42 protein-coding genes, 7 tRNA genes and 1 pseudogene are annotated in these 43,589 nt (G+C 52.2%); 33 read left to right on the top strand and 17 right to left on the bottom strand.

What is annotated here, in order from left to right; translation table 11 throughout:
• Positions 1 to 144 precede the first annotated feature (144 nt).
• The 25 genes from mnmG to BZG84_RS13020 all read left to right on the top strand — a co-directional run bounded on the left by mnmG (position 145) and on the right by BZG84_RS13020 (position 17,833).
• The gene (gene mnmG / locus BZG84_RS13140; protein WP_077479888.1) at positions 145 to 2,034 is read left to right on the top strand and encodes a tRNA uridine-5-carboxymethylaminomethyl(34) synthesis enzyme MnmG; all 1,890 of its coding nucleotides are present in this window, start codon (positions 145 to 147) and stop codon (positions 2,032 to 2,034) included.
• Positions 2,035 to 2,661 carry a 16S rRNA (guanine(527)-N(7))-methyltransferase RsmG gene (gene rsmG, locus BZG84_RS13135; protein ID WP_077479887.1) on the top strand — a complete coding sequence of 209 codons (627 nt, stop codon included), beginning with the start codon at positions 2,035 to 2,037 and terminating at the stop codon, positions 2,659 to 2,661.
• Between the two features lie 13 nt (positions 2,662 to 2,674).
• A complete protein-coding gene (locus BZG84_RS13130; protein ID WP_069590720.1) occupies positions 2,675 to 3,472 on the top strand; it encodes a ParA family protein in 798 nt (265 codons plus the stop codon).
• Between the two features lie 8 nt (positions 3,473 to 3,480).
• Positions 3,481 to 4,371, top strand: a complete 891-nt coding sequence (locus tag BZG84_RS13125; RefSeq protein ID WP_069590718.1) for a ParB/RepB/Spo0J family partition protein — start codon at positions 3,481 to 3,483, stop codon at positions 4,369 to 4,371.
• 180 nt (positions 4,372 to 4,551) lie between these two features.
• Complete coding sequence (locus BZG84_RS13120; protein ID WP_069590716.1) at positions 4,552 to 4,941, top strand: F0F1 ATP synthase subunit I; 390 nt, start codon at positions 4,552 to 4,554, stop codon at positions 4,939 to 4,941.
• A gap of 8 nt (positions 4,942 to 4,949) precedes the next feature.
• The gene (atpB, locus tag BZG84_RS13115; protein WP_077479886.1) at positions 4,950 to 5,738 is read left to right on the top strand and encodes a F0F1 ATP synthase subunit A; all 789 of its coding nucleotides are present in this window, start codon (positions 4,950 to 4,952) and stop codon (positions 5,736 to 5,738) included.
• A gap of 75 nt (positions 5,739 to 5,813) precedes the next feature.
• Positions 5,814 to 6,065: a F0F1 ATP synthase subunit C gene (gene atpE, locus BZG84_RS13110; RefSeq protein ID WP_025672872.1), complete on the top strand. Its 252-nt coding sequence runs from the start codon at positions 5,814 to 5,816 to the stop codon at positions 6,063 to 6,065.
• 52 nt (positions 6,066 to 6,117) lie between these two features.
• The gene (gene atpF, locus BZG84_RS13105; protein WP_069590712.1) at positions 6,118 to 6,588 is read left to right on the top strand and encodes a F0F1 ATP synthase subunit B; all 471 of its coding nucleotides are present in this window, start codon (positions 6,118 to 6,120) and stop codon (positions 6,586 to 6,588) included.
• A 15-nt stretch (positions 6,589 to 6,603) separates the two neighbouring features.
• Positions 6,604 to 7,137: a F0F1 ATP synthase subunit delta gene (gene atpH, locus BZG84_RS13100; protein WP_069590710.1), complete on the top strand. Its 534-nt coding sequence runs from the start codon at positions 6,604 to 6,606 to the stop codon at positions 7,135 to 7,137.
• 16 nt (positions 7,138 to 7,153) lie between these two features.
• Positions 7,154 to 8,695 (top strand): F0F1 ATP synthase subunit alpha, encoded by a 1,542-nt coding sequence (gene atpA / locus BZG84_RS13095; protein ID WP_069590709.1) that lies wholly within the window; start codon positions 7,154 to 7,156, stop codon positions 8,693 to 8,695.
• Positions 8,696 to 8,741: 46 nt separating this feature from the next.
• On the top strand, positions 8,742 to 9,608 hold the full coding sequence (atpG, locus tag BZG84_RS13090) for a F0F1 ATP synthase subunit gamma (RefSeq protein WP_077663428.1): 867 nt from the start codon (positions 8,742 to 8,744) through the stop codon (positions 9,606 to 9,608).
• Positions 9,609 to 9,644: 36 nt separating this feature from the next.
• Entirely contained in the window at positions 9,645 to 11,048 is a 1,404-nt protein-coding gene (gene atpD, locus BZG84_RS13085) for a F0F1 ATP synthase subunit beta (RefSeq protein WP_069590705.1), read from the top strand.
• A 19-nt stretch (positions 11,049 to 11,067) separates the two neighbouring features.
• Positions 11,068 to 11,490: a F0F1 ATP synthase subunit epsilon gene (locus tag BZG84_RS13080; protein ID WP_077479883.1), complete on the top strand. Its 423-nt coding sequence runs from the start codon at positions 11,068 to 11,070 to the stop codon at positions 11,488 to 11,490.
• A gap of 155 nt (positions 11,491 to 11,645) precedes the next feature.
• On the top strand, positions 11,646 to 13,004 hold the full coding sequence (gene glmU / locus BZG84_RS13075) for a bifunctional UDP-N-acetylglucosamine diphosphorylase/glucosamine-1-phosphate N-acetyltransferase GlmU (protein WP_077678305.1): 1,359 nt from the start codon (positions 11,646 to 11,648) through the stop codon (positions 13,002 to 13,004).
• 119 nt (positions 13,005 to 13,123) lie between these two features.
• Positions 13,124 to 13,198: transfer RNA gene (locus BZG84_RS13070), tRNA-Gln, on the top strand.
• A gap of 2 nt (positions 13,199 to 13,200) precedes the next feature.
• Positions 13,201 to 13,277, top strand: a tRNA-Arg gene (locus BZG84_RS13065).
• Positions 13,278 to 13,319: 42 nt separating this feature from the next.
• A tRNA-Leu gene (locus tag BZG84_RS13060) sits at positions 13,320 to 13,404 on the top strand.
• A gap of 39 nt (positions 13,405 to 13,443) precedes the next feature.
• Positions 13,444 to 13,518, top strand: a tRNA-Gln gene (locus BZG84_RS13055).
• Positions 13,519 to 13,527: 9 nt separating this feature from the next.
• Positions 13,528 to 13,604: transfer RNA gene (locus tag BZG84_RS13050), tRNA-Met, on the top strand.
• Positions 13,605 to 13,647: 43 nt separating this feature from the next.
• Positions 13,648 to 13,734, top strand: a tRNA-Leu gene (locus BZG84_RS13045).
• A 45-nt stretch (positions 13,735 to 13,779) separates the two neighbouring features.
• Positions 13,780 to 13,864, top strand: a tRNA-Leu gene (locus BZG84_RS13040).
• Between the two features lie 145 nt (positions 13,865 to 14,009).
• Positions 14,010 to 14,777, top strand: coding sequence for a DeoR/GlpR family DNA-binding transcription regulator (locus tag BZG84_RS13035; protein WP_069590699.1), 768 nt, complete (start codon positions 14,010 to 14,012; stop codon positions 14,775 to 14,777).
• A gap of 9 nt (positions 14,778 to 14,786) precedes the next feature.
• Positions 14,787 to 16,625: a glutamine--fructose-6-phosphate transaminase (isomerizing) gene (gene glmS / locus BZG84_RS13030; protein ID WP_077479881.1), complete on the top strand. Its 1,839-nt coding sequence runs from the start codon at positions 14,787 to 14,789 to the stop codon at positions 16,623 to 16,625.
• Between the two features lie 280 nt (positions 16,626 to 16,905).
• Complete coding sequence (locus BZG84_RS13025) at positions 16,906 to 17,277, top strand: helix-turn-helix transcriptional regulator (protein ID WP_069588077.1); 372 nt, start codon at positions 16,906 to 16,908, stop codon at positions 17,275 to 17,277.
• A 187-nt stretch (positions 17,278 to 17,464) separates the two neighbouring features.
• Positions 17,465 to 17,833, top strand: a complete 369-nt coding sequence (locus BZG84_RS13020) for a helix-turn-helix domain-containing protein (protein ID WP_077479880.1) — start codon at positions 17,465 to 17,467, stop codon at positions 17,831 to 17,833.
• 50 nt (positions 17,834 to 17,883) lie between these two features.
• On the opposite strand, the gene ilvA is transcribed toward BZG84_RS13020, so the two are convergent.
• From ilvA to ilvG, 5 genes are read right to left on the bottom strand one after another with little or no spacing between them, the layout of a single operon-like run.
• Positions 17,884 to 19,437 (bottom strand): threonine ammonia-lyase, biosynthetic, encoded by a 1,554-nt coding sequence (gene ilvA, locus BZG84_RS13015; protein WP_077678304.1) that lies wholly within the window; start codon positions 19,435 to 19,437, stop codon positions 17,884 to 17,886.
• 2 nt (positions 19,438 to 19,439) lie between these two features.
• Positions 19,440 to 21,281: a dihydroxy-acid dehydratase gene (ilvD, locus tag BZG84_RS13010; RefSeq protein WP_077479878.1), complete on the bottom strand. Its 1,842-nt coding sequence runs from the start codon at positions 21,279 to 21,281 to the stop codon at positions 19,440 to 19,442.
• A 19-nt stretch (positions 21,282 to 21,300) separates the two neighbouring features.
• A complete protein-coding gene (gene ilvE, locus BZG84_RS13005) occupies positions 21,301 to 22,242 on the bottom strand; it encodes a branched-chain-amino-acid transaminase (RefSeq protein WP_069588071.1) in 942 nt (313 codons plus the stop codon).
• A gap of 14 nt (positions 22,243 to 22,256) precedes the next feature.
• A complete protein-coding gene (ilvM, locus tag BZG84_RS13000; protein ID WP_069588069.1) occupies positions 22,257 to 22,514 on the bottom strand; it encodes an acetolactate synthase 2 small subunit in 258 nt (85 codons plus the stop codon).
• Positions 22,514 to 24,160 (bottom strand): acetolactate synthase 2 catalytic subunit, encoded by a 1,647-nt coding sequence (gene ilvG / locus BZG84_RS12995; RefSeq protein WP_077678303.1) that lies wholly within the window; start codon positions 24,158 to 24,160, stop codon positions 22,514 to 22,516. Before ilvG ends, ilvM begins: the two co-directional genes overlap by 1 nt.
• 483 nt (positions 24,161 to 24,643) lie before the next feature.
• On the opposite strand from ilvG, the gene BZG84_RS12990 reads away from it, so the two are divergent.
• Positions 24,644 to 26,167: a YifB family Mg chelatase-like AAA ATPase gene (locus BZG84_RS12990; RefSeq protein WP_077678302.1), complete on the top strand. Its 1,524-nt coding sequence runs from the start codon at positions 24,644 to 24,646 to the stop codon at positions 26,165 to 26,167.
• Here the strand turns inward: BZG84_RS12990 and BZG84_RS12985 are convergent, their stop codons facing one another.
• The 9 genes and pseudogenes from BZG84_RS12985 to def all read right to left on the bottom strand — a co-directional run bounded on the left by BZG84_RS12985 (position 26,168) and on the right by def (position 35,381).
• Entirely contained in the window at positions 26,168 to 26,869 is a 702-nt protein-coding gene (locus tag BZG84_RS12985; RefSeq protein WP_232112144.1) for a thiol:disulfide interchange protein DsbA/DsbL, read from the bottom strand. It abuts the gene before it with no gap.
• Between the two features lie 29 nt (positions 26,870 to 26,898).
• The gene (locus BZG84_RS12980; RefSeq protein ID WP_077479874.1) at positions 26,899 to 27,879 is read right to left on the bottom strand and encodes a serine/threonine protein kinase; all 981 of its coding nucleotides are present in this window, start codon (positions 27,877 to 27,879) and stop codon (positions 26,899 to 26,901) included.
• A 90-nt stretch (positions 27,880 to 27,969) separates the two neighbouring features.
• Positions 27,970 to 29,397 carry a cytochrome c oxidase accessory protein CcoG gene (gene ccoG / locus BZG84_RS12975; RefSeq protein WP_077479873.1) on the bottom strand — a complete coding sequence of 476 codons (1,428 nt, stop codon included), beginning with the start codon at positions 29,395 to 29,397 and terminating at the stop codon, positions 27,970 to 27,972.
• 188 nt (positions 29,398 to 29,585) lie between these two features.
• Positions 29,586 to 29,852, bottom strand: a complete 267-nt coding sequence (locus BZG84_RS12970) for a YihD family protein (RefSeq protein WP_077458097.1) — start codon at positions 29,850 to 29,852, stop codon at positions 29,586 to 29,588.
• Between the two features lie 94 nt (positions 29,853 to 29,946).
• Positions 29,947 to 30,978 carry a GGDEF domain-containing protein gene (locus BZG84_RS12965; RefSeq protein WP_077479872.1) on the bottom strand — a complete coding sequence of 344 codons (1,032 nt, stop codon included), beginning with the start codon at positions 30,976 to 30,978 and terminating at the stop codon, positions 29,947 to 29,949.
• Positions 30,979 to 31,115: 137 nt separating this feature from the next.
• Positions 31,116 to 32,498, bottom strand: a pseudogene (gene trkA, locus BZG84_RS12960) (Trk system potassium transporter TrkA); the annotation flags it as partial.
• 19 nt (positions 32,499 to 32,517) lie between these two features.
• On the bottom strand, positions 32,518 to 33,801 hold the full coding sequence (rsmB, locus tag BZG84_RS12955; protein WP_077479870.1) for a 16S rRNA (cytosine(967)-C(5))-methyltransferase RsmB: 1,284 nt from the start codon (positions 33,799 to 33,801) through the stop codon (positions 32,518 to 32,520).
• Between the two features lie 115 nt (positions 33,802 to 33,916).
• Positions 33,917 to 34,861 (bottom strand): methionyl-tRNA formyltransferase, encoded by a 945-nt coding sequence (fmt, locus tag BZG84_RS12950; RefSeq protein WP_077479869.1) that lies wholly within the window; start codon positions 34,859 to 34,861, stop codon positions 33,917 to 33,919.
• A 7-nt stretch (positions 34,862 to 34,868) separates the two neighbouring features.
• Entirely contained in the window at positions 34,869 to 35,381 is a 513-nt protein-coding gene (def, locus tag BZG84_RS12945; RefSeq protein WP_077458105.1) for a peptide deformylase, read from the bottom strand.
• A gap of 117 nt (positions 35,382 to 35,498) precedes the next feature.
• On the opposite strand from def, the gene BZG84_RS12940 reads away from it, so the two are divergent.
• Genes BZG84_RS12940 through BZG84_RS12925 form a run of 4 tightly spaced genes read left to right on the top strand, consistent with a single transcriptional unit; the run spans position 35,499 to position 38,721 of the window.
• Positions 35,499 to 36,560: a LysM peptidoglycan-binding domain-containing protein gene (locus BZG84_RS12940; RefSeq protein ID WP_077479868.1), complete on the top strand. Its 1,062-nt coding sequence runs from the start codon at positions 35,499 to 35,501 to the stop codon at positions 36,558 to 36,560.
• Positions 36,550 to 37,659 (top strand): DNA-processing protein DprA, encoded by a 1,110-nt coding sequence (gene dprA, locus BZG84_RS12935; RefSeq protein WP_077479867.1) that lies wholly within the window; start codon positions 36,550 to 36,552, stop codon positions 37,657 to 37,659. The genes BZG84_RS12940 and dprA overlap by 11 nt, the downstream gene beginning before the upstream one ends.
• A 2-nt stretch (positions 37,660 to 37,661) precedes the next feature.
• On the top strand, positions 37,662 to 38,135 hold the full coding sequence (locus tag BZG84_RS12930; protein WP_046074885.1) for a DUF494 family protein: 474 nt from the start codon (positions 37,662 to 37,664) through the stop codon (positions 38,133 to 38,135).
• A gap of 28 nt (positions 38,136 to 38,163) precedes the next feature.
• Positions 38,164 to 38,721 carry a DNA topoisomerase family protein gene (locus BZG84_RS12925; protein ID WP_077479866.1) on the top strand — a complete coding sequence of 186 codons (558 nt, stop codon included), beginning with the start codon at positions 38,164 to 38,166 and terminating at the stop codon, positions 38,719 to 38,721.
• Here the strand turns inward: BZG84_RS12925 and BZG84_RS12920 are convergent.
• Both BZG84_RS12920 and purE read right to left on the bottom strand, forming a co-directional pair.
• On the bottom strand, positions 38,718 to 39,866 hold the full coding sequence (locus BZG84_RS12920; RefSeq protein WP_077479865.1) for a 5-(carboxyamino)imidazole ribonucleotide synthase: 1,149 nt from the start codon (positions 39,864 to 39,866) through the stop codon (positions 38,718 to 38,720). The genes BZG84_RS12925 and BZG84_RS12920 overlap by 4 nt on opposite strands.
• Before the next feature lie 4 nt (positions 39,867 to 39,870).
• Positions 39,871 to 40,353, bottom strand: coding sequence for a 5-(carboxyamino)imidazole ribonucleotide mutase (gene purE / locus BZG84_RS12915; protein ID WP_069362358.1), 483 nt, complete (start codon positions 40,351 to 40,353; stop codon positions 39,871 to 39,873).
• Positions 40,354 to 40,531: 178 nt separating this feature from the next.
• Here purE and hemF point away from each other — a divergent pair, with 178 nt between their 5' ends.
• From hemF to BZG84_RS12900, 3 genes are read left to right on the top strand one after another with little or no spacing between them, the layout of a single operon-like run.
• Entirely contained in the window at positions 40,532 to 41,449 is a 918-nt protein-coding gene (hemF, locus tag BZG84_RS12910; protein ID WP_046074889.1) for an oxygen-dependent coproporphyrinogen oxidase, read from the top strand.
• A gap of 3 nt (positions 41,450 to 41,452) precedes the next feature.
• On the top strand, positions 41,453 to 42,277 hold the full coding sequence (aroE, locus tag BZG84_RS12905; protein WP_077479864.1) for a shikimate dehydrogenase: 825 nt from the start codon (positions 41,453 to 41,455) through the stop codon (positions 42,275 to 42,277).
• A complete protein-coding gene (locus BZG84_RS12900) occupies positions 42,274 to 42,534 on the top strand; it encodes a DUF1488 family protein (RefSeq protein WP_158011500.1) in 261 nt (86 codons plus the stop codon). Before aroE ends, BZG84_RS12900 begins: the two co-directional genes overlap by 4 nt.
• Here the strand turns inward: BZG84_RS12900 and BZG84_RS12895 are convergent.
• Complete coding sequence (locus tag BZG84_RS12895; RefSeq protein ID WP_021022715.1) at positions 42,531 to 43,070, bottom strand: gamma carbonic anhydrase family protein; 540 nt, start codon at positions 43,068 to 43,070, stop codon at positions 42,531 to 42,533. The genes BZG84_RS12900 and BZG84_RS12895 overlap by 4 nt on opposite strands.
• Positions 43,071 to 43,589 lie beyond the last annotated feature (519 nt).

Here is a 43,589-nt window from a genome sequence, read left to right as displayed (position 1 = left end):
ATATAAAGATCTTATTTATATATAGCTAACGCCCAGAGACGATCTTGATCAAGGTTTGGTTCACTGTTGGCAGAAAAAGCGCTAGAATGTCGCCCCTTTTGCTTAGTTCATGCTCACACACTTACCCAGGTTGAGGCTTTAATCATGTTTTACCAGGATCACTTTGACGTCATCGTTGTTGGTGGTGGCCATGCTGGTACCGAAGCGGCACTTGCCGCAGCACGGATGAACCAAAAAACGCTGTTATTGACCCATAACATTGATACGTTGGGTCAAATGTCGTGCAACCCAGCGATCGGTGGGATCGGGAAAGGACACCTGGTAAAAGAGATCGATGCGTTAGGCGGTGCGATGGCGCAAGCCATTGATAAAGGTGGGATCCAATTTCGAATCCTCAATGCGTCGAAAGGTCCAGCGGTACGCGCGACACGTGCTCAAGCAGACCGTGCACTGTACAAGGCAGCCATTCGTCATACTCTTGAAAACACGCCAAATTTGTCACTGTTCCAACAAGCCGTGGTGGATTTGATCGTCGACCAAGATCGTGTCACTGGCGTCGAGACCGAAATGGGGCTCAAATTCAGTGCCACTACCGTGGTCTTGACCGTGGGAACTTTCCTTGGCGGTAAAATCCATATTGGACTGGATAACTATGCCGGCGGTCGTGCTGGGGATCCACCGTCAAACAAACTCGCGGATCGCTTACGTGCCTTGCCATTTCGGGTGGATCGCCTAAAAACCGGCACTCCCCCGCGGATCGATGCCCGCTCGGTCGATTTTAGTGTGATGCAAACCCAACATGGTGATACTCCATGTCCGGTGTTTTCATTTTTAGGCGATGTGTCTGAGCACCCACAACAAGTTCCGTGCTACATCACCTATACCAATGAAAAAACCCATGATGTGATTCGCGCTAATCTTGATCGCAGCCCGATGTATGCTGGGGTGATTGAAGGTATTGGCCCACGTTATTGCCCGTCGATCGAAGACAAGGTGATGCGTTTTGCGGACAAAGACAAACACCAAATTTTCGTCGAGCCGGAAGGGTTGACCAGCACTGAGCTGTATCCAAATGGGATATCCACCAGCTTGCCGTTTGATGTGCAAATGGGGATCATCCACTCGATCAAAGGGTTCGAGAATGCGCGCGTGATCCGCCCAGGCTATGCGATTGAGTATGACTTCTTCGATCCGCGCGATCTCAAGCACACCCTGGAAACCAAATTTATCCACGGTTTGTTCTTTGCTGGACAAATCAATGGCACCACCGGCTATGAAGAAGCTGCAGCACAAGGGTTGTTGGCCGGTTGTAATGCCGCGTTACAAGCACAAGGCAAAGAAGGATGGAGCCCACGTCGCGATCAAGCTTATATGGGCGTGTTGATTGACGACTTGTCCACCATGGGCACCCAAGAGCCTTACCGGATGTTTACCTCGCGCGCCGAGTACCGTTTGCTGTTGCGTGAAGATAACGCCGATATGCGCTTAACCGAAAAAGGGCGAGAGCTGGGACTAGTAGACGATGTGCGCTGGGCTCGCTTCAACCAAAAAATGGAAAACATGGAGCAAGAGCGTCAGCGTCTGCGTAGTACTTGGATTCATCCTCACTCAGACGATGTCCATGCGCTTAATGCCATGCTAAAAACACCGCTGACGCGTGAAGCAAACGGAGAAGATTTACTCCGTCGCCCAGAGCTACGCTATGAAAATATCGTCTCGTTGCCGACCTTTGGTCCGGCGCATGACGATGTTCAAGCTAGCGAGCAAGTTGAGATCCAAGTGAAATACGCCGGCTATATTGAACGTCAGCAAGACGAGATCGAAAAGTCTCAGCGCCATGAAAATACAGTGATCCCATTTGATCTTGATTACATGCAGATCAAAGGCCTTTCAAACGAAGTACGTGGCAAGCTACAAGACGCGCGTCCGGAAACGATCGGTAAAGCATCGCGTATCTCAGGTGTCACGCCGGCGGCTATTTCGATTTTGCTGGTGCATTTGAAAAAGCACGGCATGCTCAAAAAAGGAGCCTAAATGCAACAGCAACTTCAACAAGGGCTGGCGAAAGCCGGCCTTGCGCTTTCTCCGTCGCAACAACAGCAGCTGCTTGATTATGTAGGCTTGCTCGACAAGTGGAACAAAGCCTATAACTTAACCTCGGTTCGTCGCCCAGAAGACATGGTGGTGAAACATATCCTTGATAGCTTGGTAGTATCACCACACTTGGAAGGTGAACGCTTTATCGATGTCGGGACAGGACCAGGTTTGCCCGGGATCCCTTTGGCCATCGCCAACCCAGATAAACAGTTCACCTTGCTCGACAGCTTAGGTAAGCGGATTCGTTTTATTCGCCAAGTGCTGCACGAGCTTGGCATCGACAATGTCACGCCGGTACAAAGCCGTGTCGAAGCGTTTATCCCTGAAACCGGGTTTGATGGTGTGCTAAGTCGCGCGTTTGCGTCGATGAATGACATGGTGAGTTGGTGCCATCACCTCCCTCATGCGCGGGGGCTGTTTTACGCTTTGAAAGGACAGGTGGACCAACAGGAGCTAGATGCCCTGCCGACTGATTGTTCTGTGACCGATATCAAAGCTTTGAAGGTGCCGGGATTGGAAGGGGCGCGTCATCTAGTAATCTTGAGAGCAAAGATTAACGAGTAGAGGTCATAGGCACGTGGGTAAAGTTATCGCGGTAGCAAACCAAAAAGGCGGTGTGGGTAAAACCACCACGAGTGTCAACTTAGCGGCATCGCTGGCAGCCACTAATCGCAAGGTGCTACTTATCGACCTTGACCCACAAGGGAACGCGACCATGGCCAGTGGTGTGGATAAATACGATGTCCATGCCACCGCCTACGATCTACTGGTTGAAGAAGCCCCGTTTGAACAAGTTGTGGTCAGCGATACGTCCGGTGGCTATGACCTGATTGCGGCGAACGGTGATGTCACTGCCGCAGAAATCAAGCTGATGGAAGTATTTGCCCGTGAAGTGCGCCTACGCACCATGCTTGAGCCTGTGGTTGCACGCTACGATTACATTTTTATCGACTGTCCCCCGTCTTTGAACCTCCTTACCATCAATGCGATGACCGCAGCAAACTCGGTACTCGTCCCCATGCAATGTGAATATTTTGCGTTGGAAGGGCTCACTGCATTGATGGATACCATCAGTAAACTGGCTAGCGTCGTGAACGCCGACCTTCATGTTGAAGGTGTATTGCGCACCATGTACGACCCAAGAAACCGATTAGCGACCGAAGTATCGGATCAGATCAAAAAACACTTCGGTGATAAGGTGTATCGTACTGTGATTCCCCGCAATGTGCGGCTCGCGGAAGCGCCAAGTCATGGCCGACCCGCCATGTACTATGACAAGTTATCCAGTGGTGCCAAAGCCTACCTAGCCCTTGCGGGTGAAATTCTGCGTCGAGAAGAGCAATCACGCGCTTCTGCCGACGCTGTCAATGCCTGAGGAACACAATGAATTCAGCGAAACGCGGTCTTGGAAAGGGCCTGGATGCCTTATTGGCGACCAGTGCACAAGCTCAGTCTCGTTATACATCCGAACCTGAATCCACCGATGCGAGCAATAGTGAATTGCAGCAATTATCCGTATCGGCGTTGGTGCCGGGTCTGTACCAGCCACGCCAAGATATGGCGGAAGAGGCGCTGGAAGAGTTAACCGAATCCATTCGCGCTCAAGGTATTATTCAGCCCCTCGTGGTTCGCCACGCAGAAAACGGGCAGTACGAAATTATTGCTGGCGAACGTCGCTGGCGAGCAGCAAAGCAAGCCGGTTTAGCCAAAGTGCCCTGCTTGGTCCGTGAGATGAGTGACAAAGTCGCCAGTGCGGTGGCGTTGATTGAAAATATCCAACGCGAAAACTTGAACGCGATGGAAGAAGCTCAAGCGCTCGAACGCTTGGTCAATGACTTCTCACTCACCCACCAGCAACTGGCTGAATCGCTCGGTAAATCTCGCACCACCATCAGCAATTTATTGCGCTTGAATGGGTTAGAGTCTGGGGTAAAACAACTGCTGCTTAACAAACAACTCGAGATGGGCCACGCACGTGCCCTGCTGGCGTTGGAAGGAGACGCGCAAATTGATGCGGCACTGACTGCCGTCAACAAAAAAATGACCGTCCGCCAGATAGAGAAACTGGTGAAAAAAATGCTTTCACCGCAAGTTGAAGCGAAAAGGCCAGAATTATCACCTGAAGTAGAGGCACTGCAGCAGCGCCTCGGCGACAAGCTTGGGGTGAAAGTGGCATTAACACAACAGAAAAATGGTAGTGGTAAATTGGTGATCAATTTCGAAGAATCTGACAAGTTAGCGCAAATTCTTGCAATTTTCGACGAAGAAGTGTGACCCGTGCCATTCGCTTTTTGTTACATAAAAGCGCTTACTGTGATCAGGTTACTCTGTTGTAAAATTTTCCCCGCTTTTTTACATCGATGCGATTGCATTAGCTGGGGTGAAACGTATAATTTTCGCTGTTTTCCCAGCACGGCAACAGTGCTAAGTGGAACGGAATCGAGGAACAAATACATGGTATCGACGCTCGCGCGGCCGGGTCGTGTTATCGCGACAAAATTGGTGCTTTTGCAAGCTGGCGTCGTATTAGCAACGGCAAGCGTGATGGCACTCGCTATCAATGTCGACTGGGGAAAATCCGCGCTGATCGGCGGCGGCATCTTTGTGATTGCCAATGCTGCATTTGCGTCGTGTGCTTTCCTTTTTAGTGGGGCAAGAGCTGCAAAATTTGTAGTCGCGTCCTTCTTCAGCGGTGAAGTGTTAAAAATTTCACTGACCGTCGTCCTGTTTGTCCTTGCTTACCTGTATATCGAGGTGGAACTCGTTCCCCTCAAACTGGCCTATTTGCTGGCATTAGGGATTAACATCCTCGCGCCAGTTTTATTCATTAACAACAACAAATAGGATGAGTTATGGCTGCGTCAGGTGATGCGCTTACACCGTCTAGCTACATCACTCACCACCTGACTAATTTGTCAGTGGGTGAAGGATTTTGGGCGGTTCACATTGATAGCCTGTTTTTCTCTGTCCTCATCGGTATCGTCTTCCTAGGCATCTTCCGATCGGTGGCAAAGAAAGCATCGACAGGTGTCCCAGGTAAGTTTCAGTGCTTCGTCGAGATTTTGGTTGAGTTCGTTGATGATAACGTTCGCGAAACCTTCCACGGACGAAATCCACTGATTGCACCTTTGGCCCTGACTATCTTCGTTTGGATATTCCTGATGAATACGATGGACTTAATCCCCATCGATTTTCTACCGTATCCAGCGGAACATTGGTTAGGCATTCCTTACTTGAAAGTAGTGCCAACTGCAGACGTAAATATCACCCTTGCGATGGCGCTGGGCGTGTTCTTCTTGATGATTTTCTACAGCATCAAGATTAAGGGCCTAGGCGGCTTTGCAAAAGAGCTGGCTCTGCACCCGTTCAATCACCCTATCATGATCCCGTTCAACCTCCTGTTGGAAGTCGTCTCGCTGCTGGCGAAACCGATTTCTCTTGGGATGCGTCTGTTCGGTAACATGTTTGCCGGTGAGGTGGTATTTATTCTTATCGCGGCATTGCTGCCGTGGTGGGCGCAATGGCTGGGTTCTGTGCCGTGGGCAATCTTCCACATTCTAGTCATTACAATTCAAGCCTTTGTCTTTATGATGTTGACCATCGTGTATCTCTCGCAGGCACACGAAGACTCAGATCATTGATGACATTTTTTAGTTAGTAAGCAATTTGTTAGTCATTATTGGCGTTTACGCCGACAACGAAAACTGGAGATAGTGATGGAAACTTTATTGAGCTTTTCTGCAATTGCCGTGGGCATCATTGTAGGTCTTGCTTCCCTAGGTACTGCGATTGGTTTCGCCCTGCTGGGTGGTAAATTCCTTGAAGGTGCAGCACGTCAACCTGAGATGGCTCCTATGCTGCAAGTGAAGATGTTCATCATCGCGGGTCTTCTGGACGCCGTACCAATGATCGGTATCGTAATCGCACTGCTGTTCACTTTCGCGAACCCATTTGTAGGTCAACTGTAATCTGGCTAGTAGCTGAACAGACCCTTTAGCTAATGATTAAGGAGGCGCTGTTGTGAATATCAACGCAACTCTGCTAGGCCAGGCAATCGCATTCACAATCTTTGTGTGGTTCTGCATGAAATATGTATGGCCACCATTGATGCAAGCGATTGAGGAGCGTCAGAAGAAAATTGCTGACGGACTCGCGGCGGCAGATCGTGCTGCCAAAGACCTGGATTTGGCCCAGGCAAATGCTTCTGAGCAAATGAAAGAAGCGAAGCGCGCTGCAACTGACATCATCGAGCAGGCGAACAAACGCAAAGCACAAATCCTCGACGAGGCGCGTGCTGAAGCGGCTGCTGAGCGCGACAATATCCTGAATCAGGGTAAAGCCGAGTTGGAAGCAGAGCGTAACCGTGCTCGCGATGAGCTGCGTAAGCAAGTTGCATCGCTCGCTGTTATTGGTGCCGAGAAAATTATTGAGCGTTCTATTGATGAGAATGCCCATAAAGATCTTCTCGATAAAATCACTGCAGAACTGTAATAAGGAGGGGCAGCAATGTCTGAACTGACAACAATCGCTCGCCCCTACGCGAAAGCAGCCTTTGATTTTGCGGTAGAAAAAGGCGAGCTGTCCCAATGGGCAGAAATGCTCGCCTTTACTGCTGAGATCGCCCGTGATGAGCGCGTCCAACATATGCTGGACGCCTCTTATTCCGCTGACAAGTTAGCGGAATTATTTATCGCAGTTGGTGGCGATCAGCTCAACACGTTCGGCCAGAACCTGATTAAGGTAATGGCAGAGAACCAGCGCCTAAAAGCCCTGCCTGAGGTTTGTGAACAGTTCCTGGCCATGCGCCGCGATCTGGAAAAAGAAGCGGAAGTCCAAGTGATTTCAGCGACGGCTCTTTCCGAAGAGCAACAACAAGCCATCAGTGACAAGCTCGCCGCGCGTCTTGAGCGCAAAGTAAAGCTGAACTGTAGTGTAGACGAAGCCCTGGTTGCCGGGGTTGTTATTCGAGCTGGAGACTTGGTCATCGATAACTCAGTAAGCGGCCGTATGCGCCGTCTGAGCGATGCATTGCAGTCTTGATTTGGGGAATTGGAGCATGCAACTTAATTCCACGGAAATAAGCGATCTGATCAAGCAGCGTATCGAGAAATTCGACGTTGTAAGTGAAGCGCGTAACGAAGGTACCATCGTGTCAGTCAGCGACGGTATCATTCGCATCCACGGCCTTGCTGATGCTATGCAAGGTGAAATGATTGAACTGCCTGGCAACCGCTATGCACTTGCATTGAACCTTGAGCGTGACTCAGTGGGTGCGGTTGTGATGGGTCCTTATGCGGACCTGCAAGAAGGCATGAAAGTGACCGGTACAGGTCGCATTCTTGAAGTCCCGACTGGCCCTGAACTTCTGGGTCGCGTTGTGAATACGCTGGGTGAGCCGATCGACGGTAAAGGTCCGATCGAAACCAAAACCACTTCGCCAGTCGAAGTGATTGCCCCTGGTGTTATCGCACGTCAATCGGTCGATCAACCTGTTCAAACCGGCTATAAAGCGGTTGACTCGATGATCCCAATCGGCCGTGGTCAGCGTGAGCTGATCATCGGTGACCGCCAAACCGGTAAAACCGCGCTGGCGATCGATGCCATCATCAACCAGAAAGATTCTGGTATTTACTCTATCTACGTTGCGATCGGCCAAAAAGCGTCGACCATTGCGAACGTAGTGCGCAAACTGGAAGAGCATGACGCACTGAAAAACACCATTGTTGTGGTGGCTTCAGCGTCTGAAGCGGCAGCATTGCAATACCTCGCGCCTTACGCGGGTTGTGCAATGGGTGAGTACTTCCGTGACCGCGGTGAAGATGCCCTGATTGTTTACGATGACCTGTCTAAGCAGGCTGTTGCATATCGTCAGATCTCGCTGCTGCTACGTCGTCCACCAGGCCGTGAAGCTTTCCCAGGTGACGTTTTCTACTTGCACTCACGTCTTCTAGAACGTGCGGCACGTGTTAATGCGCACTATGTTGAGCAGTTCACTAAGGGTGAAGTGAAAGGAAAGACCGGTTCGTTGACCGCACTCCCTATCATTGAAACCCAAGCGGGTGACGTATCTGCATTCGTACCGACCAACGTTATCTCGATCACTGATGGTCAGATCTTCCTGCAAACTGAGCTGTTTAATGCAGGTATCCGTCCAGCGGTTGACCCAGGTATTTCGGTATCGCGTGTTGGTGGTTCTGCGCAAACCAAGATCATGAAAAAACTGTCTGGTGGTATTCGTACCGCGCTTGCACAGTATCGTGAACTTGCGGCGTTCGCTCAGTTCTCTTCCGATCTGGATGACGCTACTAAGAAGCAATTGGACCACGGTCAGAAAGTGACCGAGCTGATGAAGCAGATGCAATATGCACCTATGTCTGTGTTTGAGCAGGCGCTGGTGATTTTCGCTGCGGAAAAAGGCTTCCTAGCAGACGTTGAGTTGAACAAAATCGGTGATTTTGAGCGCTCTCTGCTGGCCTTTGCTAAGAGTCAGTACGCTGACCTAGCGGCTCAGATCGATGAGTCTGGTGCTTATAACGATGAAGTTGAAGCACAGCTGAAAAAGCTGTTGGAAGATTTCAAAGCGACCCAGACTTGGTAAAACGTAGGTGACCACTCAGGTGGTCACCCACTAACGGAGAGTAACTATGGCCGGCGCAAAAGAGATTCGTAATAAGATCGGAAGTGTGAAAAACACACAGAAGATCACTAAAGCGATGGAAATGGTGGCAGCCTCCAAAATGCGTAAAACGCAAGAAGCCATGGAGTCGTCACGTCCATACGCTGTCACTATGCGCAAAGTGATCGGTCATCTTGCACTGGGTAACTTGGAGTACCGCCATCCTTATTTGGAAGAGCGGGAAGCCAAGCGCGTTGGTTACATCATCATTTCTACAGACCGTGGGCTGTGTGGTGGCTTGAACATCAATATGTTCAAAAGCGCTATCAGTGACATGGAAAGCTGGACCCAAAAAGGGGCTGAGATTGATTTAGCCTTAGTGGGCGCTAAAGCGACAGCTTTCTTCAACAGCTACGGCGGTAATGTAGTGGCGCAAGTGTCTGGTCTGGGTGATACCCCAGCACTGGAAGACCTCATCGGTACCGTTGGGGTGATGCTGAAAAAATATGATGAAGGTGAGCTGGACCGCTTGTACTTGGTTTTCAATAAGTTTGAGAACACCATGGTGCAGACCCCAGTGATCGATCAATTGCTGCCTTTGCCAAAGTCAGACGACGAGGAAATGCAGCGCAGCCATGCTTGGGATTATATCTATGAGCCTGAGCCAAAGCCGTTGCTCGATACCCTATTGGTCCGTTATGCGGAATCACAGGTGTATCAAGGTGTGGTTGAGAACCTCGCCAGTGAGCAAGCGGCACGTATGGTGGCGATGAAAGCTGCGACTGATAATGCAGGGAATCTGATTGATGATCTGCAATTGGTCTACAACAAAGCCCGTCAGGCTGCGATCACCCAAGAGCTGTCAGAAATTGTTTCTGGCGCAAGCGCGGTGTAAAGGCAAGGGTTAACGAACTAGTTTAGAGGAATAACGATGGCTACAGGTAAGATCGTTCAGATCATCGGTGCGGTAGTCGACGTAGAGTTTCCACAAGACGCAGTACCTCAGGTATATGATGCGTTGAATGTGAAACGTGAAGGCGAGCGTCTGGTGCTGGAAGTTCAGCAGCAGCTAGGTGGTGGCGTAGTCCGTGCCATTGCTATGGGCTCATCTGATGGTCTACGTCGTGGAATCGAAGTAGAAAATACAGGTAAATCAATCGAAGTCCCTGTGGGTGAAGAAACCCTCGGCCGTATCGTCAACGTGCTGGGTGATGCGATTGATGAGCGTGGCGATATCGGTGAGAAAGAGCGTTACTCTATCCACCGTGAAGCGCCAAGCTACGAAGAACAGTCAAGCGCGACTGAGCTTTTGGAAACGGGTGTAAAGGTTATCGACCTTATCTGTCCGTTTGCGAAAGGCGGTAAAATCGGTCTGTTTGGTGGTGCGGGTGTCGGTAAGACCGTTAACATGATGGAGCTTATCAACAACATCGCACTGCAACACTCAGGTCTGTCTGTATTCGCTGGTGTAGGTGAGCGTACTCGTGAGGGTAACGACTTCTACTACGAGATGCAGGAAGCGGGTGTTGTAAACATTGAGAAGCCCGAAGAGTCAAAAGTGGCCATGGTATATGGTCAGATGAACGAGCCACCAGGTAACCGCCTGCGTGTTGCACTGACCGGTTTGACCATGGCGGAAAAATTCCGTGATGACGGCCGTGACGTACTGCTGTTCATCGATAACATCTATCGTTATACCCTTGCCGGTACCGAAGTATCTGCCCTGTTGGGTCGTATGCCATCGGCAGTAGGTTACCAGCCAACACTGGCTGAAGAGATGGGTGTGCTGCAAGAGCGTATTACCTCAACCCGTACCGGTTCTATCACCTCGGTACAGGCGGTTTACGTGCCTGCGGATGACTTGACTGACCCGTCACCAGCAACCACGTTTGCTCACTTGGATGCAACCGTTGTTCTGTCACGTAACATCGCGTCTATGGGTATGTACCCAGCGATCGACCCATTGGACTCAACATCGCGTATGTTGGACCCATTGGTGGTTGGTCAGGACCACTATGATGTGGCACGTGGCGTACAGTCTGTGCTTCAGCGCTATAAAGAGCTGAAAGACATCATTGCCATCCTGGGTATGGACGAGTTGTCTGAAGACGACAAACTGACCGTTGCACGTGCACGTAAGATTGAGCGCTTCTTGACGCAGCCTTACCACGTTGCAGAAGTCTTCACCGGCCAACCAGGTGTCTATGTTTCGCTGAAAGATACCATTGCAAGCTTCAAAGGCCTGCTCAGTGGTGAGTACGACGATATCCCAGAACAGGCATTCCTGTACTGCGGTAACATCGACGAAGTGCTCGAAAAAGCGAAAAACCTGTAAGGCTTGAGTAGGAGGCGATATGGCAGCGATAACCTTCCATCTGGATGTGGTCAGCGCAGAGCGACAATTGTTCTCTGGCCGTGCCGAGCACATTCAGGTGACCGGTAGCGAAGGTGAACTGGGTATTCACGCAGGACACACACCGCTGCTGACCGCTATCACGCCTGGTATGGTTCGCATCGTCAAACTAGGCGGTAGCGAAGAGATCATTTATCTTTCTGGCGGTACCCTTGAAGTACAGCCTGGCACAGTGACTGTGTTGGCTGATACGGCAATTCGGGGTGAAGAGCTAGACCAAGCCAAGGCAGAAGAAGCGAAGCGCCGCGCTGAGGAGCGAATCCATAATCAGCACGGTGACATCGACTTTGCTCAGGCGGCCAGTGACCTGGCTAAGGCGATTGCGAAGCTTCGAGTGATCGAGCTGACCAAGCATAAGCGTTAATCAGGCGCTCACGGTGAAATAAAAGCGACGCGTTGGCGTCGCTTTTTTATTGCCTGTACAAGTGTACTTTTTCGGCGCGATTCGCTCGCAAGCCAAAACGCGTTACACTAAGCGCAATATCATAGACAACTCATCTCTCTTATCACGGAAAGACTATGCAATACAGTGCAGTAATTCTTGCGGCCGGAAAAGGCACGCGTATGTATTCTAATACTCCCAAAGTGCTTCATACTCTCGCCGGTAAACCTATGGTGAAACATGTGATTGACACTTGCCAAGGGCTAGGCGCCGCGTCGATTCATCTGGTTTATGGTCATGGTGGCGATACTATGAAGCAGGTGCTTGCTGATAGCGATGTGAACTGGTGTTTGCAAGCAGAGCAATTGGGGACTGGTCATGCGGTACAGCAGGCGGCGCCGCATTTTCGTGATGATGAGCAGGTTTTGGTGCTGTATGGCGACGTGCCTTTGATTTCAGAGCAAACCTTAACCCGTTTGCTTGAAGGACAGCCTGAAGGCGGGATTGGTCTATTAACGGTGCATCAAAACGATCCGACTGGCTACGGCCGTATTGTGCGTGAAAATGGGGAAGTGGTCGCGATTGTTGAGCAAAAAGATGCCACTGATAGCCAGCTTGCCATCACTGAAATCAATACCGGTGTGCTGGTGGCGACTGGACGTGACTTGCGTCATTGGTTATCGCAGCTTGATAACAATAACGCGCAAGGTGAGTTTTATCTCACCGATGTGATTGCACTTGCACATCAACAAGGCCGCACGATTCAAGCTGTGCACCCTGTGAATGCGATTGAAGTTGAAGGGGTCAATAATCGCCTGCAACTTTCACGCCTTGAGCGGGAATATCAAAAAATGCAGGCTGAACAGTTATTGCTTAGTGGCGTGATGCTCATCGACCCTACGCGCTTTGATTTGCGTGGCCAACTGCAATGTGGGCTGGATGTCACCATTGACGCCAACGTGATCATCGAAGGCAATGTCACCCTAGGGGATAACGTAACCATCGGTGCTGGCAGTGTGCTGATTGATTGTGAGATTGATGACAATACATTAGTGCGCCCGTACAGCGTCATTGAAGGGGCCAGCGTTGGTGAAGCGTGCACAGTCGGTCCGTTTACGCGGTTGCGTCCGGGGGCCGAACTGGCTCGCGATGCGCATGTCGGCAACTTTGTGGAAATGAAAAAGTCTCGCTTAGGGGAAGGGTCGAAAGCCAATCACCTGACTTATCTGGGTGATACAGAGGTAGGGCGCGGCGTGAATATTGGTGCTGGGGTGATCACCTGCAATTACGATGGCGCCAATAAACATAAAACCGTGATTAAAGACAATGCCTTTATCGGCTCGGACTCTCAGCTGGTGGCACCTGTGGTGATTGGCGAAGGAGTGACCGTTGGAGCGGGTAGTACCATCAGCAAAGATGTCTCCGATGGTCAACTTATCATCACTCGCGCCAAACCAAGGACAATTGAGGCTTGGCAACGGCCGAAAAAACAGTAAAATCACTGTCTGTTGAGCGCGTATCAACGGCTTTTTCACGCAAGCGGCTAAAACTTGCGCGGTTGGTAAAATCAGGTGTTGACTCCCGATAAAAACCAGCCTAGTATACGCGCCTCAGTTGGGGTATCGCCAAGCGGTAAGGCAACGGGTTTTGATCCCGTCATTCCCAGGTTCGAATCCTGGTACCCCAGCCAACGCGTCCGTAGCTCAGCTGGATAGAGTACCTGGCTACGAACCAGGCGGTCGGAGGTTCGAATCCTCCCGGACGCGCCATCTTTCTTCAACTACCATGAAGTGAGATGAACAACTTGGAATGCGGAAGTGGCGGAATTGGTAGACGCACCAGATTTAGGTTCTGGCGCCGCAAGGTGTGAGAGTTCAAGTCTCTCCTTCCGCACCATTATTTGAAAGCATGTGGCGTAAAGCGGCATGACTAAGTTGGGGTATCGCCAAGCGGTAAGGCAACGGGTTTTGATCCCGTCATTCCCAGGTTCGAATCCTGGTACCCCAGCCACTTTAGGTTGGCTACGTAGCTCAGTTGGTTAGAGCACATCACTCATAATGATGGGGTCACAGGTTCGAATCCCGTCGTAGCCACCATTCTTTCCGATTTGTCGCCAAAAGCGGGAAATCACACCGGTTTGCGGCGGTGGCGGAATTGGTAGACGCGCTAGCTTCAGGTGCTAGTGTCCGAAAGGACGTGAGGGTTCAAGTCCCTCCCCCCGCACCAAGACAATTGGTACTCAGCCCGCCCGCTGAGCTATCATAAAAATATGCGGAAGTGGCGGAATTGGTAGACGCACCAGATTTAGGTTCTGGCGCCGCAAGGTGTGAGAGTTCAAGTCTCTCCTTCCGCACCATCTTAAAAGCCCATCAGCTGTTGCTGGTGGGCTTTTTTGTTATTTCTTGTTTATCTGCTTATTTCTCGTCACTTTTTGTGTTCTTTTCTTGATCTTTGATGTGTTTTCACTACCATAAGTTTCGAAACGAAAGTTGATAGGTTACATGTCGAAACGAAACACGCAACAGCGTCGTCATACCATCGTTACCTTGCTTACCGAGCAGGGCAGCGTCAGCGTTGACGAACTCTCTCAACGCTTTGAAACGTCAGAAGTGACTATCCGTAAGGATCTTGCCGAGCTAGAAAAAAATGGCTTGTTGCTGCGCCGTTATGGCGGAGCGGTGCCTGTGCCGCAAGAAATGGTCTCGGAACAAGCCGTCAAAGTTTCGAAACAAAAGCAAAGCATCGCCGATGCCGCCGCTGCGCGCATTCGGGACCACAACCGTATTGTGGTCGACAGTGGCACGACCACCGCCGCTTTGATCCCTTTATTGGATAAAAAGCGTGGCCTAGTGGTGATGACTAACTCACTCCAGGTGGCCAATGCCATTCGTGAACTCGAACACGAGCCAACGCTGCTGATGACGGGCGGCACTTGGGATACCCATTCTGAATCGTTTCAAGGCCAAGTGGCTGAACAAACCTTACGTGCGTACGACTTTGACCAGCTTTTTGTGGGCGCTGACGGCATTGATGTGGCGCGCGGGACGACCACCTTTAACGAGATGACGGGCCTGACTCGGGTGATGGCGGAAGTCGCGCGAGAGGTGGTGGTGATGATCGAGTCTGAAAAAATTGGCCGTCGGATCCCTAACTTGGAGCTTGCGTGGTCCAGTATCGACACCTTGATCACTGATAATGCGTTGGATGAAGACACTCGGCGCGCGATAGAACAAACCGGCACAGACGTTATCTGTGTAGACAATGTATAAGGACTCACTATGTGTGGAATTGTAGGCGCTGTGGCGCAGCGTGATGTGGCAGAAATTCTGGTTGAAGGCTTACGTCGCTTAGAATATCGCGGATACGACTCAGCAGGGGTCGCCATTACCGATACAACGAGCGGGCAGATGACGCGTTTACGCCGACTGGGTAAAGTAGCGGCGCTTGCGGACGCAGTGGCTGACGCCAACCCTGCGGGAGGCACAGGGATTGCGCACACGCGCTGGGCAACGCACGGTGAGCCAAGCGAAGCCAATGCGCACCCACACATGTCTGGTGATGATATTGCCATTGTGCATAACGGCATTATCGAAAATCACCACAGCTTGCGCGAACAATTGCAAGCGCGTGGTTATCAATTCCACTCCCAAACCGATACCGAAGTGATTGCTCACCTCGTTGATTGGGAGCGTCGTCAATGTGGCGATCTCCTCGCCGCCTTCCAGCGCACGGTCAGTCAGCTTGAAGGCGCGTATGGCACTGTGGTGATGGATAAAAACCAACCTGAGCGTTTGATTGCGGCTCGTTCAGGCAGCCCGTTGGTGATTGGCCTGGGTGTGGGAGAAAACTTTCTCGCCTCTGATCAGCTAGCGCTGCTCAATGTCACTCGTCGCTTTATCTACCTTGAAGAGGGCGATGTGGCGGATATTAGTCGTCGTGAAGTGGTGATTTACAACCAAGAAGGTACGCCGGTTGAGCGAGAGGTGCATGAAGCAAGCGCCCAGTACGACGCGGCGGACAAAGGCCAGTATCGCCATTACATGCAAAAAGAGATTTACGAGCAACCGACTGCGCTTACCAATACCATGGAAGGGCGTTTGGGCAACGATCACGTGATTGTGGATGCGATTGGTAACGGTGCTAGCGATATTCTTGCTAAAGCGCAGCATATTCAAATTATTGCCTGTGGCACCTCCTATAATGCGGGCATGGTGGCGCGTTATTGGTTTGAATCGCTGGCAGGGATAAGCTGTGATGTGGAAATCGCGTCAGAGTTTCGCTATCGCCAGTTTGTCACCCGTCCGAACAGTGTACTGATCACCTTATCGCAGTCTGGTGAGACCGCAGATACGCTAGCAGCGCTGCGTTTGGCCAAAGAGCGTGGCTATATGGCCACCATGACCATCTGCAACGTGGCGGGCTCCTCGTTGGTACGTGAATCCGATCTGGCCTTTATGACGCGCGCGGGCGCAGAAATCGGTGTTGCATCGACCAAGGCGTTCACCACCCAGCTTTCTGCCCTGCTGATGCTGGTCACTGCACTGGGTAAAATGCAGGGCACCATCGGATACGAAAAAGAGCGTGAGATTGTCGATGCCTTGCATCATCTGCCTTCAAGCATCGAGCAAGCGCTGACCTTTGATAAAGCCATTGAACAACTGGCGGAAGACTTTGCTGACAAGCATCACTCACTGTTCTTAGGGCGTGGTGAGTTTTATCCGATTGCCGTAGAAGCTGCGCTAAAGCTAAAAGAAATCTCTTATATTCACGCTGAGGCCTATGCCGCTGGTGAGCTAAAGCACGGCCCACTGGCGCTGATTGATGCCGATATGCCAGTGATTGTGATTGCTCCGAATAATGAGCTGTTGGAAAAGCTTAAATCCAATATCGAAGAAGTCCGCGCTCGTGGTGGTCAACTGTATGTGTTTGCCGATCAAGATGCCGGCTTTACACCAGAAGAGGGGATGAACATTATCGCCATGCCACACGTGGATGACATCATCGCTCCTGTGTTCTACACCATCCCGATGCAGCAATTGTCGTATCATGTGGCCTTGATTAAAGGCACGGACGTCGACCAACCTCGTAACCTTGCGAAAGCCGTTACTGTAGAGTAAGCCTGCCTAACATTCACCACGCTCTGACTAGGAGCGTGGTTGATCTTTTATCAATTACTGCCGTTTTGCTACAAAAATGCGATCTGCAGTGACACATTTTGCAAAATGCAAATCATTTTGCACTCAATCTCAGACATCCCGCCTGAAAATACAAACAGAACGCTATTCTATACCATAAGTTTATGATTTTTATTGCTTTTACTCCTGCCTAATAACTTGGCCTGCATTGTGCATAGTCGATGGACAAGTACCAACATTGATAAGTTGTAGAGAGGAAGCAATGATTGACTCTAAAAACCAAGTCGCTAAGCGCATCAAAGAAGCCCGTGAGTGGAAAGGGATCACTCAAGTAAAAATGGCCAAGCTACTCAATGTCGCACGCCAAACTTACTTGGATATTGAAAATGGTAAAACCGAACCGCGTGTGCGCATGTTGTCGAACATCGCTGAGCTGACTGAGCGCCCATTAGTTTGGTTTGTGTATGGCGATGAAGACGTCGAGATGCACGATGTGCAGTACAAGCAAGATGTGAACCGCTTGTTGGAGCACTTCTCTCGTTTACCGCATGAAGCACGTACGGCGATCTTGAACCAGAGCGTGAACATGGCCTCATTCTTGGTGAACTATTCTAAGGCCGCACAGCGTGCCTAAAGGCCTGCCTGCCTGATTAGATATGCGGGTAAGTGCCTGCTTACTGAGGTAGGCATCAGCAGCGTAGCATCACACTATCGATGACAACGCCCATGATAGGCCCGCCGAGCCATGCATAATGCAAGGTCGGTGATGTGACGGGAACCGATGTTTAAACGGCCCGGGTAACAGAGATGAGGCATGGACCATGGTGATTTCGACAGCGAGCATGGCGCAACGGATCCGTGAAGCACGGGAATTCAGTAAAATAACCCAAGTAGACATGGCGAAGCGTTTGAATGTGGCGCGCCAAACCTACTTGGATGTGGAGTCGGGAAAGACCGATCCTAAGATTCTCGCGCTCATCACGATTGCAGAGATCACTGGTCGCCCATTTAATTGGTTTATTTATGGTGAAACAGACGAGCGAGATATTGCCTTCTCTCACCGCGATGATTTAGCGGCATTGACCAGTCTGTTAAGCCAGTTGCCTCAAGTGGCGCGCCAAACGGTGATGGATAACGCCTTATCGATTGCCGAGTATCTGGTATCACTCTCGCCAGATAAGCGCGCTTAACCTCTGTTATCGGCCCGGCACCCCCTGTCGGGCCTTTTTGTATTATTCGCTTAACGGCGAGAGAGAAAGAAGCGATAGGCTGGATTAGCCGTTTCGTCCTTCCACGCATAACCCAGTTCACGCAAATGGGCGGTAAACGCGAGTAAGTCCTGCTCGCCAAGTTCAAACCCACATAGCACACGGCCATAATCTGAGCCATGGTTGCGGTAGTTGAATAAGCTAATGTTCCAGTGAGTGCCCAAGGTTTGCAAGAAGTGCAGTAATGCCCCGGGGTATTCCGGAAACTCAAAGCTATACAGGCGCTCGTTAAGCGGCACCGAGGGTCGCCCACCAATCATGTAGCGTACGTGTACCTTGGCCATCTCATCGTCAGATAAGTCCTCGACCGGATAACCGGCTTGGCGCAAATCATGCAGAATACTGTCGAGCTCTTCTTGCCCGCCCAGTAAACGTACCCCAACAAAAATATTGGCCAATTGGTCGTCGCCATAGCGATAGTTAAATTCGGTAACCGCGCGGCCACCGAGAATATCGCAAAACTGTAAAAATGCACCGGTTTGCTCGGGGATGGTCACCGCCAGTAGGCCTTCACGTTTCTCCCCCAGTTCAGCACGCTCAGACACGTAGCGTAGTGAGTGGAAGTTGGTGTTGGCGCCCGACAGTACCGCCCCCAATTGCTTGTTTTGTAGTTGGTGCTTGTCGACATAATGCTTGAGACCAGCGAGTGCCAAGGCACCTGACGGTTCAGAGATCGCGCGCGTGTCTTCGAAAATATCTTGTACGGCAGCACAAATCGCATCACTGGAGACGGTAATACTGTCGTCTAGGTATTGCTGACACAGTCGAAATGATTCGTCACCAATCCGTTTAACCGCCACCCCATCGGCAAAAGTTCCCACCCGCTCTAAGGTGACGGGAAAGCCTGCATCCAAGGCGGCACGCAGACACGCCGAGTCTTCCGCCTCCACTCCGATTACCTTGATATTGGGCATAAGCTGCTTGATAAGCACCGCCACACCGGCAGCAATACCACCTCCGCCGACCGGGACAAAAATGTAATCAAGGTGGCTGTTTTGTTGCACCAGCTCCAGCCCGATCGTGCCTTGTCCGGCAATGACCTGCGGATGATCAAAAGGGGGCACAAAGGTATAGCCGTGTTGGTCGGCCAGCGCTTGTGCTTTGCTTTTCGCTTCATCAAAGTTATTGCCGTGTAGGACCACATTCCCCCCAAAGCCTTTAACGGCTTCAACTTTGATGGCGGGAGTGGTGCGGGGCATGACAATGGTGGCTTTGATACCCAGTTTACTGCCGGACAGGGCGACACCTTGGGCGTGGTTACCCGCTGATGCAGCGATCACGCCCGCTTTTTTCTGCGCCTCTGTCAGCTGCGCCATCATGTTATGCGCGCCGCGTAGCTTAAATGAGTGCACGGGCTGCCGGTCTTCACGTTTGAGCTGAACCTGATTACCTAAGCGTTCAGAGAGTCGCTTCATGGCCTGAAGTGGCGAGACAGTCGCCACTTCATAGACAGGCGCACGTAAAATATTCCTTAAGTAATCCGGGCCATCCATGGGGTGTTCGGGTGACGTTTGCGCCTGTTGCATGGTTACTCCTCCAACTTACTGCGATCGCGCACTGCACCCTTATCGGCACTGGTGGCGAGACTGGCATACGCTTTTAGCGCATAGGAGACTTGGCGTTGGCGGTCTTTAGGCTTCCAACCGCGAGCGTTCACCTCAGCACGGCGGGTGGCGAGGGTGGCTTCATCCACCAGCAGGCTGATTTCGCGGCTAGGAATATCGATACGAATCCGATCGCCATCTTCGACTAAGGCGATGGTGCCGCCATTGGCTGCTTCGGGCGAAACATGGCCGATGGACAGCCCAGATGTCCCCCCAGAGAAACGACCATCGGTGAGCAGGGCACAGGATTTACCCAATCCCATCGATTTTAAGTAGGTGGTCGGATACAGCATTTCTTGCATACCTGGGCCACCTTTCGGGCCTTCATAGCGGATCACCACCACATCACCCGCTTTCACTTTGCCACCTAAAATGGCATCTACCGCGCTGTCTTGGCTTTCAAACACCACCGCGGGGCCTTCAAAGGTCAGTATGCTTTCATCCACCCCTGCGGTTTTGACGATGCAGCCGTTCAAGGCGATGTTGCCTTGTAGCACGGCAAGCCCGCCATCTTGACTAAAGGCGTATTCATGGGCACGAATACACCCGGATTGGCGATCATCATCCAGGGTATCCCAACGGCAACGTTGCGAGAACGCTTGGGTGGTGCGGATGCCTGCGGGGCCGGCGCGATAAAAAGACTTCACGTCCTCATCATCGGTTTGCATGATGTCATACTGGGCGAGCTGTTCCTCGAGGCTCATCCCCAGCACGGTTTGTTGTTTGACATTGAGCAGGTTCGCGCGCTGTAGCTCCCCAAGAATGCCCATCACACCCCCAGCACGGTGCACATCTTCCATGTGATATTGCTGGGTTGACGGCGCGACTTTGCAAAGGTGAGGTACTTGGCGAGACATGCGATCGATGTCATCCATATCAAAATCAATTTCGCCTTCTTGCGCGGCGGCCAGCAGGTGTAAGACCGTATTGGTGGACCCACCCATGGCAATATCCAGCGCCATAGCATTTTCAAATGAGGCACGGTTGGCGATATTGCGTGGCAAGATGCTGTCATCGTCCTGCTCGTAGTAGCGTTTGGTCAGACCCACAATGCGTTTGCCGGCGTTGATGAACAATTGCTCACGGTCGGCATGGGTGGCGAGCATGGAACCATTACCCGGCTGGCTCAGCCCCAGCGCTTCGGTCAAACAGTTCATCGAGTTGGCGGTAAACATACCAGAGCACGAGCCACAGGTTGGGCAGGCGGAGCGTTCGATTTGCTCGCTTTGCTCATCGGAGACGTCGGGATTGGCGCCTTGCATCATGGCATCGACCAAATCGAGCTTGAGGATTTGATCGGACAGTTTGGTTTTGCCCGCTTCCATCGGGCCGCCCGACACAAAGATCACCGGGATATTCAGGCGCATAGCGGCCATCAGCATGCCCGGAGTGATCTTGTCGCAGTTGGAAATACACACCATGGCGTCGGCACAGTGCGCGTTGACCATGTACTCCACGGAATCGGCAATGATCTCGCGAGAAGGCAACGAGTAGAGCATGCCGCCGTGACCCATAGCGATACCGTCATCGACCGCGATGGTATTGAACTCTTTGGCGATACCGCCGGCTTGCTCGATTTCTTTCGCCACCAGCTGGCCCATGTCTTTGAGATGGACATGACCGGGAACAAACTGGGTAAAGGAGTTCACCACGGCAATAATGGGTTTGCCAAAGTCGTCATCTTTGACGCCAGTGGCGCGCCATAACGCGCGCGCCCCTGCCATGTTGCGACCGTGGGTGGTAGTAGCGGAACGATAGGTTGGCATAATTACGGCTCCTTTGCCTTTATTCGCTGTGCTGAGGGTTTACGGGGTCAAGCCAGCCCCATTTGTCGTCGGTGGTGCCATCAAACAAGCCGAAAAAGGCTTGTTGTAACGCGGCGGTGATCGGGCCTCGTTGGCCTTCGCCGACCGTGATCTGATCGACGCTGCGTACGGGAACAATCTCGGCCGCGGTGCCAGTCATAAACACCTCATCGGCCAGATAAAGCGCTTCGCGTGCAATCGGCTCTTCGCGCACGGTGTAGCCCTGTTCTTTTGCAAGGGTGATGATCGAATCACGGGTGATCCCAGGCAAAATCGCGCTGGTGGCGGGTGGTGTACTGATCACGCCATTTTTGATCACAAAGAGGTTTTCCCCCGCGCCTTCGGATAAAAAGCCGCGTACGTCCAGAGCAATCCCTTCGGCGTAACCATGGCGGCGAGCTTCGCCTCCTACCAGTAGGGAGGATAAATAGTTTCCGCCGGCTTTAGCTGCGGTGGGGATGGTGTTTGGGGCGGCGCGGTTCCAGCTTGAGATCATCGCATCCACGCCTTGGGCCAGTGCATCTTCACCGAGGTAGCTGCCCCAACTGAACGCGGCAATGATGACATCCATTTCTGTATCTACAGGCGGACAAACGCCTAAACCCACGTTACCCACAAAGCCTAACGGACGGATATACGCCGAGCGCAGTTGATTAACACGCAGGGTTTCGCGGCATCCTTCCATTAGGGCATCGACACTAAAGGGGATCGGGAAGCGGTAGATTTTGGCTGAGTCTTTTAAGCGCTGCATATGCTCACGATGGCGAAAGACCACCGGGCCGTTTGGGGTGTCGTAACAACGGATCCCCTCAAAGACGGAGGTACCATAATGCATCGCGTGAGTCAGTACGTGCACAGTGGCATCCTGCCAAGCGATCATTTCACCGTTAGACCAAATGTAATCAGCGGTATTTGTCGACATGTTATTTTCCTTTTTTATGCGCGTAGGGAATGTGATTGGGTTGAGGGTGTGAGTACCTCAACCACGTCCCATAGCTTAGTCAGTTGTGGTCGCAAGGTCTCGATCGCGCGTTGGCTTTCGACGGTCACGTCAAAGATTACCTCGCCCGCCGCTGTGGGCATGGAGACATTGAGCTGACGCACGGTAAAACCACGGTGACGGATCACGCGCAAGATGCGCTCCAACAATTCTGGACTGTGGGTAGCATGAATCGAAAATTGGTGTTGTGTCATCAGCTTTGCTCCATCATTTGTTGGTTGGCCGCACCGGGTGGCACCAGCGGCCAAACATTTTCCATTTCATCGATAGCAACGTGTAGCAAGTAAGGACCGGGATGGCCCATCATCATGGTCAGCCCAGCATGTATTTCTTCTTTGCAGCGGATACGGTGTCCCGGTATGTCAAAGGCGCGCGCTAAGGTGAGAAAATCAGGGTTGTCAGATAAATTGGTCTCGCTGTAGCGCTGATCAAAAAAGAGCTGTTGCCACTGGCGCACCATGCCTAAGCGTTGATTGTCGAGCAGGATGATTTTCACGCCGATGCCTCGGCGTTTTAAGGTACCAAGCTCTTGGATATTCATCATAAATGAGCCATCACCGGTCACCAGCACCACCTCATCGTGGGGGCGAGCGATCTTCGCACCCATCGCGGCGGGCAAACCAAACCCCATGGTGCCAAGTCCTGCCGAGGTCAATAGGTTTTCGGGCTCGCTAGGCGTCACATGCTGGGCGACCCACATTTGATGTTGACCGACATCGGTGGCGATCACGGTTTGCGCCGGCATGCTGTCTGATAAGGTTTTCAGTAGCGCGGGCGCATAAATGGCATCGCCGGGATGGTCGTAACGCCATGCATGCTGCTGTTGCCAGTGGTGTACTTGCTCTTGCCATGCCGGTGAGGTGTTGGGCGTGGCGAGCTTGGGTAAGACGGTATTCAGCTCAGCGCAAACCGGCGCTTGTGCGCGGCGCAGCTTGTTTAATTCTGCGGCATCAATATCCACATGCACTACCTTTGCGTGAGGAGCAAAGGTATCGAGCTTCCCGGTGACGCGATCATCAAAACGGGCCCCGACGGCAATCAACAAATCACATTGTTGTACCGCAAGGTTGGCGGCTTTGGTGCCGTGCATACCCAACATGCCTAAATAGTGCGGATAGTCTTTGTTAACGGTGCCTAGCCCTTTGAGGGTACTGACAACGGGCATTTGACTGCGAGTAAGATAGTCACGAAGCGCCGCCGTTGCTTTGCCTAACACCACGCCACCACCGACATACAGCATAGGACGCTCGCTTTTTTGGATAAGCGCATTGGCATGTTCGAGCGCGACAGCATCTAGAGGGATGCCAGTGGGCGCAGGCACTGAGGCTTCTCGGGGCGCAGGGATCAGCGCTTGTTGTACGTCTTTAGCAATATCGACTAACACAGGCCCCGGGCGGCCTGATTGTGCCACGACGAACGCCTTTTCGAGCGTGGCGGTAAGGTCTGCGGGGTCTGTGACCAAAAAGCTATGTTTGGTACAGGCCAAAGACAAACCTAAGACATCAATTTCTTGGAAAGCATCCGTGCCGATTAATGGGCTGGCCACTTGGCCTGTGATGGCGACCACTGGGACGGAGTCCATCATGGCATCAGCCAATCCGGTGATCAGATTCGTCGCGCCGGGGCCAGAGGTCGCTAGGCATACGCCGGGACGCCCGCTAGCACGAGCATAACCGATGGCGGCCATGGCAGCGCCTTGTTCATGGCGACATAAAATGTGTTCGACGCCGCCGTCGTATAGCGCATCATAGACTGGCATGATGGCGCCACCCGGATAACCAAATACCGTCTCAACGCCTTGCTTACGTAAGGCTTCCACAACCCATTGTGCACCTGTCATCGTCGCCCCTCCCCGAATGAACAGGGAGGGCAGGTGTGCGAATAGTCAGTGTCTGCGCTCTCCATTTTTGCTGCTTCCGTTTTTGTGTGGCTTGACCACATGAATGAAAAAAGCCCCCGAACCTGGTTGGGTGCGGGGGCTTGGTTGCGATGTTTGCTGCTGTGTTTCGCGTACCTACACCCCTCGCGGTAGAATGACCACGATAAGGCGAATAATGAGGACGGTAGCGAAGTTTGGCATTTGTCTGTCTTTTCTTGTCGTTAGTCGCCCATTTTTGGGCGTTTTGTTAATTATGTTTTTGTTTGCGCCTGCTTGTTACAGGTCAGTCACGAACTCGATCTGGCGCCGAGTCTCATGTTTAATTGTTGTGCATTTGTAGTGGTATCACAGACCTCACTCGCATGACAAGAAAAAATTACTCTGAATCACAAATTCTCTCGTCACCATAAGCGCAAGGTTTCATAGTAATAGCAGGATAGAGTCATGGCGCTAGCGATTGTGCATAGTCGAGCGTGTGTCGGGGTAGAGGCTCCCAATGTGACGGTTGAAGTTCACATTTCCAATGGATTGCCAGGGTTTGCGCTGGTGGGGTTACCGGAAACCACGGTCAAAGAAGCGCGTGATCGGGTCAGAAGTGCCATTGTGACCTCCAATTTTGAATTTCCGTCACGGCGTATTACCGTCAATTTGGCACCGGCGGATTTACCGAAAGAAGGTGGGCGTTTTGATTTGCCCATCGCGCTTGGCATTTTGGTCGCCTCAGGGCAAATTCCAGCGAAACGGCTGCATGAATTTGAGTTTCTTGGTGAGCTGGCGTTATCCGGGCAGTTGCGTCCCGTCAAAGGGGCATTACCGGCGGCGCTTGCCAGTCAAAAAGCGCAGCGAGCGCTCGTGGTCCCTGATGATAACGCTAGCCAAGTGGCGTTGGTGGACAGCGAGCGCCATGTGTCAGCGCCCGATTTAATCGCAGTGTGTCAGCACTTAGCTGGCCAACAGAGTTTGCAGCTTAACGCGACACCACATGGTGATACAACGCCGGCGCCAACCCGCTGCTTACGTGACATCATCGGTCAGCAGCAAGGCAAACGCGCGCTAGAAATCGCCGCCAGTGGTTCACATAATCTGCTTTTTGTTGGCCCGCCCGGAACGGGAAAAACCATGTTAGCGTCGCGCTTGTGCGACTTGCTTCCTCCCATGAACGACGAAGAAGCGTTAGCCTCCGCCGCGGTCACTTCATTAACCCAGCAACCTTTACATGAGGGAAACTGGCGTCAGCGACCGTTTCGAAGTCCTCATCACTCTAGCTCTATGGCGGCACTGGTCGGGGGCGGAACGGTCCCGCGTCCCGGGGAGATCTCATTGGCGCACCAAGGGGTGCTGTTTTTGGATGAAATGCCAGAGTTTGAGCGTCGTGTGCTTGATGCGCTCCGCGAGCCGCTGGAGTCGGGTGAAATTATTATCTCGCGTGCTAACGGTAAAACCCGTTTCCCCGCGCGTTTTCAGTTGATTGGCGCATTAAACCCGAGCCCGACAGGCCATCATGAGGGCGAACTAGCGCGCTCTAACCCACAGCAAGTATTGCGCTATTTGGCGCGTTTATCTGGCCCTTTGCTGGATAGGTTTGATATGTCGATTGAGATCCCGGCACTGCCGCGCGGGATGTTATCGAGCGGCGGCGACCGCGGTGAATCAACCGCAAAGGTGCGGGCGAGAGTCGCGTGTGCCCGTGCGCGTATGTTGGCGAGGCAAGGGAAAGTGAATGCGTTACTCAGCAATCGCGAAATGGAGGAATATTGTCGGCTTGCGCAGGTGGATGCTGCGTTTCTCGAGCAGGCATTGCATCGATTAGGACTATCGGTACGGGCATACCATAGGATCATTAAAGTGGCGAGGACGATTGCCGATCTGGCCGAAGCGGAGGCGATAAGCCGCCCTCATCTTGCCGAGGCCTTAGGGTATCGGGCGATGGATGGCTTACTTCGCCATCTCAACGCCCAAGTCAGTTGATTACTTCTGGCTTAACAGGAAGTTAATCAGCTGGAAGTACTCTTCCGGGGTTTCGACGGTTTTCGGTGTCACGTGATATTTACCGTTCACGATCACCGCAGGCACGCCGCGTAGGCCGGCTTTTTCAAAAGATTGATCAAATCGTTTGGCCATCGAGTTGGCGGCAAAGCTGTTGTAAGCCGAATCGAACTCTTTGCCATCGACGCCGTTGTCGACAAACATTTGGCGAACGTCATCTAGCGACTTGGGCGCATTTTGGGCCACATGAATACGGTCAAAAATCACCGGGATCATGGTGTCTTCAACGTTTAAGACCACGGCGGTTGCATAGGCACGTGTGACCACTTCACCCATGTTGCCGCCCATGAAAGAAACGTGATTTTTTACCACTTTGGCATTGTCTGGCACTTGTTGCTTCAACTGCTGCACCAGTGGCTCAAATTGGAAGCAGTGCGGACAATAAAACGAGAAGAACTCGGTTACCGTTGGGGTGTCGGTCGCTGCGGTATCTAGAATTTGATAATCCTCGCCCGCTTTGAAGCGGCCGGGTTTGGCGGCGGGGACGTCGATCGCTTCTGCTGGCTCAGTTTGGGTTTGAGTTTGCGTCGTGGCCTGTTGGCTTGTCGACTCGACGGTTTCAGGCTCAGAGCAGGCCGCAAGGCCGAGTACGAGCAAGATAGGAAGCAGTTTTTTCAGCATCATTGAATGACTCTCCGTTATCGGTTGAACGCTTACGGGTACAAGGTAAGCGATGGCGCTTGTAAGGCGGCAAGCTGCTCTTTAAAAGCAAGCACCTGACTTTCCCAGTATTTTGCCTCAGCAAACCAGGGGAATGCACGTGGAAATGCCGGGTCTTGCCAGCGTTTTGCTAACCACGCCATATAGTGCACCATTCTCAGACCACGTAAGGGCTCGATCAGTTGCAATTGGTCAGCGGGAAATTCACTAAACTCACGATAGCCTTCGGCAAGGGTATCAAGTTGGGCCAGCTGATCGGCACGGCTGCCGTTTAAAAACAGCCACAGATCTTGAATCGCGGGGCCATTGCGGGTGTCGTCAAAGTCGACAAATAACGGGCCATCGCGCCATAGAATATTGCTCGGGTGGCAGTCGCCATGCAAACGGATAATCGGCCAGTTGGTGTGCCATCTTTCGCTAATGGCATCGATCAGTCGGTCAAGATCGGAGAAAAAGGTCGATTTAATCCCATCGGGGATCAGGCTCGCACGGGTCAATGCTTGGCGAGGTTGGTAGAGGTGGGTGTCGAGATCAAATCGCGCACGTGCCTGAAAAGGTCGAGCGGCACCGACTTGGTGAATACGGCCAAGATAGCGGCCAACCGCTTCGAGCTGGTCCCAGTTGTCGACTTCAAAGTTGCGCCCACCCACGCTGGGAAACAATGCAAAACGGTAGCCGTTGAAATGAAACAAGCTGGTCCCGTCGAGAACGAGTGGGGCGACGACGGGAACCTCCGCGTCGACTAACTCTTGGCAAAACGCGTGTTCTTCAAGAATTTGCTCGTCTGTCCAACGCGCAGGACGATAAAACTTCACCACGTAGCGCTTGCTATCATCGGCAACAAATTGGTAAACCCGATTCTCGTAGCTGTTCAGTGCAAGTAAACCCGATTGTGGGTAAATCCCTACCGACTCAATGGCATCCAGTTGATGCTCAGGGGTGAGGGCGTGAAAATCAAAGCCAGGTTCAGTCATGGTTTGCTACTCATTCAGCACAGAAGTGTCATGGTAACAAATAAAAAGGGCGCTGCATGCGCCCTTGTTACCAATCAGCTGAGTGGCTGATTAAAGGTCTGTAATAAAGCGGCTTTCCGCTTGGACCTCTTTTTGTTTGTCGCCCGATGCACGCTCCATGACAAAAGTGATGTCAGCAATGCGTTGGGTCATCTCGTAGGTGTCTACGCCTAAACTGATGGGCAGTGAGAACACTTCTCCCGCTTGCACTTTAACGGTTTGTGGGCCGTACCATTGCACGTCTTTTAGCCCTTTCACCGAGAGGGTATAGGTTTCATCACTTTGGGTCTTATTGAGGATTTTCAGCGTGTAAGTATTCTCAATCAGCCCTTGATTGTTGACGCGATACAGCTGGTTACGGTCACGAATGACATCCAATTCCATGGGCATCACGGACATGGCTAAGTAGATAAACATAGCCGTGACAATGGTCATAACGACGCCATAACCGACCAGTTTGGGTCGCATAACTGCCGTCTTCTTCCCTTCAAGCTTATGCTCGGTGGTATAGCTTATCAGTCCGCGTTCATAACCCATGCGGTCCATGGTTTGATCACAGGCATCAATACAGGCACCACAGTTGATACATTCATACTGTAGGCCATCGCGAATATCGATGCCGGTTGGGCAGACTTGAACACATAAATTACAGTCAATACAGTCACCCAGCCCCAACTCTTTAGGATCTTTTTTACGTGGACGTGGGCCACGTTTTTCACCCCGTTCGACATCATAGCCGACAATAAAAGTGTCTTTGTCGAACATGGCAGATTGGAAACGTGCATAGGGACACATATGGATACACATAATCGAGCGCATCCATCCCGCATTTCCGTAAGTACAGGCGGCAAAGAAAATCACCCAAAAACCGACCCAGAAACTGGTATCAAAGGTGACTAAGTCCACCGCCAGCTCGCGCATGGGGACAAAATAGCCGACAAAGGTCATGCCCGTAATTAAAGAAATCACCCACCATGCTGCGTGTTTCGCGGTTTTGCGTACGGCTAGCTCAGGCGTCAGTTTTAATGAGTCTTGCTTACGACGCTTGTTGGCGGCGCCTTCGAGCTTTTCTTCAAACCAGATAAACAGGAAGGTCCACACAGTTTGCGGGCAAAGGTATCCGCACCAGACGCGGCCGAGGAAGGTGGTAATAAAAAAGAGTCCGAACGCCCCAAGCATCAACAAGGCTGCCAATAAGGTCAGATCTTGTGGCCAAAGTGTGGTGCCAAAAAAGGTGAACTTCTGGTTGCCGATATCGAGCAAAATCGCTTGGCGTCCTTGATACGGGATCCAAGGAATCGCAAGAAACAGCACCATGAAAAACCAGCCCATGTAGCGGCGCATTTTTTGGTAATAGCCTTTTACCGCGCGTACATAGATGCGATTGCTCGGATTAAAGCGATCGTCGCCCCCTTTATGGGTTTTCGGATTGTATTCTTTTGCGGTCACGTCTTTGACGTCTATCTTTTCTTTGCTCATGACATTGGCGTTCCTTGGGATGTCGAGGCCTTGGTACGTTGCCAGACCCTGTTTATCGTTGTGACGCGTGATTATAGCGTAGCCAGATTCGCGAATACTCTATCAGTGTCATAGTTTGCGAAACAGTCACAAACTAGAACAATTCCAGCTATAACAGCGCTCTATGTGTGCTCCCTGCCTCATTCCGCTTAAGATTGAATACCGCGAGCACGCAAGATAGCGGCTTTGAAGTCCTCTTCGCTGTCTTTTGCCAAGCCGGGAATGGGGGCAGTTTTATCCTCTAGTCGCATTTTGAGTTGATAGATCAAGGTGTCGTCCGAGATGTTATCCAGTCCGTCTTGATGACCAGCCTCTTGGGCAATGACAGTGAGCATCTCGACCAGTGAGCGCTCCGGCGTTTTCTGCCACGACTGATTTAACAGCTCGAGCAGTTCATTGATGCGATGGCAATTCATAGGTGTCCTTTATATGTGGCACGTAAAAAACACCATTTTGCCCGAGCGTATTGGGCTGAAACTTAGCCAAGATCAAATAAGGCGCAGGTGAGGATTAATTTATCGGCATCACGCGATTGCGGCCGAGTTTCTTAGCGCTGTATAAGTGCTTGTCAGCACGATGAATGAGATCTGACGCAGACTCACCCGTTTCATTATCGTACTCCGCAACGCCAATCGATACCGTGATATGGTCGAGCGTGTTGCCACGGCGTCTATCTTTGATAATCATCCGGTCGATAGCGGTGCGTATCGTTTCAGCAATACGCTTGGCGCCATTGAGACGTTTTTGCGGGATGAGCAAAGCAAACTCTTCGCCGCCATAACGAAAGGCTTGGATGCCATCACGACAGTAATCGCTGAGGCGCTTGGCCACTTGTTTTAGCACGGTATCGCCAATCACATGGCCATAGGTGTCGTTGAGCTTTTTAAAGTGGTCAAGGTCAATCATGGCGAGGCAAAAAGGCGGCGTGAGATTGCTGTCGATATAGGCGGTGAGTTCTCGGTCGAAGGCACGGCGGTTTAATAGGCCGGTTAAGCCATCATGCGTGGCTTGCTCTGTCATTTCTGCCAGCGTCTGTTTGAGCTGAGAGATCTCTTGCTGCGCATCACTGAGCTGGTGCTTGAAGTAGCGGGTTGACTGGGTGAGAGAGTGCGAGTCTTTAACCACGTTACGCACGACCGCGATGGTCTCATCGATAGACAAGCCTTCCTCTTCCACCCGCGCAAGCTGTTCGAAGGTACGATCTAACACACTCTGGAAGGCATCGGTGTCTTGCAACGTATCCGACATCGAGTGGCTCATCTCGGTCATCATCGACTCGAGGCTTTGCTTGAGAGCGCTCATGTCTTGGCTGTGTTTATCGGCGACGTGTTTTTGGTAGAGCATGTCGCTTTGCAGCGGACTGCAGGTGCCATGATGCGTGAGCGTGTCGTCTACATCCGCATTGAGTTGAGGATCGGTATCCGCGACATAGGTGTACCACAATGCGTAGTTGGTAGGGGTGGTGGGCACCTTGTATTTCATCATTAACGGCACGGCTTTCTTTAGAAAACCGGTCGATTGTTGAAACTGATCATCCGACATGGCTACGTTGATACTCCCTGTCCGGTCGGGGGCCGAAAAAACACGTTATTATCAGTGTATACCCAAATTTAGGGTGCTGGCAGTGCGCGAGCCAAAAGTGTGTGCCTGTAGGCCAGATTGGCCTACAGGACATTGATTTAGAGAAAGAAAGGACTGGGCTGGAACAGGCGCTCTACGTCTGGAATGTATTTTTTATCGACCAAGAACATCACCACATGATCGTCTTGTTGGATCACGGTTTTATCGTGTGCAATCAAGACTTCTTCGCCACGTACCACTGCCCCGATGGTGGTGCCGGGGGGCAGTTTGATATCGCCAATCTCACGGCCCACGACTTTGGATGTTGCAGAATCACCATGAGCGATGGCCTCGATGGCTTCGGCCGCGCCACGCCGTAGCGATGACACATTGACGATGTCACCACGACGCACATGGGTTAGCAGGGCAGAGATAGTCGCTTGTTGAGGCGAGATGGCAATATCGATCGCGCCGCCTTGTACCAAGTCGACATACGCACCGCGTTGAATCAGCACCATGACTTTCTTTGCCCCAAGGCGTTTGGCCAACATGGCAGACATGATGTTTGCTTCATCTTCGTTGGTCACCGCGATAAAGACATCGATTTGGTCAATGTGCTCTTCGCTCAACAGCTCTTGATCGGAGGCATCGCCACAAAATACCGTGGTATCTTCCAGCAACTCAGAGAGGTGTTCGGCTCGGGCAGGATCGCGCTCGATAAGCTTAACGCTGTATTGGCGTTCAAGTGCCATGGCTAGGCCTGCCCCGATATTCCCGCCCCCGACAATCATGATCCGTTTGTAGGGTTTTTCGAGGCGTTGCAATTCACTCATTACGGAGCGAATGTGGTTACTGGCGGCGACAAAGAACACTTCGTCATCGGCTTCGATAATGGTGGTGCCTTGCGGGCGAATGGGGCGATCGCGACGGAAGATAGCGGCAACACGGGTATCGACGTGCGGCATATGCTCTCGCAGCGCCGACAAAGCCTTTCCGACAAGCGGGCCGCCGTAATACGCTTTGACGGCGACTAAGCCCACTTTGTTATCGGCAAAACCGACCACCTGCAGCGCCCCGGGATATTCAATGAGGCGGCGAATGTAGCGGGTGACGAGCTCTTCGGGCGCAATTAAATGATCGACCGGACAGGCCTCGCGATTAAACAGCTGATCTTTGACTGCCAAGTACTCTGGGCTGCGGATCCGGGCGACACGATTAGGTGTATTAAATCGGGTATACGCAACCTGACAAGCAATCATATTGGTCTCGTCAGAATTGGTGACCGCAACCAACATATCAGCATCTTGTGCGCCAGCTTCTTGCAGCGTTGAGGGATGACTGGCATAGCCTTGCACCACGCGCAGATCGTATTTGTCTTGCAAGTCACGCAGTCGTTCAGGCGCACAATCGACAATGGTGATGTCGTTGTTTTCACCCACCAAGTTTTCTGCCAAGGTGCCGCCGACTTGTCCGGCGCCCAAGATGATGATTTTCATGTTATTAACTCTCCCTGCTTGGCACTTAGGTCAGTGACTTTTCCAAGCATGCGTAGTAAAAGCCGTCCATGTCTTGCTCGCCGGGTAAAATCTGACGTCCCGGCACCTCTGACGAGCCGGTGCGCAAGTTGGCATCAGGTGTACGGGCGAGAAAATCACGGATTTGATGGCGATTTTCATCGGGTAAAACAGAACAGGTTGCATACACAAGGGTACCGCCCGGCTTAAGCTGCTGCCACATTGCATCCAAGATTGCCGCTTGGAGCGTGACGAGGGCGGCAATGTCGCTATCACGGCGTAACCATTTGATGTCGGGGTGGCGACGGATCACACCGGTTGCCGAACAGGGTGCATCAAGCAAAATACGGTCAAATGCGGGACCTGAATGCCAAGCGCTGGGTTCGCGAGCATCGGCTTGTTTCACCGTGGCATTAAGCCCCAGTCGAGCAAGGTTCTCTTTGACGCGGCTCAATCTTTGCGCATCGGCGTCAATCGCGGTGACATGGGCGCTCGGTTGGTGCTCTAAGATGTGGCAGGTTTTTCCGCCCGGTGCCGCACAGCAATCAAGAATCGTCTCGTCTGCTTGCGGAGTCAGGTAGTCGATGGCGAGTTGGGCTGCGGCGTCTTGAACGGATACCCAACCTTGGTCAAACCCCGGTAAGCGCGAGACATCGCACGGCTTGGTCAATTTGATTGCATCACCTGCTTCAACGAGGCACTCCCCATCAATGCCCGCTTCTTTGAGTAGTGCAAGATAGGTATCAGGGCGATGGTACTGACGATTAACCCGCAGCCACATGGGCGCTTTTTGATGGTTGGCTGCGACAATTGCTTGCCATTGCTCGGGATAGGCTTCTTGTAACCGCTTGAGTAGCCAACTGGGGTGGCAAAACTCGCCGGCGGCATTGGCGGTACTGGCTTCATCTAACGCGGTTTGCTCGCGTTGATATTGACGCAAGATGGCATTGATCAACCCACGAAGTTGAGGGCGCTTGAGTGTTTGGGTGGCGTTCACGGTTTCAGCCACTGCTGCATGCGCTGGGATGCGCATATAACCTAATTGATACAAGCCGACCAGAATGAGGTGATGGAAGACACGTTGTTTGCCTTTCAGTGGCTTATCCATCAAGGATTGCACGATTTGCTCAAGGCGTGGCAACCAACGTAAGGTGCCATAACACATCTCTTGTAATAAGGCCGCGTCACGCGGTGCGATGCGTTGCTGGGCTAAAGGCAGTTGTTGTGACAGGGACTGACCCTGATCGACAACTTGATACAGAACGCGGGCAGCCGCGGCTCTTACATTCATGCTGTTACCTACATTGCAGCCAAGTGGCGAGTAGTATGCCACCAAGGGGCGTTAACCAATAAAAAAGGCCAGTGGACTGGCCTTTGAATGACGATGACACGGGAAACCGTGTTCATTATAGCTGTGTACCAATCTCAAACCATTCACGGCGCGCGTTGAGCAGCTCATGGGCTTGCATAGCTTTTTTACCGGGAGGCTGAAGCTGTGTTAGCTGGAGTACACCTTTGCCGGTAGCAACCTGAATACCGTGCTTGTCGGTATTGATCACTGTGCCAGGTGTGGCGTCGACATCAATGTCGAGCACATTGGCCTGCCAGACTTTGATATTTTGCTCTCCCAAGGTGAAGTAGCTGACTGGACGTGGATTAAAGGCGCGAATGCAGCGTCCGATAAACGCAGCATCTTGTGTCCAATCAATTTTGGCTTCTTGCTTGGTCAGCTTCTCGGCATAGTTGGCTTTGGCATCGTTTTGTGGCTCGGCAAGAATAATGCCGTTGGCCATGTCATTGAGACAATCAATCAAGGCTTGGGGCCCCAATTCTGCCAAACGCGTATACAAGCTGGCACTGGTATCGGTTTCTTCGATAGGCAGCGTGGCGATTTTTAGCATATCGCCGGTATCAAGGCCTTCGTCCATCTGCATGATGGTGACACCGGTTTCGGTATCGCCCGCCCACACGGCACGCTCAATTGGCGCGGCGCCGCGCCAACGTGGCAAAATAGAGCCGTGGACATTCACACAGCCCAATCGCGGTGTATCCAATACCGCTTTGGGCAGGATCAGCCCGTAAGCGACCACGACCATCACGTCAGCGTTTAAGGCTGCCAGTTCCGCTTGCGCTTGTTCATCACGCAGCGTGCGGGGTTGATACACGGGTAAGTTATGCTCAAGCGCGAGCTTTTTCACTGGGCTTGCCGTGAGCTTCTTGCCTCGGCCTGCCGGTTTATCTTCGCGGCTATAAACCGCAATCACCTCATGCTCGCTGTTGAGCAGGGCTTGCAAATGGCGCGCGGCAAAATCCGGCGTGCCCGCAAATACAATACGCAGCGGTGTACTCAAAGTGACCTCAGCTTGCTTTTTGGTTAGCGCGTTTGATTTTTTCCATCTTCTGCTTGATGCGTTGACGCTTCAATGGCGAGAGGTAGTCAACAAACAGCTTACCTTCTAAATGGTCAAGCTCATGCTGGACACAAATGGCCAACAGGTCGTCAGCATCAAACTGATATGGATTGCCGTCGCGGTCTAACGCTTTCACAGTCACTTCGGCAGCACGTGGCACTAAGGCACGGGAACCCGGTACGGACAGGCAGCCTTCTTCGATACCGTCTTCGCCACGTTTTTCGATGATCTCTGGGTTAATTAACACCATAGGGTCATCACGGGTTTCAGATATATCGATCACCACGATACGTTGGTGAAAATCCACCTGAGTCGCGGCGAGACCAATACCGTCTTCGTCGTACATGGTCTCGAGCATGTCGTCGACCATTTTTTGGATCTCAGGCGTCACTGCTTCGACCGGCTTGGCGACGGTGCGAAGACGCTCATCTGGGAATGTTAATACGTTCAATAAAGCCATAACGTCTCATAAAAATTGAACTGTGCCGAAAGCGGCACGGGGTAATTGGGTTAATTCTAGACATTTTGACAGCCAATTGACAGCATCAGCATCATCCGTCTGGTGAGGAAGACATTGATGACAAGAAAGCTATTCAATCTCGCCGCCGCTGGGCTATTGGCTATCGCGCTACCAGTACTGGCAGCCAGCTCTGCCGAGAGTCAGCGATATGTGGTTGAACGAGGGGATACCCTGTGGGATATCGCCGCTACCTTTTTCGATAACCCTTGGCAATGGCCTGAAGTGTGGTACGCAAATCCGACCATAAAAGATCCCAATCTTATTTATCCCGGCGATGTGCTCACCCTCACATGGCAAGCGGGGAAACCGACCGTTAGCTATAAGCCTAGGCGTGCGATTGCAGCAAAGGGAGGTTCGCCTAAGACGCCAGCGCTGAGCAGTGTCGATCCTATGCTGCTGCCGTACTTACAGCAGGACATGCTGGTTGAAAAAGCGCGTTTGGTGGCGCTGCCTCGCGTCCTTGGCTCGGCGGATGGGCGTCAATATCTGTCAGTGCACGATACCCTGTATGTGGATGCGTCGCTGAGTGCTAAGGATTGGCAAGTGTTTCGGGTTGAGAAAACCTTTTTACGCCCTGCGACGTCAGAGGCTAGCGCCGAACCTACCGCGATGGTGAGCTTAAAACATGTGGCTGATGGACGCATCCGTGCGAGAAGTGAAGGGCGCAGTGTGATGACATTGACTCGGGTAGTGCAAGAAGTGCGCCCCAATGATGTCTTGTTACCTTTACCCGAGAACACGCATCCGCGCTTTTGGCCCCAAGCGGCTCAAACTGATGCCACATTATTGGGGCATCTGTATGGCAGTGAGTATGTCGCGAATGGTCAGCTTGTGGTACTTGATAAAGGCGCCAATGATGGCGTGACAGCCGGGCAAATGTTTACTGTCACTGAAGCTGGTGCCAACGTATTAAATGGCCCTGGTGAGTATCGCTATCAAAACGCCAGTGACAGTACTGCGCAGCCGATGACCGCCTTGCCTGATGTGACGGTGGGACAAACCATGGTGGTTCGGGCTTATCCGTGGGTCAGTTTGGCGGTGATCACCCAAGCGCGTCAGCCAATTAAAGCCGGCATGCATGCGGTGCCACCGTCCCCTCAACTGGCCTATGCGCGATAAATCCCTGCGAGGGTGGTTGATACTGACCCAAGTGCCGCGGTTGCGCGTTTCGCAGCGACGCGCGCTGTTGGCCAAAGTGCCCATCGATGCGTTGAGTGAGCAAACTGCTCATGATCTTGCCGCGGTTGGTTTAACCGCTGAGCAATGTCAGGCTATCACGCATCCCAATCATGCCATGATTGAGCGTAGCCTTGAGTGGGCGAGGCAAGAGCATTGTCACCTGATTGGCTTTGACCACCCAGCTTACCCTGCATTACTCCGAGAAATCGCACGGCCGCCTTTGCTCTTGTATGTGCAAGGCGATCTGGCTTGCTTGGCGATGCCTCAATTGGCGATGGTGGGCAGTCGTCACGCGACCCCGCAAGGCTTAGAAACGGCGTATCAATTTGCTAAACAACTGGTTGAGCATGGTGTTGCGATTACCAGTGGGCTTGCGCTCGGTATCGATGGCCGAGCACACAAAGGTGCTCTTGAAGGTCACGGTAAGACATTGGCGGTGCTAGGAAGCGGGCTTGCCAATGTGTATCCTGCACGACATCGCGCATTGGCCGAGCGGATTGAAGCACAGGGCGCACTGGTTTCAGAGTTCTGGCCAGAGGCACCGCCAAGAGCCGAACACTTTCCGCGGCGCAACCGGTTGATCAGTGGCTTGTCGGCAGGCGTATTAGTGGTAGAGGCCGCGCCACAAAGTGGATCGCTGATCACGGCACGTTATGCACTTGAGCAAAATCGTGATGTGTTTGCGATTCCTGGGCCCATTGACCAAGTCCAGTCGCGTGGATGCCACCAATTGATTAAACAAGGGGCCACACTCACAGACTGTGTCGATGATATCTTGCATGAAATTGATAGCCTGATAAGCTTCGCCGCGTGTCAACAAACCGAATTATTTAGTGACGCGCCTAAGTTAGATACACATGAAGGATTGCCATTTCCTGAGCTGTTGGCTAACGTAGGTACTAAAGCGACGTGTGTCGACGTACTGGCTGAGCGCTGCAACCAACCGGTTCACGAAATCATGATGCAGTTGTTAGACTTAGAACTCCAGGGGCTTGTAGCAGCAGTACCCGGTGGCTATGTCAGAACGAGGAGGGGCTAGCCATGATGGACATTCTTATGTACCTGTTCGAAACCTACATCCATAGCGATGTGGAAGTGATGATCGATCAGGACGAGTTAGCAGATGAATTGTCCCGCGCGGGTTTTCATCAAGACGATATATATAAAGCCCTGAACTGGCTTGAAAAGCTGGCACAGTTGCAAAATGCGGATAAACAGCCTTACCTATCAGGCAGTGCCCAAAGCTCGATCCGAATCTATACCGAGCAAGAAACGCGCTTTATTGACCAAGAAAGCCGAGGCTTCCTCTTATTCTTGGAGCAGGCTGGGGTGCTTTCACCGGAAACGCGTGAAATGGTCATCGATCGGGTGATGGAACTCGAGACCCAAGAATTTGGTCTTGATGATCTAAAATGGGTTATTTTGATGGTGCTGTTTAACGTGCCTGGTAACGAACGTGCGTATACACAGATGGAAGAAATGCTGTACGACGCACAAGAGGGATACGTGCATTAACGCTTATCAATGACAGTAAAAGGTGTGAATGAGTAAAGATAACACCCCGAATACCCACGAGCGCTGCCCGGAATGTGGCAGCGCTCTTGCGTTTAAATCGGGCAAACGAGGCCCGTTTCTGGCCTGTACGGCCTACCCAGACTGCCACTATACCAAAGCGTTACATCATGGCGATGGCCATGTAGTAAAAGCCCTTGGCGTGGCTTGTCCGGCGTGTCATCAGGGAGAATTGGTGTTACGTCAAGGTCGATTCGGTATGTTTATTGGCTGTGATCAGTTCCCGCAATGTACGCATATCGAAAAACCGGATGAACCGGATCATACTACCCTCACTTGCCCTGCCTGCCACAAAGGTGAGCTGGTGGAGCGCACCTCGCGTTACGGCAAGCGCTTTTTTGCCTGTGACCAATACCCGAAGTGTCATTTTGCGGTAAACGCACAACCGATAGCCGGCACCTGCGAGCAATGTGGCTTTGCGCTGCTGGTGGAACGCAAGAAAGGCGGCAAGACGGTGCATCAATGTGCCGATAAACCCTGCAGCGCGATTCAAGGTGAATCGGCTGCAGAATCGGAGAGCGAAGGCTAATCGGTTTGCGCGGCGAGAGCTAATGCCGCCGATTTCAAACCGTGAAAAGCATCATCGGGGAGGTAGCTGGCGAGACTGGCTAACTTGGTGGCAAGCGCCGCGTTCGATGTGGCCGTGACATTAATATGACCCACTTTACGCCCCGGACGAGGCGTTTTGTTGTACCAATGCACATGGGCATCACGATAGGTCGCAAGCGGGACACTGCCTTGGCCTAAGATATTAATCATCGCCGTTGGCTGGATTAAATCGGTCGGGCCAAGGGGTAAGCCGCTGACCGCGCGCAGGTGGTTTTCAAATTGGCAACACGCGCTACCTTGCTGTGTCCAGTGACCGGAGTTGTGCACCCGAGGCGCTATCTCGTTCACCAGCAAGCTGCCGTCCACATCAAAGAATTCCACCGCGAGTACCCCCACATAGTTAAGCGCGCTGGCAATCTTTTCCAACATGTCCGCCGCCTGTGTTTGCAAGGCATGCTCATCCGGGCGCACCACAGACAAGGTTAATATCCCATCATGGTGGTGGTTTTGGGTCAGGCTATAACTGGCAAATTCACCATTCGCGCCACGCACACCAATCAGTGACACTTCTCGGTCAAAAGGGATCATGGCTTCGGCAATGATGGCTTGGCCATCGCGTTGCTCTGGCGCGGTGAGAAAGGCGTCGAGCTCGGCCCATAATGCGTGAAGATCATCGCCGTCACGATAGCGCCACTGTCCTTTGCCGTCATAACCATCCAAGGTGCTTTTGAGGACCAAGGGGGCCCCCAGTGCGTCGACCGCCTTTTCTAAATCGGCCTGTGTATACACCACTCGGTATGGCGCATTGGCGACACCTGCTTGCATCAGCAGGGCTTTTTCAATTTGGCGGTCGCCACCGGTTAGAATCGCCTGAGCACTGGGGCGTAACTTCCCGCTTTGCTCGCATTGGTGCAAGATATCAGCGGGGATATGCTCAAATTCCGCGGTGATAATATCTGCGCCGGCGATAGCCGTATTGAGGCCGTGCCCTAGTGGTTGCAGCGTCAGTGGGTGAATAATGTCGCCACTACGCACATCATAGGCGCTGACGATAAGATTGAGCGGTGCGCCGGCCAAGGCCATCATCCGGGCCAGTTGTCCCGCACCTAACACCAGAATATTCATGGCCTTACCCTTGTGGATTGGGTTGAGCGAGAACGGCTTCAGTTTGCGCTTGGCGAAACGCATCCACTTTTGCCATCAAGTCAGGGTCGGCCGTTGCGAGAATTTGTGCGGCAAGGAGGCCTGCATTCGCGGCGCCTGCGTCACCAATGGCGAGCGTGCCCACTGCCACGCCCTTGGGCATTTGAGCAATAGAAAGCAATGAGTCCATGCCCTTTAACGCTTTTGACTGGACCGGCACGCCGAGCACCGGCAGGCTGGTGTGTGCGGCGGTCATCCCAGGCAAATGGGCGGCCCCCCCAGCGCCGGCAATAATCACTTTAATCCCGCGCTCGGCCGCTTGTTGGGCGTAGTCGGCAAGTAACTGTGGTGTGCGATGGGCAGAGACAATACGGGTTTCGTAAGGGATGGCAAAGTGATCCAACATAGCCGCTGCATGTGTCATGGTAGGCCAATCGGATTGCGAGCCCATGATGATACCGACAGTCATAATACGTCCTTCTTGATGACAAGCGTGAATAAGATAAGCTGAGCGTGACGCGAATTATACCCAGATTTCATCGCAAGGAAAACGTTTGCGTAAGCGGTGGGGGATGAAATTCCGTCAAGATCCCAGTGCTTGGATCAGGTAAAGTAAGCACATAGTCTCAGTAACAAAGGATGTGAGCGTGGCACACGGTCAGTCGACAATTGATAAGCAAGCCGTGAAGGCTTTTTTCCTCCAACTTCAAGATGATATTTGCCAACAGCTTGCGCAAGAAGATGGTCAAGCGCATTTTATTGAAGATGCGTGGGAGCGTGAGAAAGGGGGCGGTGGTCGCAGTCGCGTCCTGCGTCAGGGCCAAGTATTTGAGCAAGCGGGAGTGAACTTCTCGCACGTATTTGGCGATCAAATGCCTGCCTCGGCGACCGCGCATCGCCCAGAGCTCGCCGGGCGCTGCTTTGAGGCCATGGGGGTGTCGTTAGTGATCCACCCTCACAACCCGTACGTGCCGACCTCGCATGCGAACGTGCGGTTTTTCATTGCTGAAAAGGAAGGCGCCGATCCTGTGTGGTGGTTTGGCGGTGGCTTTGACCTCACGCCTTTCTATCCGTTCGAGGAAGACTGCCAGCATTGGCATGAGACCGCCAAAGCCTTGTGCGCGCCCTTCGGTGATAGCGTGTACGCTGATCACAAAGCATGGTGCGATCGCTATTTTTATCTGCCCCATCGCGATGAAACCCGTGGCGTCGGCGGGCTTTTCTTTGATGATTTGAACCAGTGGCCATTCGAGCAGTGCTTTGCCTACACCCAAGCGGTTGGAAAAGGTTTTATCGATGCTTACCTGCCGATTGTACAGCGCCGCAAGGCAACGCCCTATGGTGAGCGTGAGCGAGATTTCCAGCTTTACCGCCGCGGACGCTATGTCGAATTTAACTTGGTGTATGACAGAGGTACGCTATTTGGCTTACAAAGTGGTGGGCGTACCGAATCTATCCTGATGTCGATGCCGCCGATGGCACGTTGGGAATATAATTGGTCACCCGATGAAGACGCGCCGGAAGCGAGACTCTATCGCGACTATCTTAAACCGAGGGAGTGGTAACGGATGACCGATCGTTATTGCGTGGTAGGCCACCCGATTGGCCACAGTAAGTCGCCGCAGATCCACGCCGCATTTGCGACGCAAACCCAACAAGACATCGACTATCAAGCCATTGAGGCGCCGCTTGAAGGCTTTGTGACCACCATGCAGGCGTTTTTTGCGCAAGGAGGGTGTGGCGCCAATGTGACCGTGCCTTTTAAACAGCAAGCGTATGAATGGGCTGATACACTGACAGAGCGTGCCCGCCGCGCCGGTGCCGTGAATACGCTGGTTAAGCAAAGCGATGGTTCCCTACTGGGTGATAATACGGACGGGGCAGGTTTGGTAACTGACTTACACTACCACCATGTGGCACTGCGCGATAAGCGCATTATGGTTGTGGGAGCAGGCGGTGCAGCAAGGGGTGTGTTGCTTCCTTTACTGGAGCAAGAGCCAGCATTGCTGATGATAGTGAATCGCACCGAGCAAAAAGCCCAGCAATTAGCCGCTGCATTTGGTGAGGCCGGACCGATCGCCTGTCATGCCGTGGATAAAACTATGGCGGCGCCGGTTGATGTGATCATTAATGCGACCTCGGCAAGCTTACATCAAAGCCATCCCCCTCTCCCGCAAGGAGCGATTGGCCCAGCGACCACTGTCTATGACATGGTGTATCAAGCTGGCTGTACAACCAGCAACCAATGGGCGCAACGCCAAGGAGCAGGGCGATGTTTAGACGGCTTGGGCATGCTGGTGGAACAAGCGGCGGAAAGCTTTGCTATATGGCGTGGCTGTCGGCCACAAACCGAACGTGTGCGCGAGCAGTTAAGAGAGGCACTCAGTCGATGAATCAATCCCTTATTCTGGCTGCGGACGAAGCGCAGGTCGATACCGTAAAGGCGCGTGTTTGTTTCTACGGCCAACTTAATGGTGCGTTGTTAACATGCGCTGTCCGCTTTACCACCTTATCTGCGCTCGCCGGCTGTGCGGTAGACTCGGATAATGCGCAGGCGATTGTCGAACAGGTTTGGTTTGATATTGAAGAGCAAATGGAAGCAGCCATCGAATCAGAAGCGTTTGAACCCGATGGCAGCTTGGTGATCTAGTGCTCGCAGCGGTAGATGTCTTTAGTGTCGACATAGTTTTGCGCTGAGCGTGCAAAATAGGCACGCTCTTTGTCAGTGAGGGGGCGAACCTGTTTGACCGGTGAGCCAACATACAGGTAGCCGCTCTCTAAGCGTTTTCCCGGCGGGACTAAACTGCCAGCGCCAATTAGCACTTCATCTTCAATCACAGCGTCATCAAGAATAATCGTCCCCATTCCCACTAGAACTCGGTTGCCAATCCGGCAGCCGTGTAACATGACTTTGTGGCCGATTGTCACTTCTTCACCGATGATCAGCGGGTAACCTTGTGGGTTTTCGGCATTTTTATGGGTGACATGAAGGACTGAGCCATCTTGCACATTGGTCCGTGCGCCAATCTGGATATGGTTCACGTCACCACGTGCCGCCACCAGCGGCCAAATACTCACATCATCGCCTAGCGTAATATCGCCAGCCAATACACTGGATTCATCAATATAGACGCGTTCGCCCAGCTGAGGCGTCATGCCTTTATAAGCGCGCAGCTGTTTTGCCATCACAAATCCCTCTTTATATCGCTATACAATGTCAGATAACGCTGACTTTGGTACCAGTTTTACACCCTAGCGAGCAAAAAAACAGCGAGTGACAGTTTTTTTCTAAAAAACCACTAAAAAGGGGTTGCCAATCTGATCAGCTTCCCTATAATGCGCCTCCATCGACACGGCACACAGGGCAAGCGCTCAGCGGCCATGTCGGGGCAAAAAATCAAATAAAAATAAACGCTTGACGTCAGTTTTTAAATGATTAAGATAGCCCACCTACTTAACGCCGGCAACGCGTTAGGGGAGTCAAAAAGAAGTTTTGTTTTCGCCGGCTGGCATCAACAAAAAGATAAAATTTCTTCTTGACTTCATCGGCAAGGCGAGTAATATACGCAGCCCTGACCGAGCGAAGCAACGCTTCGCAAGTCAACGCTCTTTAACAATTTGACCTATGCAATCTGTGTGGGCACTCGTTGAGAATAGACAAAAAGATTTATTCGATGAACTGAGTGACCAAACGACAACTTTTAT

Source organism: Salinivibrio sp. PR932, from assembly GCF_001996125.1.
GTDB classification, from domain to species: Bacteria; Pseudomonadota; Gammaproteobacteria; order Enterobacterales; family Vibrionaceae; genus Salinivibrio; species Salinivibrio proteolyticus.
The sequence above is the reverse complement of the archived record's forward strand: the minus strand, read 5'-3'. Positions and strand labels throughout refer to the sequence as shown.

What these genes read in the sequence shown, in the direction of transcription:
- mnmG (WP_077479888.1), top strand. Translation starts at nt 145, where the DNA reads ATGTTTTACCAGGATCACTTTGACGTCATCGTTGTTGGTGGTGGCCAT.
- rsmG (WP_077479887.1), top strand. Translation starts at nt 2,035, where the DNA reads ATGCAACAGCAACTTCAACAAGGGCTGGCGAAAGCCGGCCTTGCGCTT.
- BZG84_RS13125 (WP_069590718.1), top strand. Translation starts at nt 3,481, where the DNA reads ATGAATTCAGCGAAACGCGGTCTTGGAAAGGGCCTGGATGCCTTATTG.
- BZG84_RS13120 (WP_069590716.1), top strand. Translation starts at nt 4,552, where the DNA reads ATGGTATCGACGCTCGCGCGGCCGGGTCGTGTTATCGCGACAAAATTG.
- atpB (WP_077479886.1), top strand. Translation starts at nt 4,950, where the DNA reads ATGGCTGCGTCAGGTGATGCGCTTACACCGTCTAGCTACATCACTCAC.
- atpE (WP_025672872.1), top strand. Translation starts at nt 5,814, where the DNA reads ATGGAAACTTTATTGAGCTTTTCTGCAATTGCCGTGGGCATCATTGTA.
- atpH (WP_069590710.1), top strand. Translation starts at nt 6,604, where the DNA reads ATGTCTGAACTGACAACAATCGCTCGCCCCTACGCGAAAGCAGCCTTT.
- atpA (WP_069590709.1), top strand. Translation starts at nt 7,154, where the DNA reads ATGCAACTTAATTCCACGGAAATAAGCGATCTGATCAAGCAGCGTATC.
- atpG (WP_077663428.1), top strand. Translation starts at nt 8,742, where the DNA reads ATGGCCGGCGCAAAAGAGATTCGTAATAAGATCGGAAGTGTGAAAAAC.
- atpD (WP_069590705.1), top strand. Translation starts at nt 9,645, where the DNA reads ATGGCTACAGGTAAGATCGTTCAGATCATCGGTGCGGTAGTCGACGTA.
- BZG84_RS13080 (WP_077479883.1), top strand. Translation starts at nt 11,068, where the DNA reads ATGGCAGCGATAACCTTCCATCTGGATGTGGTCAGCGCAGAGCGACAA.
- glmU (WP_077678305.1), top strand. Translation starts at nt 11,646, where the DNA reads ATGCAATACAGTGCAGTAATTCTTGCGGCCGGAAAAGGCACGCGTATG.
- BZG84_RS13035 (WP_069590699.1), top strand. Translation starts at nt 14,010, where the DNA reads ATGTCGAAACGAAACACGCAACAGCGTCGTCATACCATCGTTACCTTG.
- glmS (WP_077479881.1), top strand. Translation starts at nt 14,787, where the DNA reads ATGTGTGGAATTGTAGGCGCTGTGGCGCAGCGTGATGTGGCAGAAATT.
- BZG84_RS13025 (WP_069588077.1), top strand. Translation starts at nt 16,906, where the DNA reads ATGATTGACTCTAAAAACCAAGTCGCTAAGCGCATCAAAGAAGCCCGT.
- BZG84_RS13020 (WP_077479880.1), top strand. Translation starts at nt 17,465, where the DNA reads ATGGTGATTTCGACAGCGAGCATGGCGCAACGGATCCGTGAAGCACGG.
- ilvA (WP_077678304.1), bottom strand. Translation starts at nt 19,437, where the DNA reads ATGCAACAGGCGCAAACGTCACCCGAACACCCCATGGATGGCCCGGAT.
- ilvD (WP_077479878.1), bottom strand. Translation starts at nt 21,281, where the DNA reads ATGCCAACCTATCGTTCCGCTACTACCACCCACGGTCGCAACATGGCA.
- ilvE (WP_069588071.1), bottom strand. Translation starts at nt 22,242, where the DNA reads ATGTCGACAAATACCGCTGATTACATTTGGTCTAACGGTGAAATGATC.
- ilvM (WP_069588069.1), bottom strand. Translation starts at nt 22,514, where the DNA reads ATGACACAACACCAATTTTCGATTCATGCTACCCACAGTCCAGAATTG.
- ilvG (WP_077678303.1), bottom strand. Translation starts at nt 24,160, where the DNA reads ATGACAGGTGCACAATGGGTTGTGGAAGCCTTACGTAAGCAAGGCGTT.
- BZG84_RS12990 (WP_077678302.1), top strand. Translation starts at nt 24,644, where the DNA reads ATGGCGCTAGCGATTGTGCATAGTCGAGCGTGTGTCGGGGTAGAGGCT.
- BZG84_RS12985 (WP_232112144.1), bottom strand. Translation starts at nt 26,869, where the DNA reads ATGATGCTGAAAAAACTGCTTCCTATCTTGCTCGTACTCGGCCTTGCG.
- BZG84_RS12980 (WP_077479874.1), bottom strand. Translation starts at nt 27,879, where the DNA reads ATGACTGAACCTGGCTTTGATTTTCACGCCCTCACCCCTGAGCATCAA.
- ccoG (WP_077479873.1), bottom strand. Translation starts at nt 29,397, where the DNA reads ATGAGCAAAGAAAAGATAGACGTCAAAGACGTGACCGCAAAAGAATAC.
- BZG84_RS12970 (WP_077458097.1), bottom strand. Translation starts at nt 29,852, where the DNA reads ATGAATTGCCATCGCATCAATGAACTGCTCGAGCTGTTAAATCAGTCG.
- BZG84_RS12965 (WP_077479872.1), bottom strand. Translation starts at nt 30,978, where the DNA reads ATGTCGGATGATCAGTTTCAACAATCGACCGGTTTTCTAAAGAAAGCC.
- rsmB (WP_077479870.1), bottom strand. Translation starts at nt 33,801, where the DNA reads ATGAATGTAAGAGCCGCGGCTGCCCGCGTTCTGTATCAAGTTGTCGAT.
- def (WP_077458105.1), bottom strand. Translation starts at nt 35,381, where the DNA reads ATGGCTTTATTGAACGTATTAACATTCCCAGATGAGCGTCTTCGCACC.
- BZG84_RS12940 (WP_077479868.1), top strand. Translation starts at nt 35,499, where the DNA reads ATGACAAGAAAGCTATTCAATCTCGCCGCCGCTGGGCTATTGGCTATC.
- dprA (WP_077479867.1), top strand. Translation starts at nt 36,550, where the DNA reads ATGCGCGATAAATCCCTGCGAGGGTGGTTGATACTGACCCAAGTGCCG.
- BZG84_RS12930 (WP_046074885.1), top strand. Translation starts at nt 37,662, where the DNA reads ATGATGGACATTCTTATGTACCTGTTCGAAACCTACATCCATAGCGAT.
- BZG84_RS12925 (WP_077479866.1), top strand. Translation starts at nt 38,164, where the DNA reads ATGAGTAAAGATAACACCCCGAATACCCACGAGCGCTGCCCGGAATGT.
- BZG84_RS12920 (WP_077479865.1), bottom strand. Translation starts at nt 39,866, where the DNA reads ATGAATATTCTGGTGTTAGGTGCGGGACAACTGGCCCGGATGATGGCC.
- purE (WP_069362358.1), bottom strand. Translation starts at nt 40,353, where the DNA reads ATGACTGTCGGTATCATCATGGGCTCGCAATCCGATTGGCCTACCATG.
- aroE (WP_077479864.1), top strand. Translation starts at nt 41,453, where the DNA reads ATGACCGATCGTTATTGCGTGGTAGGCCACCCGATTGGCCACAGTAAG.
- BZG84_RS12900 (WP_158011500.1), top strand. Translation starts at nt 42,274, where the DNA reads ATGAATCAATCCCTTATTCTGGCTGCGGACGAAGCGCAGGTCGATACC.
- BZG84_RS12895 (WP_021022715.1), bottom strand. Translation starts at nt 43,070, where the DNA reads ATGGCAAAACAGCTGCGCGCTTATAAAGGCATGACGCCTCAGCTGGGC.